43 protein-coding genes and 2 pseudogenes are annotated in these 50139 nt (G+C 49.0%); 13 read left to right on the top strand and 32 right to left on the bottom strand.

Going from position 1 to position 50139, the window contains the following annotated elements:
* The 7 genes and pseudogenes from EFBL_RS11120 to EFBL_RS11150 all read right to left on the bottom strand — a co-directional run.
* Positions 1-509, bottom strand: a pseudogene (locus EFBL_RS11120) (hypothetical protein); the annotation flags it as partial.
* A 25-nt stretch (positions 510-534) separates the two neighbouring features.
* Entirely contained in the window at positions 535-1044 is a 510-nt protein-coding gene (gene mreD, locus EFBL_RS11125) for a rod shape-determining protein MreD (protein ID WP_096182202.1), read from the bottom strand.
* A 12-nt stretch (positions 1045-1056) separates the two neighbouring features.
* Positions 1057-1908 carry a rod shape-determining protein MreC gene (gene mreC, locus EFBL_RS11130; RefSeq protein ID WP_165912436.1) on the bottom strand — a complete coding sequence of 284 codons (852 nt, stop codon included), beginning with the start codon at positions 1906-1908 and terminating at the stop codon, positions 1057-1059.
* Positions 1909-1934: 26 nt separating this feature from the next.
* On the bottom strand, positions 1935-2969 hold the full coding sequence (locus tag EFBL_RS11135; RefSeq protein WP_424955024.1) for a rod shape-determining protein: 1035 nt from the start codon (positions 2967-2969) through the stop codon (positions 1935-1937).
* A gap of 44 nt (positions 2970-3013) precedes the next feature.
* On the bottom strand, positions 3014-3694 hold the full coding sequence (gene radC / locus EFBL_RS11140) for a RadC family protein (protein WP_096182244.1): 681 nt from the start codon (positions 3692-3694) through the stop codon (positions 3014-3016).
* A 23-nt stretch (positions 3695-3717) separates the two neighbouring features.
* Positions 3718-4323, bottom strand: coding sequence for a Maf family protein (locus EFBL_RS11145; protein WP_096182245.1), 606 nt, complete (start codon positions 4321-4323; stop codon positions 3718-3720).
* Positions 4324-4326: 3 nt separating this feature from the next.
* Positions 4327-4581 carry a DUF4321 domain-containing protein gene (locus EFBL_RS11150; protein ID WP_096182205.1) on the bottom strand — a complete coding sequence of 85 codons (255 nt, stop codon included), beginning with the start codon at positions 4579-4581 and terminating at the stop codon, positions 4327-4329.
* Positions 4582-5308: 727 nt separating this feature from the next.
* Here EFBL_RS11150 and EFBL_RS11155 point away from each other — a divergent pair.
* Positions 5309-6529 carry a DUF2515 domain-containing protein gene (locus EFBL_RS11155; RefSeq protein WP_165912435.1) on the top strand — a complete coding sequence of 407 codons (1221 nt, stop codon included), beginning with the start codon at positions 5309-5311 and terminating at the stop codon, positions 6527-6529.
* Between the two features lie 321 nt (positions 6530-6850).
* Here the strand turns inward: EFBL_RS11155 and aspA are convergent, their stop codons facing one another.
* Together aspA and EFBL_RS11165 are read right to left on the bottom strand one after the other, a co-directional pair.
* On the bottom strand, positions 6851-8275 hold the full coding sequence (gene aspA, locus EFBL_RS11160; protein WP_096182207.1) for an aspartate ammonia-lyase: 1425 nt from the start codon (positions 8273-8275) through the stop codon (positions 6851-6853).
* Positions 8276-8362: 87 nt separating this feature from the next.
* Positions 8363-9304 carry a hypothetical protein gene (locus tag EFBL_RS11165; protein ID WP_096182208.1) on the bottom strand — a complete coding sequence of 314 codons (942 nt, stop codon included), beginning with the start codon at positions 9302-9304 and terminating at the stop codon, positions 8363-8365.
* A 196-nt stretch (positions 9305-9500) separates the two neighbouring features.
* Here EFBL_RS11165 and EFBL_RS11170 point away from each other — a divergent pair.
* Positions 9501-9813, top strand: a pseudogene (locus EFBL_RS11170) (winged helix-turn-helix domain-containing protein); the annotation flags it as partial.
* Between the two features lie 15 nt (positions 9814-9828).
* Complete coding sequence (locus tag EFBL_RS11175) at positions 9829-10170, top strand: hypothetical protein (protein ID WP_096182209.1); 342 nt, start codon at positions 9829-9831, stop codon at positions 10168-10170.
* Positions 10171-10279: 109 nt separating this feature from the next.
* Here EFBL_RS11175 and EFBL_RS21660 read toward each other — a convergent pair whose 3' ends face one another.
* The 8 genes from EFBL_RS21660 to EFBL_RS11220 form a co-directional block, all read right to left on the bottom strand.
* A complete protein-coding gene (locus EFBL_RS21660) occupies positions 10280-11248 on the bottom strand; it encodes a resuscitation-promoting factor (RefSeq protein ID WP_096182210.1) in 969 nt (322 codons plus the stop codon).
* Positions 11249-11472: 224 nt separating this feature from the next.
* Positions 11473-12843 (bottom strand): UDP-N-acetylmuramate--L-alanine ligase, encoded by a 1371-nt coding sequence (murC, locus tag EFBL_RS11185; RefSeq protein ID WP_269432697.1) that lies wholly within the window; start codon positions 12841-12843, stop codon positions 11473-11475.
* Positions 12844-12850: 7 nt separating this feature from the next.
* Entirely contained in the window at positions 12851-14158 is a 1308-nt protein-coding gene (locus EFBL_RS11190; RefSeq protein ID WP_096182212.1) for a bifunctional folylpolyglutamate synthase/dihydrofolate synthase, read from the bottom strand.
* Between the two features lie 97 nt (positions 14159-14255).
* Entirely contained in the window at positions 14256-16916 is a 2661-nt protein-coding gene (locus EFBL_RS11195; RefSeq protein ID WP_096182213.1) for a valine--tRNA ligase, read from the bottom strand.
* 919 nt (positions 16917-17835) lie between these two features.
* Positions 17836-18999 (bottom strand): PQQ-dependent sugar dehydrogenase, encoded by a 1164-nt coding sequence (locus EFBL_RS11205; RefSeq protein WP_096182215.1) that lies wholly within the window; start codon positions 18997-18999, stop codon positions 17836-17838.
* A 10-nt stretch (positions 19000-19009) separates the two neighbouring features.
* A complete protein-coding gene (locus tag EFBL_RS11210) occupies positions 19010-19495 on the bottom strand; it encodes a hypothetical protein (protein ID WP_096182216.1) in 486 nt (161 codons plus the stop codon).
* Entirely contained in the window at positions 19482-20153 is a 672-nt protein-coding gene (locus EFBL_RS11215) for an ABC transporter ATP-binding protein (protein ID WP_096182217.1), read from the bottom strand. The genes EFBL_RS11210 and EFBL_RS11215 overlap by 14 nt, the downstream gene beginning before the upstream one ends.
* Positions 20153-21502 carry an ABC transporter permease gene (locus tag EFBL_RS11220; protein ID WP_096182218.1) on the bottom strand — a complete coding sequence of 450 codons (1350 nt, stop codon included), beginning with the start codon at positions 21500-21502 and terminating at the stop codon, positions 20153-20155. Before EFBL_RS11220 ends, EFBL_RS11215 begins: the two co-directional genes overlap by 1 nt.
* 138 nt (positions 21503-21640) lie before the next feature.
* Between EFBL_RS11220 and EFBL_RS20570 the strand changes: the two genes are divergently transcribed.
* Positions 21641-21802, top strand: a complete 162-nt coding sequence (locus EFBL_RS20570; RefSeq protein WP_165912434.1) for a hypothetical protein — start codon at positions 21641-21643, stop codon at positions 21800-21802.
* A 22-nt stretch (positions 21803-21824) separates the two neighbouring features.
* Here EFBL_RS20570 and EFBL_RS11225 read toward each other — a convergent pair whose 3' ends face one another.
* Positions 21825-23345: a LysM peptidoglycan-binding domain-containing protein gene (locus tag EFBL_RS11225; RefSeq protein WP_096182219.1), complete on the bottom strand. Its 1521-nt coding sequence runs from the start codon at positions 23343-23345 to the stop codon at positions 21825-21827.
* 102 nt (positions 23346-23447) lie between these two features.
* Complete coding sequence (gene ptsP, locus EFBL_RS11230) at positions 23448-25637, bottom strand: phosphoenolpyruvate--protein phosphotransferase (protein WP_096182220.1); 2190 nt, start codon at positions 25635-25637, stop codon at positions 23448-23450.
* A gap of 461 nt (positions 25638-26098) precedes the next feature.
* On the opposite strand from ptsP, the gene EFBL_RS21285 reads away from it, so the two are divergent.
* Positions 26099-26371 (top strand): TSUP family transporter, encoded by a 273-nt coding sequence (locus EFBL_RS21285; RefSeq protein ID WP_369690102.1) that lies wholly within the window; start codon positions 26099-26101, stop codon positions 26369-26371.
* Positions 26372-26959: 588 nt separating this feature from the next.
* Here EFBL_RS21285 and hemL read toward each other — a convergent pair.
* From hemL to hemA, 7 genes are read right to left on the bottom strand one after another with little or no spacing between them, the layout of a single operon-like run.
* Positions 26960-28249, bottom strand: coding sequence for a glutamate-1-semialdehyde 2,1-aminomutase (hemL, locus tag EFBL_RS11240; protein WP_096182221.1), 1290 nt, complete (start codon positions 28247-28249; stop codon positions 26960-26962).
* A 41-nt stretch (positions 28250-28290) separates the two neighbouring features.
* Positions 28291-29265: a porphobilinogen synthase gene (gene hemB / locus EFBL_RS11245; protein WP_096182222.1), complete on the bottom strand. Its 975-nt coding sequence runs from the start codon at positions 29263-29265 to the stop codon at positions 28291-28293.
* Positions 29266-29288: 23 nt separating this feature from the next.
* Positions 29289-30815: a uroporphyrinogen-III C-methyltransferase gene (gene cobA / locus EFBL_RS11250; protein ID WP_096182223.1), complete on the bottom strand. Its 1527-nt coding sequence runs from the start codon at positions 30813-30815 to the stop codon at positions 29289-29291.
* A complete protein-coding gene (gene hemC, locus EFBL_RS11255) occupies positions 30815-31741 on the bottom strand; it encodes a hydroxymethylbilane synthase (protein ID WP_096182224.1) in 927 nt (308 codons plus the stop codon). Before hemC ends, cobA begins: the two co-directional genes overlap by 1 nt.
* Entirely contained in the window at positions 31738-32385 is a 648-nt protein-coding gene (locus tag EFBL_RS11260; protein WP_165912433.1) for a precorrin-2 dehydrogenase/sirohydrochlorin ferrochelatase family protein, read from the bottom strand. The genes hemC and EFBL_RS11260 overlap by 4 nt, the downstream gene beginning before the upstream one ends.
* 8 nt (positions 32386-32393) lie before the next feature.
* Positions 32394-33215 carry a cytochrome C assembly family protein gene (locus EFBL_RS11265; RefSeq protein ID WP_096182226.1) on the bottom strand — a complete coding sequence of 274 codons (822 nt, stop codon included), beginning with the start codon at positions 33213-33215 and terminating at the stop codon, positions 32394-32396.
* 12 nt (positions 33216-33227) lie between these two features.
* Positions 33228-34658 (bottom strand): glutamyl-tRNA reductase, encoded by a 1431-nt coding sequence (gene hemA, locus EFBL_RS11270; protein ID WP_096182227.1) that lies wholly within the window; start codon positions 34656-34658, stop codon positions 33228-33230.
* A gap of 253 nt (positions 34659-34911) precedes the next feature.
* Here hemA and EFBL_RS11275 point away from each other — a divergent pair, with 253 nt between their 5' ends.
* Positions 34912-35919 carry an ABC transporter substrate-binding protein gene (locus EFBL_RS11275; protein WP_096182228.1) on the top strand — a complete coding sequence of 336 codons (1008 nt, stop codon included), beginning with the start codon at positions 34912-34914 and terminating at the stop codon, positions 35917-35919.
* Between the two features lie 484 nt (positions 35920-36403).
* Here EFBL_RS11275 and EFBL_RS11285 read toward each other — a convergent pair whose 3' ends face one another.
* Both EFBL_RS11285 and EFBL_RS11290 read right to left on the bottom strand, forming a co-directional pair.
* The gene (locus EFBL_RS11285) at positions 36404-36943 is read right to left on the bottom strand and encodes a helix-turn-helix domain-containing protein (RefSeq protein ID WP_096182229.1); all 540 of its coding nucleotides are present in this window, start codon (positions 36941-36943) and stop codon (positions 36404-36406) included.
* Positions 36944-37095: 152 nt separating this feature from the next.
* Complete coding sequence (locus EFBL_RS11290) at positions 37096-38481, bottom strand: MFS transporter (RefSeq protein ID WP_096182230.1); 1386 nt, start codon at positions 38479-38481, stop codon at positions 37096-37098.
* Positions 38482-38792: 311 nt separating this feature from the next.
* On the opposite strand from EFBL_RS11290, the gene EFBL_RS11295 reads away from it, so the two are divergent.
* The 7 genes from EFBL_RS11295 (at position 38793) to hepT (ending at position 46292) form a co-directional block, all read left to right on the top strand.
* Complete coding sequence (locus tag EFBL_RS11295) at positions 38793-40298, top strand: aldehyde dehydrogenase (RefSeq protein ID WP_207907551.1); 1506 nt, start codon at positions 38793-38795, stop codon at positions 40296-40298.
* A 57-nt stretch (positions 40299-40355) separates the two neighbouring features.
* Positions 40356-41093 carry an enoyl-CoA hydratase/isomerase family protein gene (locus tag EFBL_RS11300; RefSeq protein WP_165912432.1) on the top strand — a complete coding sequence of 246 codons (738 nt, stop codon included), beginning with the start codon at positions 40356-40358 and terminating at the stop codon, positions 41091-41093.
* The gene (locus tag EFBL_RS11305; protein WP_096182232.1) at positions 41094-42545 is read left to right on the top strand and encodes a CoA-acylating methylmalonate-semialdehyde dehydrogenase; all 1452 of its coding nucleotides are present in this window, start codon (positions 41094-41096) and stop codon (positions 42543-42545) included.
* Positions 42546-43108: 563 nt separating this feature from the next.
* The gene (locus EFBL_RS11315; RefSeq protein ID WP_096182234.1) at positions 43109-43312 is read left to right on the top strand and encodes a tautomerase family protein; all 204 of its coding nucleotides are present in this window, start codon (positions 43109-43111) and stop codon (positions 43310-43312) included.
* Between the two features lie 164 nt (positions 43313-43476).
* The gene (gene glmS / locus EFBL_RS11320) at positions 43477-45315 is read left to right on the top strand and encodes a glutamine--fructose-6-phosphate transaminase (isomerizing) (protein ID WP_096182247.1); all 1839 of its coding nucleotides are present in this window, start codon (positions 43477-43479) and stop codon (positions 45313-45315) included.
* Positions 45316-45458: 143 nt separating this feature from the next.
* Positions 45459-45872 carry a type VII toxin-antitoxin system MntA family adenylyltransferase antitoxin gene (gene mntA, locus EFBL_RS11325; protein ID WP_096182235.1) on the top strand — a complete coding sequence of 138 codons (414 nt, stop codon included), beginning with the start codon at positions 45459-45461 and terminating at the stop codon, positions 45870-45872.
* Complete coding sequence (hepT, locus tag EFBL_RS11330) at positions 45873-46292, top strand: type VII toxin-antitoxin system HepT family RNase toxin (protein ID WP_096182236.1); 420 nt, start codon at positions 45873-45875, stop codon at positions 46290-46292.
* Between the two features lie 595 nt (positions 46293-46887).
* On the opposite strand, the gene EFBL_RS11335 is transcribed toward hepT, so the two are convergent.
* The 4 genes from EFBL_RS11335 to EFBL_RS11345 form a co-directional block, all read right to left on the bottom strand.
* Positions 46888-47847 (bottom strand): D-2-hydroxyacid dehydrogenase family protein, encoded by a 960-nt coding sequence (locus EFBL_RS11335; protein WP_096182237.1) that lies wholly within the window; start codon positions 47845-47847, stop codon positions 46888-46890.
* A gap of 45 nt (positions 47848-47892) precedes the next feature.
* Positions 47893-48111 (bottom strand): DUF6025 family protein, encoded by a 219-nt coding sequence (locus EFBL_RS21885; protein WP_369690101.1) that lies wholly within the window; start codon positions 48109-48111, stop codon positions 47893-47895.
* A gap of 340 nt (positions 48112-48451) precedes the next feature.
* Positions 48452-49147 carry a hypothetical protein gene (locus tag EFBL_RS11340; protein WP_096182238.1) on the bottom strand — a complete coding sequence of 232 codons (696 nt, stop codon included), beginning with the start codon at positions 49145-49147 and terminating at the stop codon, positions 48452-48454.
* Positions 49134-49676 (bottom strand): RNA polymerase sigma factor, encoded by a 543-nt coding sequence (locus tag EFBL_RS11345; RefSeq protein WP_231705772.1) that lies wholly within the window; start codon positions 49674-49676, stop codon positions 49134-49136. The genes EFBL_RS11340 and EFBL_RS11345 overlap by 14 nt, the downstream gene beginning before the upstream one ends.
* Positions 49677-50139 lie beyond the last annotated feature (463 nt).

Raw genomic sequence — 50139 nt, forward strand, 5'->3', positions numbered from 1 at the left:
AGAACATGGGAAGCCAGACGTTGTTGTTTGTACTCCCGTTTGGATTCAACGATGACATGAAGACCGGGAAGCGATTCCTGGTGTTCGCGCAAAAAGGACAGCTGTTTCAAACTCAAATCACGGTAGATTCTCCTTGGCATCGACTTGGGCAGTTTGGGATGTTCCCCCGTATCCATCAATTCGAGCAATTCTTCCGGTCGTTTGCCGAGAACGGATGCAATCTGATTGGCGACCTTATCCGCGTCCTGCCGGCCTTCCAGCGGCAGATAAACAAGGTTCAGGACTTTCTTGTTGTCGGCAAGCACCAGACCACTCCGATCCAGAATCTTGCCGCGGGGAGCCCCCACCACAAAGCGGTCCACCCTGTCATTTGCGATCTTCGCACGGTAAACCGGCCCATTGGTCACCTGCATAGTAAAAAGCCGCAGTGAAAGGGCACCAAATGCCGCAACCACAACGACTTTTAGCCAGAACCATCGTTTCTCTCTGATCTTCACCAAATCCTGCAATGGAACATCCCTCCGAGTCCCCCGGTCAGAGATATTCCTCTCCCAAGCCCCAATCCTCATCCTCCGGAAACCATTTGTCCGCCAATGGGTACAAAATAAGGGCAAAAATCCCGTTAAAGATCATCAAACGCACCGCGTACGTCAGCACCGCCAGCAGATCGACCTGGATCCGGCCGAAAATCATGGCGATTCCGTAGTTCATGAATTCATAAACGGCAGAGAATCCAAGAATCACAAACACCAGCATGATCAGACTCCGGTTGAGAAAGACCCGGAACAGAGCTCCCGCAAAATAGCCGGTTACCCCAAGAGAAAACGTATGCATACCGATGAAACTCCCATAAACCACATCCTGCACCAGGCCGGTCAGGATGCCGAGCATCATGGCCAGAAAAGCCCCGCGGTAATAAGCGATAAACAGAAGGATCAGAACGGTCAGGGAGGGTTGAAACCAACTAAACGGTTTCTGCACAAACAGCGTCGCTTGCAAAATCAGGCCGGCAATTAGGACCAGAAACAGAAAGACGGGACGCATGGAAGAACCCCCTTACTGTCCCTGCGGAACAGGCTGGTCACGCTCTACGATAAAAACGGTCTCCAGCCGGTCCAGTTTGGCGGCAGGTTTGATGGTGGCCTTCTTGGTTAATCCAGATTCTTCCATTGTGAAACTGGTAATCTCTCCGATCAGAATGCCGGGCGGGGCGATATCGGACAAATGGGACGTTACAACCTTTTGCCCCACCTGAAGGTTGGCCTCCCGGTCAATCAGGCCCATCTCGACTGCCCCCAACTGGCTGCTGGAGCCGCTGACAATCCCGACGGCACGACTTTGGGTGTCTTGCACAACAGCCGATATGCCCATCTTGTTGGTATCGGTTATCAGGAGCACTTTGCTGCTGAACTTGTTGACACTCATTACTCGCCCTACAAGGCCTCCATCGGGCGCGATCACAACCATCTCTTTCTTGACTCCGTGTGCTTCTCCCTTGTCAATTGTAAGCGTGGAGTTCCATTCGCCCGGATTGCGGCCGGTAACGTTTGCCGGATGCACTTTGAATGTAAGCGGCTGTTGCCGGAAGTTCAACATTGTTTCCAACTGTTGGTTTCGATGTTCCAGCTCAGCCAGGCGGGCACTCAATGTTTGGTAATCACGAAGGTTGGCCTTCAGCGTCGCATTCTCTTCATACAGTTCCAGAATGCCCTGTACCTCGTCGATAAATCCGGCAAGATGGCTGACGGGTCGATACACCACGTTCTGAACCCAGGAGAAAGCGTCGATCATCACTTTTTCCGGCAGGGTGATGTCATTCCGTTTTATCGAAAAGGTCACGATTACGGTAAGCAGGATCAAACTTACCAGCAATACGAAAAGCCGTTTGTTGTTACTGTAACGGGGCACCCGAAACCCACATCCTTTGACTATGGTTAGCGAGAGGATCTTTTCTTGGAAGTATAGCCGCTCCGGTTCTTGAACAGATGAATCAGATCCAAAGCTTTCCCCGTACCCAACGCCACACAATCAAGCGGATTGTCTGCCACAACGACAGGCATACCCGTTTCCTTTGCAAGAAGACGATCCAGATCACGCAGCAAAGCTCCTCCGCCGGTCAGGACAATTCCCCGGTCCATAATGTCGGCAGCCAATTCGGGCGGTGACTTCTCCAGAGTGATCTTCACCGCATCAACAATGGAGTTGACTGTATCGCCGAGCGCCTCCGCAATTTCTTCAGCCGATATTGTAAGTGTCTTCGGAAGGCCGGAAACAAGGTCCCGGCCACGGATTTCCGTTGTCTCTCCCCGATCGGACGGCATGGCCGAACCTATGGAAATCTTCAGTTCTTCCGCCGTCCTCTCCCCAATCATCAGGTTGTACGCTTTCTTGATGTATTGAATGATGGCTTCGTCCATCTCGTCGCCTGCCACCCGGATGGAACGACTGGTCACAATTCCCCCCAGGGAAATAATGGCGACCTCGGTAGTTCCGCCCCCGATATCAACAACCATGGAGCCTGTAGGCTCTCCGACAGGAAGACCCGCACCAATCGCGGCAGCCATCGGTTCTTCAATCGTATGCGCTTCCCGTGCCCCCGCCTGCAGGGTTGCATCCTCTACAGCACGCTTCTCAACGGCTGTAATGCCGGACGGGACACAGACCATTACGCGCGGACGACCTGAAAAGACAGATTTCCTCTTCATCGCTTGCCGGATGAAATGGCGAAGCATGGTTGCCGTTGTGTCAAAGTCGGCAATGACTCCGTCTTTCATCGGACGAACTGCAACAATATTGCCAGGCGTCCGGCCGATCATCAGTTTCGCCTGTTCGCCGACCGCCTCAATCGCGCCGGTATCCGTCCGGATTGCCACGACAGAGGGTTCGCGCAGAATAATTCCTTTTCCTTTAACATATACAAGGGTATTCGCAGTACCCAGGTCAATTCCCATATCACGATTGGTCAACATGAACATGATACTCCCTTCAAGACAATTGCTGTGTCAATGGCTTTTTAAAAAAGTCCCTGTTCTTTCAGACTTATAAAACGCTGCTCACCGATCACCACGTGATCCAACAGTTCGATTCCCATGATTTGTCCAACTTCAGCCAAACGCTTTGTGACAAGGATATCTTCGCGGCTCGGAGTCGGGTCGCCGCTGGGATGGTTGTGAACACAAATGATCGAAGCAGAACTTTTCTTCAGAGCGGTTTTGAAGATTTCTCGAGGATGCACGATTGAGGAATCCAGGGATCCGACAGATACGGTTTCTTCCGTGAGGACCTGGTTTTTGGTATCCAGGTGCACCACGATAAAATGCTCTTTCTTTTCAAACCGCAGTCGATCCATAAACAGGTCGGCCACATCTTGCGGACTGCGAATTACAGTCAACGGCTTCCGGGTCAACCGGGCAATTCGTTTTCCAAGTTCAATGGCTGCCTGAACTTGCAGAGCCTTAGCGGGTCCCATGCCCGGAATATCGGTCATTTCCCGAATGTCCGCTTCCATCAAGGACCGAAGTCCGCCAAACCTGGCCAACAATTGTTCTGCAAGCGACATGACAGATTGTCCGTTAGAACCTGTCCTTAGCAAAATAGCCAACAAGTCCGCATTGCTTAAGCTTTGGCTTCCGTCCCGAAGCATGCGTTCACGCGGCCGGTCTTCGACCGGGACATCACGAACAAGCACGCGCATAGCGTATTCTTCTTTCAAACAGCTCACCTCATTGTTTCCTCCGTCGCCTTCAACACATGAATACCAAAGGAAGTCAACATCGAAGCAAGCAATTCCATGGGAAGTCCGACGACGGTAAAATAATCCCCGTCAATTCGGTCAACAATCGTAGATCCTATGCCTTGAATGGCGTACGAGCCCGCTTTGTCAAGCGGTTCGCCGGTTTCCACATAGGCTTCAATCTCCGCGTCTGTCAACGGCCGCATATGTACCAGAGTGGATCGGTGGTCCACCAGTTGTTTTCCGCTTGCCGCATCGATTACCGCCACACCGGAGTAGACCGTATGCGAGCGTCCCTGAAGTTTCTTCAACATATGAATGGCATCCTGTTTATCAACAGGTTTGCCAAGCACTTCCCCATCCAGTACAACGATCGTGTCCGCTCCTACAACAATGCCGTCCTGTATAGTATTCGAGACGGCAGACGCTTTTCTGCAGGCCAAGGTTCGAACCATCTCGGAAGGCATTACCTCTTCCTTAATAGTTTCATCCACATCTGATACGATCACATCAAAGGCAATCCCCAGCCCGGCGAGGAGTTCACGCCGTCGCGGTGAACCTGACGCCAGAATCAGCCTAGCCACGCGCATCACCTACATTTTGGTTGAAATCCAGTAAGCAAGGCCCATACCGGCAAGGCTTGCCAGATTTAGTTTGACCTGTAAGTGAAGATCATATTTAACCATTCCCAAATCTCCTGCCGGATTCCAAACGATTGGCGTCCAGGCGTCGGTCAGCCAATGCAGCTGAAACGCTTTGCCCAACAGTTCCCCTGCGATCGTGCCGATCGTCAGCCCGATAAACAGGATCAGAATCAATCTCCACACGTTGGAGGATGATCTTGCCATAATCATACCCCCTTCTTCGCTGCATGTCCAATTGTCAGGCATCGACAATCTTGAGTTAATTTCGACAAAAAATATGGCGGCTCCTGCTGTCAAACAGAAAAAAATTACAGTAAAAAATGGAAATCCCGAGAACCAGTAACTCCTTCATTTTTCAAAAACGGTTCACATAGGTCGGTGCGACTTCCCCACGATCGGATTATATTTTACATAATGCATCGCCGTGGAAATAAGGCTGATTTTCAGACTTATTTTTGATTTTTTGATTGTCACTTCAAGAATAGAACTGATTTTCAGCCTTATTCGGGCGAGTTTCGAGGTGTACAAGCAAGAACAAGCATATAGGACTGAAAAACAGTCCTATTTCTGGGAGTACCTTTGATTCGACAAAAATTCGCCTGAAATGCAGTCCTATTTTTTCTTACCTTGGGACCGAGGACAGTAACGAAAATGGATTCAATCACATATCCCATACTAAGTCTTTGGGCATACTGACCTCAAAGGAGGGAATCGAATGGCACTCAAAGAACAGGCGAACAAGAAGAAAAGTCCACGTAATGAAAACAGTCTGAGAAGAGACGGAAAACCGCTTGAGCAAGGAAAAGTGGAGCAAATTGCAGAGAAATAGATACCATGTCCCATTTTGAGTGTCTGGCTCAGAATGGGACGATTCTTTATCTTCCGCCTACTACGATGGTTAGGTAATGAATGTTGCGGGGGGCCTGTGTTGATGAATATTTTGCAGAGGATTTTTTATAATCTAAAAAGTACATTAGAAAGTACACTCTACGAATCGGAAGTCAAAGCAAGGTGGAAATCCCTTAAACTTCCGGTTGAAGTATTGGAATCCGTAAAATCCGATTTGTCAACACAGCTCAAAAAAAAGTCGGCTCCTGCTGCACTATTGCCTGATGAAAAGCAAACAATGGCACGCATACAAGAGATTACAACAAAACTGAATCGAAACAATGAAACTCGAACCGAAGCCTATCGGCAAATCTATTTCAGATTCCCTGAACTGCATTGGGCATTCCTCGCCCATATGGTTTCCCGCAACGGGGGATGGCAGATGACCGATCTGAAAGGGAATCTGCTCCCGCATCTTTTGGAACCAAACGAGATCGTCCATTTTTTCAACTCGTTGGAACGTGCAAACGCACTCATCTTTCAGGATGCATACCCACAACTGCTGTTATATGAAGAAAGCGTAAGGCAAAAGAAAAATCTGTTTCATCTTTTGCCCGCATTCCATGTGTCCAAGTTCATGCGGCCCGTTTGGAACGAATTTTGGGCCAGGAAAAACTCTCAACTTCTAACGGTTGCACTCATTATCAACGAACAATGTTATATCCAAAAAAGGGTTGCCGAGAACCCCGTGTACCAAAAGCATGTATATGAAACTCTTGAATTCAAAACGCAGAGCTTATTGCAATTGACACAGGTGGTGTTCCCGTTCTTCCCACGCAAAAAACACCCAGGAACGTCACCGGTTCCCAGATTGGCCGGTTTGGTTATGGAAGACTTTACTGACTTAAAAGAACGAATTGGCGTAGGGAAAAGTTTATACGCCATCTTGTTTGGGATTGAGGATGTCTTTGAAGGGGCTCTCCGTTTTGCCAAAGAGGTTCCGCATACCGGGTCGAGAGCGGATTATTGGCCGCATATTTTTTCGAAAATAAAACATAAAGACGAACATGATTCAAAAGAAAGACTCGTAGCAGGAACTTTGCAAAAAGGCGCACCGCCTTTTTTCAGTCCGGAACTGCAAAACGCGTGGGAGGCTCAACCGGTTGAGCCCCCTGAAAGGTTTGATTGGTTTACTGATCTTTCCGTATTCGAATATTTCCGCCCAATACAAACACCTGATTCTTTTGACATGACGGATGAATTTTTGCGGGGCTTAAATACGGTGGAGTTGGCAGTTTTAGCGAAAGAGCATATCAAACCTTAAGTCGGGACAACGTAAAAAAAGTATTTTTTCGAAGGATTGTCCCTACGAATTCAACAAATCTGAAGTCCAGGTTGAACTCGATTCGTAAATTTAACCAACAAGAGGCAGTTTATAAAAACAGGGGCTGTCCCAGAGGTCGTAAGACAGCCCGCTTAGGGTACGCTTTTCGAATAACCATGTTTTTCACCGCTAAACTTGTCGAATTCGGTACTTAGATTTCCAAAATAATGTTGAAAATCACCGCTATTTTTCAATGGGGTTGCCATCCTCATGGCTTCTGACCTACCAGAAAGTTTCCAAACAACCAATTTTGGGACATCCTCATTTTCTTTCCCCAAACAACAATTGAGCCCCGGCAATTCCCGGTGTAGTCATCTCCAACGGGTTGAGTATCACGTCCAATTCTTCTTTGGTCAGAATTCCTCTCTCCAGGCAAATCTCACGAACGGGGCGCCCGGTGGAGATCGCTTCCTTGGCAATCATTGTTGCGGTTTCATACCCGACATGCGGATTGACGGCGGTGATGACACCCACACTTTGCTCAACCAACTGCTTGCATCGCTCGAGATCCGCCTCCAACCCCTCCACCAAATGGGTGGTAAACACACGTACCGCATTCTGCAGAATCGATAGAGATTGCAGCAGGTTAAATACCAATACCGGTTCCATCACATTCAATTCCAGCTGTCCGGCTTCGGAAGCCAGGCAAATGGTCTGGTCATTGCCCTGAATCTGGAATGCCACCTGGTTGACCACTTCCGCCATCACCGGGTTAACTTTCCCCGGCATGATGGACGAACCGGGCTGCCGCGGCGGCAGCCGCAACTCGCCAAAGCCCGTTCGCGGCCCGGAGGCCATCAGGCGGATGTCGTTGCAGATCTTCGACAGGTTGACAGCACAAATTTTGAGGGCGGCCGACACCTCCGTATAGGCATCCGTATTCTGGGTGGCATCCACCAAATCTTCCGCCCGTTTCAAATCAAGTCCGGTGATCTGACGCAGCTGCTCCGTCACTTTAGTTATGTATTCCGGGAGCGCGTTGAGTCCTGTTCCGACTGCCGTTGCGCCCATGTTAATCTCCCGCAGGTTTACCAGCGATCGTTCAATCCGTTCGATATCACGGCCGATCACCCTCGCGTAAGCGCCAAATTCCTGTCCCATCCGAATGGGAACCGCATCCTGCAGGTGGGTTCTCCCCATCTTAATAACCCGGTCGAATTCCTTCGCTTTGTTTTCAAACGCAGCTTTCAAGGCTGTTAATGCCTCAATGACCCCTTTGGCAAGCTGAAGGGAAGCAATCCGGATGGAGGTGGGAAACACATCGTTGGTGGACTGAGCCATGTTTACATGAGTATTGGGTGAGCATCTGAGATACTCCCCCTTCTTGCCCCCCAACAATTCGATTGCCCGATTGGCAATCACCTCGTTGGCGTTCATATTCATCGACGTCCCGGCGCCTCCCTGAATCGAATCGACGATAAACTGGTCGTGGAGTTTCCCTTCAAGGATCTCATCAGCCGCCTGAACAATCGCATCTGCAATTTCGGGCTTCAACACGCCAACTTCACAATTGGCTATGGCTGCCGCCTTCTTTACCGCGGCCAGCGCCCGAATCATCTCTTTATGCGGAGGAATTCCCGTAATCGGAAAATTCTCCACCGCCCGTAATGTCTGGATCCCATAGTACGCGTCTGCCGGCACTTCCTTCGTCCCGAGCAGATCTTTCTCTGTACGCATGTTCGTCATTGCAAATAGCCCCTTCATTGTCAACATTTGGTTTGATTCAAGCATATCATACCGGCCAAACGCTTGTCCAAAGAGGGGAAACAAGATTCATGGCTGAACCAGTTTGCTTGTCAATTCTTCATAATTTACAATGCTTTGCACCAATGGCCGCAGCACTTCGAGCAGCCTCCCTCCCTGCTGCAGGTTGACACTCGCCGCGTTCAATTGCTCCAGGATATCATCCAGCCGAATGATTTCCCCTCTCTTACCCGCTTTCTCAAGAACTTGACGCGCGGTCTCCAACTGTGTGCCCAAAGCTTGAACCCGTTTGCTCCAGGCGTCCAGCGCTTCTTTCTGCGGAGACTTGGCGGTTGCCAATGGGATGCCGTCTTTCAGAACCTGGGCTGTTTGTGTCAATGCACCGGAAACTACTGCCGCATCTTTGGCAGTGATTCCTTGCATGACACCTTTTCTTTGCTCCACTTTGTATTCCTTCACATAGTAGCGTACCTTGGCTTGCGCCAATGCATCCGCTACCGGTTGTCCCTGGGTTTTGTCGACGGCCACGCCCACAAACAGCTGTACCATGTCAGAATTGCGAACCACCGGTTGCAGGCCCGATTTTTCCAAGTTTGCAGCCTCTTTTTTGGCAGCCTCCTGATCTTTGAATGCCCCTACCTGGTAGGCAACCAGATCCAACCCCGGCAAAGTCTGAAGAGTTGGGGATACCGGAGCCGTTCCAGGAGAGGTTGGTGCGATTGTCTTCGTTATCGGCTTGGACTCCGGAGTGGCGTTCTTGAACACAAACAGCACCCCCAACCCCAGTACCATGCCGGTAATTGTCGCCAGGATGGCCGGCATCAGCCAAAACAAACGAAGGAAAGGGGAGTTTTTGCCGGAATCTCCATTACGCCCGGCATGGCGGGCATACGTCCGCCCATCCGCCCTGCGGTAATACTCAAACGGCCGGCGCTCACGCAAATCCCTTGCCCCACGGGCCGGTTCCTTGTGGGACTGCCGAAAAGTAAACGTCATCCGGGACTTGTCCATACGACCTTGCTCCTTCCGAATCTAGCATTTTTTACTACCATATGACATTGGTATTCTTGATATGCTAAAAATGATAGATTCGGGGTTTATTAAGAAATTCTTAAGGATTGCACTCGCCCAATATTAAGATTTGTGTCTTACCATGAGATACAAGAAGAAAGCATGGTGATAAATAATGATCAGCTATAACGTATTAGTCGTCCTGGGCACTTACGAAGGTTCAGAGAAAGTGATCGACCTAAGAGGGCTAACCTTAAATACATCGGCCAAAGAGGTTGCCGTCAATGGAGAACCGGTAAAATTGACCCCGATTGAGTATAATGACGAATGCGGGACGAGTCTTTTCCATCAATGAAATCTACGAACGGGTCTGGAAGGAGCCAGGCTACAACGCGGAGAATACCGTAGCCGTTCATATTCGGAAGATCCGGGAAAAGATCGAAATTGATCCCAAGAACCCGAGATATTTAAAGGTGGTGTGGGGAATTGGATACAAGATGGAAAAATAGGATTCTGCTTACAACATGGCTTTTATTGTTTACCTATGGCCTGAGCGGGTACTTCTCAAGCCTGTAAGCGTGAAAGAAGCGTTTCTAGACCGAAGTCTGGGCACTCAACTCTTTGTTCTCCTGGGAATTGTATTCGCGGCTGGATTTGGAGCGACTGTCGTGTTAATCGAACCGGAACTTATAGTGATTTATGCGCCGCTGTTTCTTGTGGTCTTCGTTCCAACAATCCTGGTTCTGATTCGATGGAAGTTTTTAGATTTGGAAATCGACTCGGTAATTTGTTATCACGGGGGTTTAGCTTCCGGGAACGTTAAAGAGCAAATCCGAAATCTGGTGAATCAAGCAACAACACAATAAATAGCTTCAAGTTGCTTCCGTATAAATTCAACTAACAGACCATTCTGAAACCCCCACGAATTCGTGGGGGTTTCAGATCGTAGGATTCAATGATATGGGCGCGGCACAATTATTCCACGATATAAACCACTACCTGTCGACGTCCGAATCGGAGACAATCCTCCAGAGAGTCAAATACAAGGTCAATCTTGTTGCCTTTGATTGCCCCGCCTGTGTCGGCTGCAATCGCGTATCCGTACCCCTCAATATAAAGCTTTGTTCCAAGCGGGATCACACTTGGGTCAACAGCCGCTATTCCGTACTGGGCCACGCGGCCGGTTGCCGTTCGGCCTCCTCCCTGATAGGCGGTTGCGCTCATCACCATCTTGGTAGAAGCGGTAAATGTACCGCCGGAACGGGAGGCAATCACCATGGGCTTCGTGCCGTAGGCAACTACTTTGGCGACCGGTTCCTTGACCACTTCCTTATCCACTTTCTTGTCTGCTTCTACCCCGTTTTCCAATACGACCCGGGTCGTTACTTTGGCTAACCCTTCCACACCGTGCGTCAGCACTTTCTCCTGTCCCTTGAATAGATCCTGACTGGGCTGGCGTTCGGTCTGAAAAGGTATCGTCTCTTCCGTTACGGCTACTTTCACTTCGCGACGGGTAATTACGATGGTTTGGCCTTCGGCTGGAGCGGAATTCAATTCGGTGTTCACTTTATCATGTTCGCCAAGTCTGATTTCTGCCTGCTTCAGAACTTCGGAAACAGTTTCCGCGACAGTTAACAATTCTTTCGGCTGGTTTGTGCCATCTTGAATGGTCAGTTTCTTGGCATGGGTGACTGCAATTTCCATACCTTCCGTCAAGCGTGCATCCCTGGCAGGTACAACCAGGTCTTTCCCGGAAAGCTGAATTCCCTGGTTCTTCAGGAACTCTTCAACCGTTCCTGTATAAAAACCGGATACTTCCTTGGCCCGGCCATCCACCTTCAAGGATACAGTCTTGTGCATGGAGGTTGCAGTGCCCGCTCCGACTGCAGCCGTTGCTACGGTCGCCGCAAGAATGAAGATCGACTTTCGGCTGAACTTTTCCACTCGATCACTCCTTTGGCGCGCAGGTTGCGCAATTCCCTACCATATGAAATTACCAAATTACTTCTACAGTATAGCGGATGAAAAAGTTGGATACAAGACCAAAATTTAAAATTTTAAGTACAATTGACTTGTCCACCCCTCCAACTCCATAAATAATGCTTCTATCGAAGCATATTCGGGAAGTTAGGGCACAATTTAGAGGAAACTTTCTTTGTTTCCAGTCTCTAAACCACCTTTGCGCTTGCAAGCTGTTCGGCCACTTTGTAGATGTCTCCGGCCCCCATGGTCAGAACGAGATCCCCGTCACGGACATGATCAAAGAGGTAGGAAGCAACCTCCTGCTTGGTAGGCCGATATACAGTATGCACACCGCTGTTTTCGGAAATCAGGAGAGCCAGTTTTTCTGCCGAAACACCTTCAATCGGTTTCTCTCCCGCAGGTGAATAGATGTCGGTCAAAATTACTTCGTCCGCTTCTTTAAAAGCCCGGCTGAATTCTTCAAACAGGTAATAGGTTCTGGTGTAACGCTGCGGTTGAAATACAGCCACCACTCTCCTTCCGCTTGCCTTCGCGGCTGCAATTGTCGCCCTGATTTCGGTGGGATGGTGGGCATAATCGTCAACGACCAGCAGATCCGGCGCATCATAGAGGACCTGAAATCTTCTTTTGGCTCCCCGGAATTTTTTTAATGCGGCAGCAATCTCATCAAACCTTACACCCGCTTGCATGCATACAAGAGAGGCTGCAACCGCATTCAGAACATTGTGCCGGCCGGGTACGGACAGCTCCAGTTCACCCACACTCTGGTTGTTCAGGATGAGTTGGAAGCGAGCCCCCCGGTCAAACAGCTCAATGCCCCTGGCGGTGGCATCCGCTCCGTAATCCAGGCCGTATTTGAGAATCTTGTGGGAATCGGCTGCCAGAAGCTCCCTGACAACAAGATCATCCCAGCAAGCCACAATTACGCCTGAAGAATGTACATTGGAAAAAAATTGCCGGTACGCATTCTTCAATTGCTCAAAGTTTCCGCCGTAATTCTCCAGGTGATCCGGTTCGATATTAGTGACGATGGCGTAGTGGGGATTGTAGTGTGTGAAGGACCCATCGCTCTCATCCGCTTCGGCAACCAGGAACTCCCCGGAACCGGCTTTGGCGTTGTCTCCCACATTGGTTAACACACCGCCGATCACATAGGTAGGATGCTTGCCTGCTTCCTGCAAAATGTAGGACACCATGGATGTGGTGGTAGTCTTGCCGTGCGCCCCGGCAACGGCAATTCCCTTGCGGTCCTCCATCAGCTTGGCCAGCATCTGGGACCTGTGGAATACAGGAATTCCCGCTTCCTGCGCTGCTATCAGTTCCTCGTTGCACATTGTAACGGCAGTTGAATAAACGACACAATCGGCACCAGACACATTCGAGCGGTTATGGCCGATATATACCTTGGCTCCCAAAGATTCCAGCCGGTCTGTGGCATCTTGCCGCGACACGTCCGAACCGGTAACCTGGTAGCCAAGATCCAGCATTACCCTTGCAATGGCACTCATGCCATACCCGCCAATTCCCACAAAGTGGACACGCCGGATCTGATTCACTCGCACGTCATCCTTTCCCGCAAAAATATCGCCTTGCTTCCGAAATGGTGTAAAGGGAGCCCGTAACAAGCACAACATCGTTGGTTTGTGCCAGATTCATTGCATATGCAGCCGCATCGGACACACAGGGAATCCTGAATGAGGGAACCTGAACCCGATCCCTTACAAACATCTCCACATCCTCGGGACTTGCCGCCCTTGGGGTATCGGGGGCCGTTACAATCACTGTTTTGGCAAAAGGCAAAACCGGTTCCAGCACACCCGGCACCAACTTGTCTTGTAAAATCCCGATGACGAGAATCAGCTTTTGCTTGCCGAACAAATCCGCCAAGGCGGCAGCCAAGGCTTCTGTACCGTGCGGGTTATGGGCTCCGTCCAACAATACAAGCGGATTTCCATGCACAATTTCCAATCGCCCCGGCCAATGTGTCCTAAGGAGCCCCTTCCTTAATGCCTGCTCCCGAACAGGTAAAACGCCTGTTTCAGACAGATGGAGCACAGTACCGATTGCAAGTGTTGCGTTCTTGCATTGGTGCTCACCCAGCATCTTGATTTCCAGATTCTTCAATTCAGTATTCGTCGATTGATAATCAAACACCTGCCCTGACAAGGAATGGTGCGTTCGCACAAACCCGAAGTCCTTATCCAACACCCGGACAGGAACTCCCAGTTCGCCTGCCTTGTTCAGAATGACCTCCAACGCCGATCCGACTGCCCCTGTAAAAAGGGGGATGCCCGGTTTGATGATGCCTGCTTTCTCCGCGGCTATGGCCTCAATGGATGGCCCCAGATGAACCAGATGATCCAGACCCACATTGGTAATCACGGAAGCCAACGGGGTTACCACGTTCGTGGCATCCAATCGGCCGCCCAGCCCTGTTTCCCATACAACAAGATCCACCTCTTGGTCAAGGAAGAAAAGGATTGCAAGCAGCGTGATTACTTCAAATTCTGTGGGTTCCCCGATTTCGGTAAGACGGATTTCTTCAATATGAGGTTTCAGCATTTCCGCATACCCGGACAATTGTTCCTCTGTCACGTCGACCCCGTTAATTGACATCCGGTCATAGAAATGAACCAGATAGGGGGATGTATAACGTCCAACTTTATAACCTGCTGCCTGATAGATGGACGCCAAATAGGCGCAGGTGGAACCTTTGCCGTTGGTCCCGGCCACATGGAGAAACCGCAATCGGGTATGAGGATTGCCGAGCTTCGCAAGCAAAGCTTCCATGCGTTCCAATCCGAGTTTGATTCCCCACCGGCCGTCAAACTTCGGAAAACTTGCTACCCACTCCTGTATCAATTGAATCATTCCTTAGCATCGTATTCGAAAGAATGGAATAAAGTTCAACTTGGCAGTTTCACCGCCTTAACCAGTGAAAACGGGGGCACACTGGCCCCCGCCGTCATTACCTTCGAAGCTCTTCGATCCGGGCTTTCACTTTCTCGCGCTTGTCCGCATAGTCTTTCCCCTTGGCCCGTTCGGCATCAATGACTTCAGTGGGCGCTTTGGCGACAAATCCCGGATTGGACAGCTTCTTTTCAACCCTTTCCACTTCCGCGTCGAGGTTCTTCAGTTCTTTCTCCAGCCGGGCAATTTCCGCTTCAATATCGATCAGGCCGGCAAGCGGCAGGAATAATTCCGCCCCTGTCACAACGGCAGTGACCGATTTTTCCGGTGTGGAAACGTTCTGGTCAATGGTCAGGCTTTCCGGATTGCAGAAACGACGGATATAAGCTTCTCCCCTGCGAATCAGTGATTCCGCTTCGCCATTGGCTGGCTTTACAATCAACGTAACCGGACGGCTCGGCGGGACGTTCATCTCGGCACGAATGTTTCGCACCGCCCGGATCATATCCATCAGCAATTCCATTTCACGCGCTGCCTGGGGATTCACAAACCGTTCCTCGTGCTTCGGATAGGCAGCCAGTGTCAGAGTCTGGCCCTCATGCGGAATATGCTGCCAGATCTCTTCCGTTATGAAAGGCATAAACGGATGAAGCAGACGCAAGGATTGATCCAGTACATACACCAGCACCGATTGTGTGGTGCGCTTGGCTGCCGGGTCATCGCCCTGCAGGTACAATTTCGCAAGCTCAATGTACCAGTCGCAATACTCGTTCCAGATGAACTCATAAATCTGACGGCCTGCTTCTCCGAAGTCATACCGCTCCAGCGCCGCATTGACTTCCTTCGCCGTTTCGTTCAGACGGTGCAGGATCCACTTGTCGGCGGTTCCAAGTTCCCCGTCCAACCGAATGTCAGCATGGCTGAAGTCACCCAGGTTCATCATCACGAAACGGGATGCGTTCCAAATCTTGTTGGCAAAGTTGCGAGCCGCTTCGACTTTTTCCCAGTTAAAGCGGAGGTCGTTGCCGGGGCTGCTTCCGGTCATCAGCATGAAGCGGAGAGCGTCGGCGCCGTACTTTTCAATTACGTCCAGCGGATCCACCCCGTTGCCAAGGGATTTGGACATCTTCCGTCCTTGGGCATCCCGAACCAGACCGTGGATCAATACGTCTTTAAACGGCTTCTCACCTGTAAACTCAAGGGCGGTGAAGATCATCCGCGCCACCCAGAAGTAGATGATATCAAATCCGGTAACCAGCACATCGGTCGGGTAGTAACGCTTCATGTCCTCCGTCTGTTCCGGCCAGCCCATGGTGGAGAAGGGCCACAAACCGGAGGAGAACCAGGTGTCCAGCACATCCTCGTCCTGGTGAAGGTCCCCATGCCCGCATTTTGGACAAGCAGTCGGATCCTCCAATGTCACAACAGTCTCACCGCAAGAGTCGCAATACCAGGCGGGAATCCGGTGTCCCCACCACAATTGGCGGGAAATGCACCAATCACGAATATTCTCGATCCAGTGCAGGTAGATTTTCTCAAACCGGTCGGGCACAAACCTTACCGCATCATCACCTTGCTGCAGCTTGATCGCTTGTTCCGCCAGGGGCTTCATCGCCACAAACCACTGGGTGGACAGGAAGGGTTCGACCACCGCGCCGCTCCGTTCCGAGTGGCCGACGGAATGCTCATGTTCCTCGATCTTGAACAGGACCCCCTGCTCCTGCAGATCGGCTACAATCTGCTTGCGGCATTCAAACCGGTCAAGACCTTGGTACGGTCCCGCATTCTCATTCATCGTACCGGATTCGTCCATCACGGTAATCATCGGCAGGTCATGGCGCAGCCCCATCTCGAAATCGTTCGGGTCGTGGGCAGGAGTCACCTTGACCGCACCGGAGCCAAATTCTTTATCCACATATTCGTCGGCAAAAATCGGGATCTCCCGGCCCACGATGGGCAGGATCACCATTTTGCCAATCAGGTCCTTGTACCGTTCATCTTCCGGATGGACCGCAATACCCGTATCCCCGAGCATCGTTTCCGGACGGGTGGTGGCGACCGTAATGTGACCGCTTCCGTCCTTCAGCGGATAGCGCAGATGGTAGAGGGCGCCTTTTACGTCTTTGTATTCCACTTCAATATCGGACAGGGCGGTACGGGCTGCCGGATCCCAGTTGATGATCCGTTTGCCGCGATAGATCAACCCTTTTTCATAGAGTTTGACAAATACGGTGCGGACGGCCCGGGACAATCCTTCGTCCATGGTGAACCGCTCGCGTGAATAGTCAAGGGAGAAACCCATGCGTCTCCATTGGGAACGGATAACCGATGCATAGTGCTCTTTCCACTCCCAAACCTTGTCGAGGAATTTCTCACGGCCTAGGTCATACCGGGTAACCCCCTCTTCCCTCAACGTCGCTTCCACACGCGCCTGGGTTGCAATCCCCGCGTGGTCCATACCCGGCAGCCACAAAGCGTCATAACCCTGCATCCGCTTGTGTCGAATGAGTACGTCCTGCAATGTACAGTCGAGTGCATGTCCCATGTGGAGCATTCCGGTAACGTTTGGCGGCGGAATGACTATACAGTAAGGCTGCTTCTCCGGGTCGCCCGTCGCTTTGAAAAATTGGTTCTCAATCCACCAGTCATAGAGTTTCTGTTCGACAGTTTGCGGATCGTAGACAGTCGGAATCTGGTTCTGCTCGTTTCGCTCTGACATTGGCAATCCTCCAGTTTATAAATTGGGGGGCCTTTCCCCGGTGGCCGGGACGCCCAAGTGCTGAAATAACAGAATGTAACCGTTGTGGAATAAGACTGGTTTTCAGTCTTATCTTTGACTTTTTGATTTTCGTTTCCGAAATAGGCCTGATTTTCAGTCTTATTCGGGTGAATTTCGAGGTGCACAAGTAAAAATGGCATATAGGACTGAAAAACAGTTCAATTTTGGGGAATCCTTTTGATTCGACAAAAATAAGACTGAAATGCAGTCCCATTTTTCTTAGTATAAGGAATCCTGGTTTTAAACAAGGCTTGATTTTTATTTTTGCTGCGGATGTCGGACCCTCTTCTGATACAATTGATTATTTGTTCTTGCAGCAAAAAATGTGTTCCGTAGATTCTTCTGAATTGCAAAGGTACATGAAGATCCAACTTAAAGTCAAGCACAAGTTACCGCTTTGAGTGAATCGACAGTCTCCTATAAGTCCTATTTCGTAAGGAATCAAGACTAAAAAAACCTTCCGTCCAAATGAAGGACGAAAGGTTTGCTTCCGCGGTACCACCTTGCTTCACATGCGGTTCGAAGAACGGCATGCACACTCTGGGAAGATAACGGATTCACCGGCCCGGCTTACTGGGGATGCAGGTTCTGCAGCTAAAATTCCGTTCAGCCAAGCAACTCCGGGACGACGTTCGAGCTTTGGCGCACCAGGAAACCTTGCAGCCGCGCGAAACAGGCAGATAACCGGCCAATGCCGGAGTACAGCCATGTGAATCAGCTCAATGAGCTGCCCACCAAGTCCCTCACGGGTCTCCCTCTCTGCGGGGCTCTCCGCTCTACTCTTTCCCATCAAAGTCGTTTTTGTTTGGATCGTTTCAGGTTTTATCCATATCATAGTATACGCAAAAAATTGATTTTGTCAAAAATCGGGTCTGAATCTGATGATCCGATCATCTCCCGCCTGCGCCTGTCCCCGTCCGTCACGGTTGTTGGTCAACAGATAAATCGAGCCGTCAGGAGCCTCCAGAACATCCCGCAGCCGGCCATATTGTTCCTTGAGTATCGTCTCCACCTTCAGGGAGGCCTCTCCGTTCGACCCCTTGTTCAGTTCCAGCTTCAGCAGTTGTCTCCCGCGCAAATTGGCAACAAGCAGCTGCCCTTTCCACGGACCCTTTGTAAGAAATGTCATTCCCGAAGGCGCCCATGTAGCCTCCCCACTGTGCAGTAGGGGAGCCAGCAGGGCCCCTCCCGGTTCTTCCGGGTTTGGCCGGGTCTTGTCTCCCTGAATCAAAGGCCATCCGTAATTGAATCCGATTTGGATCCGATTGATCTCATCATGGGCCGATTGCCCATGCTCGGAACTGTACAGGCTTCCGCTTTCCGGTTGCCAGGCCAGCCCTTGTGGATTCCGGTGACCCAAACTGTAGATCGGGGATCCGGGAAAAGGATTGTCGGCGGGGATTGAGCCGTCAAGCCGGATCCGCAGGATCTTCCCGGCCAGACTGGAACGGTCCTGCGCAAGTCCGGGTTGGTGAGCGTCTCCGGTAGTGATGTACAAACAGCCGTCCGGCCCGATTTTCAAACGCCCGCCATTATGAATGCCGGCACCCGGAATGGTATCGATCAAAACCTTGTCGACTCTCGCTTTGTTGTCCCGTTCCACCAATCGAAGCACACGGTTCTTCAATTGACTGTTGTCTTTATATGAATGGTACACATAGAGGTAATGATTCTCCTGGAATTGGGGGTCCAATGCCACCCCCAGCAGACCGCCTTCTCCCTCACTGACGAACGGGGCTTCAAATGAGATGGCCGGGTCGTCCAGCAGTTTTCCATTGTTGTCTACCACCCGCAGATGTCCGGGACGTTCGGTGAAGAAGATTCTGCCGTCAGGAGCCAGGTCGATGGCCCATGGAACGTCCAATCCCCGGGCCACTACTTCCTGTCTGTAGGGAATCGGGCTTGCAGATGACGGCTGCTCCTGCGCCGGTTGTCCGGCAGGCAGCGGTTTGACTGTCTCAGGTTTGACGGTGCTGCATCCGCTTGCTGCCATAAGCGAAAGTGCAAGAAAGAGCCTCTTCATTTTCCGGCCCTCATTTCTTCTTTCCAGGCTTGGTGTGGGACTTGAAGTTAGAACCACGTACGGTCCGTTCTGTGCGAACTCGTTCTTGAGCGGCCAGAACCCGTTCCCGTGTGCGGCTGAACATCCAGGTGCCAAACAGCCCGATAATCAGAACCAGCGGCAGCAGGAAAGCTGCGGAATATTGCAGCGCTGCCGTGAACGAACCAACAGTCGCCACGAAATTGGAATAGGTAATACCCATATAAAGACCCCAAGCCAGAATGCCCGCCAGGGAAGAAGAAATGAAACCGGCCCGGAAACGGCTCCTCTTCGCACGATTCACCACAATCCAGCTGGCCACCATCATGCCGCCCGGGACCGTCCAGTTAAACCATTCCTTTCCGGGCAGAGACAGAAGACCTGCCACTATTCCCATAACAGCTCCCGTACCCAGTACCAGCTTCCACTCCGTTGGTTGTACCCCCTGAAGCCGGGCTGTTTGTTTACCCGCTGTCATATTCAATCCTCCCGTTCTTTAGCCGAATCAACCGGTTCCCCCATTCGGCCAGCTTTCCGTCATGGGTCACCATGACCACCGTCTTTCCTTGCCGGTTGATGTCCCTAAGGATTTGCATGATCCGGATCGCCGTATCTTCATCCAACGCTCCGGTGGGCTCGTCTGCCAGGAGCATCTCCGGATCGTTTATCAAAGCGCGTGCCAGAGCTACGCGCCTTTGTTCTCCGCCTGAAAGTTCATAGGAACGGTTGTGGAGTTTCTCCCCAAGTCCTACCCCATCCAGTAAGAAGTCAGCACGATCCCAGTCCGCTTGGGTGATTTTCCCGGAGAACAGTTTGGGAAGCACCACGTTTTCACGGACGTTCAACGTATTGACGAGACTCGGGAATTGAAACACAAAGCCAATTTTTTCCCGGCGCCAAAGGGTTTTCTGGCAGTCTGACATTCTGCCGGTGTCCCTTCCCTTCACAGTCATCAAACCTTCCGTGGGACTGCAAAGCATACCAATCAGGGAAAGCAAAGTTGACTTGCCGGAACCGGAAGCCCCCATGACCGTCAGAAACACCCCTTCACCTATCGAAAGGTTAATATTCTCCAAAGCTTGGACAATTCCCTGCCCGGTTTGAAAGGTTTTCCTTATGTCCGCCAATTGAATCATCATTCGCCCTCCCGGATAGTCAGATAAGGCTCCTGTTTGACAATGGAACGCACCGGCAGATAAGCTGCCAACACACAGAGAAGGACTGTAATCATGCTAACGGCCGCAGCCAGCAAAATGGCCAATCCCGCCTCCGGGAAGAGCAGCGGCAAATGAATCGTCTTGCGAATCAAAGTGCGGTTGTCATACAAAATAATAAACGTCGCCAATCCGCCTGCAGCACCTCCCAGCAATCCGGCCATACCGGCTTCCTGCAGCAAGAACCGGTACACGATCCCTTTGGTAGCGCCCAGTGCCCGAAACATCCCGATTTCCTGTTTTCGTTCGGACACGATTGCCGAGAAAAGGGTCATGGCCTGCAATCCTGCCATCAGGAGCACCACACCAATCATGGAATAGGACAAAAGCCGCAAGGGAAACAGCTGCTTCTCCACCGTCTCCCGAACACTGATCCCGGTAACGGCAGAGGCTTCCGGTATCAGTCGTTCAATCTCTCTGCGGACAAGTTCCTCATCTCCCGGCAGGGTTTTGACCAAAACCACCGATATCGAATCCTTTGGAACGTTCCCGATGATATGTCCTGATTGCTGCAAGGCGCGTACCTTGTTTATGTCCATAAAAATGGTATTGTCAACCCCGGTGCCGCTGGGATACAAAAGACGTGAGACAACGAATTCGTGGTGAAACAGGTTTAAACGTTCCTCATAAGACCGGTTGTCCAGATGATAGATGGCATTCTTGCCACCCGCTTCACTGCCGATGATGATGGAATCGGGGGTAAACGGACGCCCTCCGGTATCCGACAGCCAGGGCTTTAAGGTAAAGTCCGTTTTCGGGTCAAATGCCACAACCGGGAAATTTCCCTCCACCTGGCAGCAGGAACCGGAATACGTCTCCAGATACAATTGGGGAGATGCCGCAACCACCCCAGGAAGGACCCGTATCCGCTCCCAAACATTCTGTGGCATGTAAAAGGGGCTGGTTGTCCCCGAAAGCAGCAGCTGCCGGGCGGCTGCACCGTTTCCTTTGGGCACCACCATCACATCCGCTCCAAATCTTTCGCCCGCAACTGACAAGCTCCGATCCAGGCTGACCAGAAAGAAGTAACTCAAGAACAGGACGGACGCCGTTATGGCGGAAGACATGATCAGCAATAGGGTGCGAAGCGGCTTTCGCCACAGGTTGTTCCAAACCATTCTTGTTCCGAAAAAGAAGCTTCCTGCTTGCCTGTCAGATCCTGCATTCGGAGAAACTTCCCGCCCCCGCAACGTTATCCAAAGAAAAATGGCCAACACCAGAAACACACTCGTCCACAAAAAATGAAACACCAGCTCGGGAATGGAAAACATTGGGTCCGATCACCTGCTTCCAAATAGGGTCATTCCTCATCTTTTCCACTCGTTGCCGTTTATACCCACACATAAGTATCAACCCCCCCTGTGCTGTCATAAGTTAGAGTAGGCTTACACCCAGGGGGGAGTTTATCGATGGGATTTTTTCTGGGACTCGTGAAGTTTGTGAAAGTGATTCTGCTGATTGCAATTTGCCTGCTGTTTCTAAGGGCCATCCTGTTCCCCAACGCGCTGGACATTATCATCCTGATGATGCTTTCTTTTGTACTTTTCCTGATGCTGATTTCAAGGCCATAGAACATCACGAAAAAAAGGCAGCTTATCGCCGCCTTCCGGGTATTAACAAGACCTGGCCGGTCTCGACCTGCTCGTTCGTCATTCCGTTTGCCCTCATCAGGTTTTCGATCGGGGTCTGGTATGAGTTTGCCACTTCTTCGAGCGATTCAGACTCCTGTATGATTCGAAATTTCAATGTGTAGCGGGCTTCCGATTCTTTCTGTATCCATTTGCCCCAGACGGAAGAATCGGATGTCTCAACCAAAGGTTCCACCATCATTCCGGACGTTTGTGGATAGGATTGTTTCTCATCATACTCCGCTTGGGTCGTAACGGTTTCCTTAGTGTTACTTTCTGCAGACATCCCGTCAGCTTCCGACCTGTCAAGGTTTTTTGTTACGGATCCGAAGGCCAGGCCGGACAGCTTCAACGGTTCCTCCGTGATTTCTTCTTTCTTGGCCCCAAAGGAGAGCTTGGGTCCAGGAGCTTTCGTCGGGCCGGCTGAAGCTGTCACAGTCTCCGAATCATCCGCAGCAACCGGTTGTGTGTCCTCCTGGCTCTCCGTTTCCCCTGCTGGCTCCGCGACCGCTACCAGTTCCGCAGGTACAGCCTCCACTTGTTCCGAAGCAGCAACCGCTTCCGCCGAGTCAGCAGTACTATGGAAAGCGCCTGTTTCAGGGTTTGCAATCGGCTCCGCAGTTGATTCAGCCACCACTTCATCCGCCAATGCCTCAAATTGGAACGAGGTTTCCTCTTCACGAACATCCGAATCCGTATCCGTATCCGTATCCGCATCCCTATCCTGATTGGCCTCTGCATTGACATCGGCAACTGCATCAACCTCTGCTTCCTCCGTTTGCTCCCGCGTGTACGCAGATGCTTGATGAAAGACGGCATTCAATTGTTTTTGCCAATCGGAACCTGGTTCATAAACCAGTGTGTCCTGAACGTCTGACTCCTCTTTGGCTTCCATCATCCATTCTTTTTCATCATAGCCTTTGGGTTTCTGATTAACCCGGTCTTCCATCCGACCTTCATCCCGATCTTCCGACTTGTCTTCAAACAGAACATCGGATGGCGCATTAACCACTTCAGGGAATTCCGCCATATCCCGGTTGGCCGATTCCGGCTGCGGTTGCACCCAGTCTTCCTGATCACCGCAATAGAACGAGTACCCGTTTCTACCGTTCAGTCCCTGCACGGTCAGTTCAGCCTGCAGCTGCAGGAAATCCGGTTCTTCCGCCCGCACTCTCCATTTCCCAATTCTTGTGGTAACCTCCAAGAAATTTGGTTGGCCGGCAACGGGAATTCGCAGAGCATACGGCAGGCGGTATGAGAACGGTTGTACGTCATGGTGACCCGGTTCTCCCGTCGGGCCGGATTGCACGCCACCGGAGAATGTCAATGCCCCTTCCAAAATATAAAAATCCCCTACTCTGTCAAAATAGGTGATCTCGGATGAGACAGATGAATCATCCCTTACTTCACCAGCCACACCGGACTGAACTGGCAACCTTTGATCCACTTGAATTCGAATAACCGGCAACTGTTCCCCAAGAGCCACGCCGACTCCCTCCTCCAACGTTCTCCTGCATCAGTTCACTTTATGTCCGTGGAATCCCTCATATGACAAAAAAAACCGCCAAGGCGCACCCCGACGGTATACTCATATGGATTTGCCGAACAGTATCCGGTTCACGTCTTCTCTTGTCATTGCATTGTCCAGATTGGCCACCAGCTGTTGTGCTTCACTGCGTGACAAGTCGGAGATCCGCTTCTTGATGGACAGCACCCGGTTTGGATTGACAGACAACTCATTGACTCCCAAACCAATCCAAAAGGGCAGCATCGTTTCGTCCCCGGCTAGCTCACCGCACACCCCGACCCACACATTTTTCTTTGCAGCAGACTGTGCCACTTTTCGGATCAACCTAAGCACGGCGGGATGAAGAGGATCATACAGGTCTTTTACCCGATCGTTTTGACGGTCGACGGCCAGCGTGTACTGAGTCAGATCATTGGTGCCAATGCTGATAAATTGGACATGTTCGACAAAGTAGTCGATCAGCAGAGCGGCGGCAGGCGTTTCCACCATCAGGCCAAGATCGACAGGCTCAACTCCCGTTTCTGCTCTTACATCCTCACAGATGACCTGAATGGACTTCCATTCTTCGACCGAATGAATCATCGGGAACATGATGCGAACAGGGCCAAATCGGGAAGCCCGGTACAAAGCCCGCAGCTGTTCACGAAACAATCGGATCTGGTCAAACAGTACCCTTACCCCGCGGTACCCGAGGAAAGGGTTTTGCTCCTCAATGGGAAAATAGGGCAGGGGCTTGTCCCCGCCAATGTCCAACACCCTGAAAATGACAGGTCGCCCTTCCATCTCCAATAAGATGCGTTTGTACCAATCAAATTGTTCTTCTTCGGAAGGCCAATGACCATAGCTCATAAACAACACTTCCGTCCGGAACAAGCCTATTTCATCCGCCCCGAACTTCCGTGCCCGTTTCGTGTCGGCCAATCCTCCGATGTTAGCCCCCACCGATATTTTATACTGATCCTGAGTAATTGCCTGCTTGTCCCGCCATGTCAGCAGTTCCCGCTCCTGCTCCTGGCGGCGTGCCAACTGCTCCCGGTAACGTTCAATTGTTTCCGGGCTTGGGTTGATGATTACTTGGCCGTTTGTTCCGTCAACAATCAGGAAATCCCCCGGCAGAATGCCCGCCATCTTATCTCCCATCCCGGAAACCAAAGGGATCCCGATTGACCTTGCCAGGATGGATCCATGGCTGGTTTCATTTCCCTTGGCCGTCACAACACCGCCAATATTCTCAAGATTGGGATCCCCGACAATCGTGGGAGGCAATTCCTCCATTACCAGAATGCTTCCTTTCCCAAATCCGGGAGCAGTGTGGAATGCCCCTTCCAGCATCCTCAGCAGCCGGTCGCGGACGTCGATCAAATCAATCGCCCGCCCGCGCATATAAGGGTCTTCCATCTCAGTAAATTCCTGAATCCAGCGTTGCATCACATCCCATACGACAGCTTCGGCATTAAAGCCTGTTTGTCCTATTTCCTCCAAGATTTCATCTGTAACGAGCGGATCTTCCAAGAGCAATTCCTGAACCGACAGGATCTCCACTTCCTGTGCTGACAACCGGGTAATGGCTGTTTCGATCAAATCGCCCAAATCCGCTTTCGCATTCAGCACAGCCTGCCGGAAGCGGTCAACCTCCGCAAGCCGATCCGCCACCCGGTACCTTTTTACATTGTACTCTGGCCTGAAGACGACAGCTGTACCCATTGCGATTCCATCCGATAATGCCAAACCGGAGATGCTTTGTTCCACGGTCTGCCAATCTCTTGACTCCTGACGCAAAGAGGATTGTTTCAGCACTACGAAATAAAGGATCTCTTCCGTCCCGGGCTCAATCCTTTCGACCCGCTCCATATCCGTGACAAGCACGGGGGTTAACAACGAATGGGTGGCTGCAATCTTCGGCAGGTCAAAACGGATCAGTTCCTGGCCAATCCGTACCGAATCCCCCGGTTCCACAAGCGAAACAAAGCCCATTCCCTGAAGTTCAACTGTATCCAACCCAATATGAATCATAATGTCCAATCCTTGCGTTGTACGGATTGCAATTGCATGCATGGACGGAAACAACAAGCTCACTTCACCGTCAACGGGCGAACGCAACACCCCGCTTTCCGCCCGCACCGCCACCCCGTCACCCAGCAGCTTGGAAGAGAACACGGGATCCGGAACCTCTTCAATTGGTACAAGCGGCCCTTCCAGGGGACGGTATACGGGTATCACAGTTTGGTGGGGGTGCTGGTCGAATGACACGGAAGTCCCTCCTTTTTACGTTTCATGGCTGGCTTCATAGTCGTTTGTTTTGCGGTATACTATACCATTTCTCCAGCTTACATGTAAACGTCGGTATGGAAGTAAAAAATAAACCTGCTTATTCCGCAACTCTTTTGCATATGGCAAAGACTGCAGTTGATTCCGTGACTCGTTTGGCAGAGTGGCACTGAGTGCCGTTATGTCCCAATAAATGTATCTTTAACATTTGTTGGAGGGATTGTTGGAGCTTTAATTACTTCTAGTATTGCAGAAAGAACGATGAACATCATTGCACTCGCTTTGCTTGTGTTCGCTTTCTTTGTAACAATCAAAAATAAAAAGTGGATTTCTTAAGTTGAAGGGAACACCATTCATCAAGGCGATGGTATTTCATCTCGAATTATCCCTTTTTTATAGCAGCTTATGATGGAGGATTTGGTCCTGGTTCTTCTACATTTGGAATTATACACTTTATGAGGAAAAGCAATACGTACACCAAAGCTGTACAGCTTACAAGAGTATTAATCCTTGGAAGTTGTGTTGGTGCTTTTATCATTTTTTATAATACTGGATTTGTACAATGGGATTATGCAATCGTAATGGCTATTGGTTCTGCACTAGGTTCTCAAATTGGATTATTTGCTTTACCACATATTCCTTTAAAATTTGCGAAGGCGTTATTATTAGCAATTATTTTTCTATTAATAGGACAAGTAGTATTTAATATTATTTAATTATAATAATATACAATTTCAACCTACTTATTAACTACGATCGCTGTTCTTTTTTAATTCCGAATATCGGAGAGTATAGCGTAGTAATTGTCTTGACTTTTTAATACGAAGAGGCTGTCCCCAAATTATAAGACAGCCTGTTGACGATATGTTTCTAAACAACGGTGTTTTCATCGTTATATCTGTCGAATTCATTGTAATTCTTAAAATAACATTTATTTTAATAGTCCCTTATCGTGAATCCGTTAGTTATCTCCACGACTTCTACGCAATTACGGCACCTGGTGCCGTAAACTCCGTGACCCATTTACAATAGCGGCACCTGATACCGTTAACTCCACGACCCATATACAATAACGGCACCTGGTACCGTTATCATTTCAACCTGAGTCGCTTAGCGGCATGGAGTGCCGCTAATATTAAACCTAGGCCGCTTAGCGGCATTTGGTGCCGTTATGAATTTCAACCGTAGCCACTTAGCGGCATGGAGTGCCGCTATTTTTAGACGGGAGCCGCTTACCGGCACCTGGTGCCGTTAACTCCGAGCCCGTATCCAATAGCGCATTTTGGGGCCGAAGGGCTGGCATCCTACAACGCCTTCAACGCTTCCCGCGAAGCTTCCAGCGTGCGGTCAATATCCTCAACCGTATGAGCGAGAGACGTGAAGCCCGCTTCCAATTGGGAGGGCGCCAGATAGACACCCCGTTTCAGCATTTCGCGGAAATACTTCCCGTAACGATCCAGGTTGGAAGTCTTCGCTGTCGAATAATCCACAACTTCCGTATCAGTGAAAAAGCAGCCGAACATGCCCCCGACAGAACAGGTGAAAGAGGGGATTCCGAGTTCTTCGGTCGCCTCTTTAAACCCATCTGCGATCCGTCTGGACTTGGCAGCCAACTCCTCATAGACTCCCGTACGGCCCAACAGTTTCAGAGTCGTGTATCCCGCAATCATCGCCAGCGGGTTGCCGGACAATGTCCCGGCCTGGTAGATGGGACCTGCCGGCGCGATCATCTCCATGATTTCTTTCTTGCCGCCATAAGCGCCAACCGGCAAACCTCCGCCGATCACCTTACCCAGGGTGGTCAAATCCGGATCAATGTCGTAATAGGCTTGAGCCCCGCCATAAGCCACCCGGAAACCGGTCATCACCTCGTCAAAGATCAGAAGGGTCCCGTATTCACGGGTGATTTGCCGAACGGCTGGCAGATACCCGGGCTTGGGAAGAACGCACCCCATGTTGCCCGCAACCGGTTCAATGATAACAGCCGCTATGTCTTCTCCAAACTTCTCGAAAGCCAGTTTCAGCGATTCGATATCGTTGAAAGGAACGGTCAAGGTGTTGGATGCAACCGATTCCGGCACCCCGGGTGAATCCGGCAAACCAAGGGTTGCCACGCCGGATCCCGCTTTAATTAACAGACTATCCGCATGTCCGTGGTAACAGCCTTCAAACTTGATGATCTTGCTGCGTTTGGTATAGCCGCGTGCCAGGCGGAGGGCGCTCATCGTCGCTTCCGTACCCGAATTGACCATCCGCACAATCTCAACGGAAGGGACAATGTCTACGACCAGTTTGGCCATCTCCGTTTCCAGCAGGGTGGGGGCTCCGTAGGAGGTTCCTTTTTTCGTATACTCGATTACGGCCTCTGTCACTTCCGGATGGGCATGCCCCAAAATCAGCGGCCCCCAGGAAAGCACATAGTCAATATATTCATTTCCGTCAATGTCAAACATGCGGCTCCCTTCACCGCGTTCGATAAAGACAGGTTCCGTTCCGACTGCCCGAAAAGCCCGAACGGGAGAATTGACACCGCCTGGAATGAACTTCTTCGCTTCTGCAAAAGCAGCTTGTGATTTCTCGTAACCGTTGTGCATGACACGGCCTCCTCCAATCATTCAAGGCATTTTTTTCGGGGCTATTTCAGCCATTCTGCCGCTTCCTTCGCGTGGTAGGTAATGATCAGATCCGAACCGGCGCGCTTCAACCCTGTCAGCAGCTCCAGAACCACCTTCTGTTCATCCACCCAGCCGTTGCGGGCCGCCGCTTTGATCATCGAATATTCTCCCGATACGTTGTACGAAACGATCGGCAGATCGAAGTTGTCACGCAGCATCCGGATAATGTCCATGTAGGCCATGGCCGGCTTGACCATCAGAAAATCGGCGCCTTCTTCCACATCCGCCGCCGCTTCCCGCATCGCTTCCCGGGCATTGGCCGGATCCATCTGGTAGGTCTTCCGGTCGCCGAAGGCAGGGGCCGAATGAGCCGCATCCCGGAAAGGACCGTAGTAAGAAGACGCATATTTGACTGAGTAAGACATGATGGGAATGTTGAGAAACCCTTCCCGGTCGAGACCTGCCCGAATCGCGGCAATCCGTCCGTCCATCATATCGGAAGGAGCCACAATGTCCGCACCCGCCTGTGCGTGAGAGACAGCCGTTTTCGCCAGCAGTTCCAGCGTTGGGTCATTCAGGATTTCCCCTTCGTGTACGATCCCGCAGTGGCCCAGCGGATTGTAGGCACACAAGCAAACATCGGTGATGACCGTCAGTTCCGGGTTCTCTTCCTTGATGGCGCGAACCGCCTGCTGGACGATCCCTTCCTGTGCGTACGCTTCCGAACTGAGATGGTCTTTGTTGGCCGGGACTCCAAACAGCAGAACCGCGCCAATGCCGAGCCTTGTAACTTCCTCAACCTCTTTGCGGATCTGGTCAATGGACAGGTGGTAAACGCCCGGCATCGAACCGATTTCTTCCTTCACATTGCTTCCGTGGGCAGCAAACAGGGGATAGATAAAATCAGTTGCGTTCAGTTCCGTTTCTCTTACCATGGAACGGATTCCGGCAGTCCGGCGCAATCTGCGCAAGCGCTGAAAATCAGGTAGTTGCATGCCTGACTCACTCCTTCGTATCCTTAAAATGAATTTCTTTGCTCATGGGCAATTAGTGCTTCCACCAATCCCTGAATGGTATGGGTTTCAGCCGTCACATCCACACGAAGCCCCATTTTTTCCGCAGTTTCGGTTGTAATGGGACCGATGGAAGCGATTGTGACTCTCTGCAACAGGGAATGCAGATCTTCCCCTTCAAGGATTTTTACAAAATTCTTTACTGTGGAAGAACTGGTAAAAGTAATGGCATGGATATCCCCATCGCTTAGCATCTGTAACGCTTCCTGCGCATGCTCGAAGACGGGCACATTCTCGTATACATCCACTTCCACTACCTTGCATCCAATTTGACGCAATGCCTCCGGCAGCGCCTTGCGGGCGATGTCCGCCCTTGGCAGCAGCACTTTCTGACCGGAACGAACATGGGAAGCAAGCTCTTCAAACAAAGCCTCCCCAACGAACTGTTGCGGAATAAGATCTGCGATCAGTCCTCTTTGCCTGAGAGCTTCTTCGGTTGTGGCGCCAACAGATGCAATCTTGCCGCGTATCCTGCGGACATCGATCTCCATCTCAAGCATTCGTCCAAAGAAGAATTCCACTCCGTTCACCGAAGTAAACACAATCCAATCAAAGGTTTCCAGGTTATGCAACGCATGGTCGACCGGTCCCCAATCACTCGGAGGCACCAGCCGTATCACCGGAAATTCGTAAGATTCTCCACCTTGCTCTTCAATGAGCCGCGCCAATTCACTGGCTTGTGTTCGCGCCCGGGTAATCATTACCCGTTTGCCGAACAGCGGCTTCTTCTCAAACCATGCAATTTTATCCCGTAACCGCACAACATCCCCAACCACGATTACCGCCGGGTTCCGGAAATTGGCCTGTTCCACTTTTTCGGCTATGTCAGAAAGGGTGCCGGTGAGGGTTTCCTGTTCCGCCCACGTACCCCAACGGGTAAGTGCAACGGGTGTATCTGCAGGTCTTCCGTAGCGAATCAGATTGTCCGCAATGGACGCAATCCTTCCGACTCCCATCAAAAAAATCAGGGTGTCCGAACCAACCGCCACCCGCTCCCAATCCACACTGACAGTGCCTTTCGCCGGGTCTTCATGTCCTGTCACAACAGCGAAAGACGAGGCAACCCCTCGATAAGTAACCGGGATCCCGGCATAAATCGGAACGCCAATGGCAGATGATACTCCCGGAATCACCTCATACTCGATTCCATGTTCCGCCAAATGCTCCATCTCTTCTCCTACCCGGCCGAACACACTGGGATCGCCGCCTTTCAGACGGACTACAGTCTTTCCTTGCTTCGCGTATTCTGCAAGCAGGCGGTTAATTTCTTCCTGCGGCAGGGTGTGCTGGTCAGGAGTTTTCCCGGAATATATCAACTCCGCTCCGGACGGCGCAAACGCAAGCAATCTCGGGGAGCAAAGGCGGTCATACAGAACCACGTCCGCTGTCTGAATGGCATTCCGCCCCTTGACCGTAATCAATCCGGGATCGCCGGGACCCGCCCCGACAAGGTATACTTTGCCGGAAACCATCAGGATTTCATCTCCTGATTGACTGCCTCCAGAATTTCAAATGCCCCCCGATCCATCAGTTTCGCGGCTACCTCCAGCCCCAATTCCTCCGGACGATTGCCTTCCGCAAACTCTTTCAATAGAGTGGAGCCGTCAGGCGTGCCCACAAATCCTCTGAGGGATATCAGACCGTCATGGGATTCGGCAAAACCGCCAATCGGAACCTGGCACCCGCCGTTCAACTTGCCCAGAAAAGCCCGCTCGGCCATCACTTCCATGCGAGTCGGTTCATGATCCAACACCGACAGCAGTTCAATCATATCCTTGTCATCCGAACGGCATTGAACCGCCAAGGCTCCTTGTCCAACCGCCGGGATGCAAATGTCAACGGAAAGCCGCTCGGTTGAGCGGTTAAGCCACCCCATACGGGACAGTCCGGCCGCAGCCAGTATGATGGCATCCAATTCTTCCTCTTCCAGCTTGCGCAGACGGGTGTCAATATTGCCTCGCAGCGGACGGATTTCCAGATCCGGACGGGCCGCTTTAATCTGGGCCGCCCGGCGCAGCGAACTGGTTCCCACCTTCGCTCCCTTCGGAAGCTCGATAAAAGATCGGCCGTCACGGCTGATCAACACGTCCCTCGGATCTTCCCGTTCCGGTACGGCAACAATCATCAGACCGTCGGGGATTTCGGCTGGCATGTCCTTCATGCTGTGGACGGCAAAATCAGCCGTACCATCCAGCAATGCCTGCTCGATCTCTTTGACAAACAGTCCTTTGCCGCCAATCTTGGACAAAGTAACCTCCAGGATTCGATCTCCTTGGGTGACGATCTTTTCCATTTCAATCTTCAAGCCCGGATAAACGGATTCCAATTGGGAGCAAACCCAGTTGGTCTGGGTTACTGCCAGAGCGCTTTTTCGGGTTGCCACTTTAATTTGTCTCATGAATTTCCCTGCCCCTCTATGATGGACCGGATAATCCGGTCCGCTTCAGCTTCGTTTCCGCTGCGCAGCAGTTCCCGAACACGGGATTGGACGATTGCGAGCAGGACTTCGGCTCGCATTTTTTCCTCATCAATGGTTTGTTTCAGATGTTCCCGAACCGAGGACAACTTGTGCAGATAAACTTCAAACTCTTCGCCAAAATACTCTTCCAAGTCTTCCCGGATCGCTTTTGCCACAACCGGTCCGGTTCCAGACGTGGATATGGCCACTTGCAACGGTCCTCTGTCAACAACAGCCGGAAAGATCAGATTGGCTTCTGCTGCACCATGCACGGAATTCACCAGACGTCCTTCCTTGTTGACTTCCTCGACTACCAGGCGGTTCACTTCCCGTGAGTCAGTTGCTGCAATTGTCAGGAAAGCGCCCTCTGTGTCGCCTGGTTCATAAGGCCGGGCTATGTGTTCAATCGCACCTTCGGCCGCAAGCCTCCCCAGTTCAGGGGTAAGACCGGGTGATACAATCCTGATGCGGGCACCACATGCCAGGAGAGTTTTGATTTTGCGTTCCGCCACTTGACCGCCTCCGATGACTGTGCACAAACGGCCGGCAATATCAAGAAACGCGGCAAAATACCGGCTGTCCATGGAAGCAGTCATCTCCAGTTATGGAAATCGGAAAAAAATTCCCCGACAATCAAATAATTGATGACGACTCCAACAAAGCCGGTGATGTTGATCCACGCCAACCTTCTTCCGAGCCAGCCGGCAGACACCCGCAAATAGATGGAGATGCCGTAGTTCACCAGCACCAACAACGAGACCACCGGTTTCGGATCGAGAATCAGAATCTCGTCATACCTTGCATTATACCAAATGGCTCCCAGAATCATCGCAGTCAGCAAGAGCGGGAAGCCAAACACCACCAGCCGGTGAGAGAACTGCTCCAATTGATCCAGAGAAGGCAAACGCCGGAACAGGTCGTTCCACCTCTTTTCTTTCAACAGTTTTTCCTGGATCAGGTACATGATGGAGAAGATGGTAGCCAGCAAGAAACAAGCATAGCTCAAAAGCGCCATTGAAATGTGCAAAACCAACAGATTCCCCTGCAGGGAAGCGGCAAGAGACGTAGCCCCCTTGTAGGTGAAGGTGACGAACGCCACGGCTGCAAAACCCGCCACGTTGGTAAAGAATGTGAACAGATCGATTTTGTAGAAAAAATTGATCACCAGCGAGAACGTAATCAGGATCCAGGAGAAAAAGATCATCGTCTCGAAAGTGGTCAGGATCGGAACGTAATTGAGTTCCAGCATCCGCATGATAAAGAAAACGGACTGGATGATCCAGACAGCAAACACCAACCCGAAAGCAAACCGGTTCGCCTTCAGGTTGGGATGAATGAAGTCCACAAAATACAGCAGTACAGCGACTGCGTAAATAAATGTCATGATATCGTACAGAAGGACACTCACCTGCATCCGCATGCCCCCCTATCTGGAAAGCCCGCCGAACCACTGGGTTTCGACGGTGGCTTTAGTATTTTGGTAGGTTTCCGATTTGGCAACCGTAACGGCCGCTTGCGGCTGCCGCTTCTCTCTGCCTTCAGGTTCAGGAGATTCCGGTTCGGGAGAAGAGTGTTTGCTCGCAGATTCCGCTGTCTCTTCCAATGCAAAAATCCGTGAAAAAACTTCCAGATACAGATCCGCCTGCTGCTCCGTGGCCATCTCCTTCAATTGTTGAATGGGGTCCCGGAGCAACTGGTTGACAATGCTCATGGTGTGCTTCTCCAAGTGCTTCATTTCCCGATCCGTCAGATTGGGCAGTTTGTTGCGAAGGCTTTCCATCACCGATTTCTGAATGCCACCCGCCTTTTTCTGCAGGGCCTGGATCAATGGAATGGCCGCCCGTTCCGTCTGCCATTGTTTGAACGCGACCAATTCCTGCTCCAAAAACTGCTCGATCTTCCGGGCTTCCTTGCGTCGTTCTTCCAGATTGGCCGCGATAACGCCTTCCAGGTCATCAATATCATAGAGAAAGACATTGTCAAGATCGTTGATTTTCGGATCCAGGTCACGGGGAACCGCGATGTCGATCATGAACAGCGGACGAAAACGGCGCTGTTTCATGGCGCTTCCCACCTGGTTTTTCGTTACTACATACCCTTCGGCGCCAGTTGAGGAAATGACAATATCCGCCTCTTTCAGAGCCAGATCAATGGACTTGAGCTCAAGGGCGTGGCCTTCGAATTTGTCAGCCAGCTCTTTGGCCCGCTCAAATGTACGGTTTACCACAAGAACACGGCGAGCACCCGATGAATACAGGTGTTTGGCCGTCAACTCGCTCATTTTTCCGGCGCCTATAATCAGAACGGTCTTGTTGGTAAGCTCTTCGAAGATTTTTTTCGCCAATTCGACAGCCGCGTAAGAGACCGACACCGCATAGCGTCCAATCTCCGTTTCCGAATGAGCCTGCTTGGCCAAAGTAACGGCCCGTTTGAACAAATTATTGAAAGTGGCGCCGGTAGTGCCCAGTCCCTGAGCGAACAAAAAAGCGTCCTTCACTTGCCCGAGAATCTGTGTCTCCCCCAGCACCATCGAATCCAACCCGCAAGTCACGCGAAACAAATGACGAACCGCCAGATCATCGGCGTGGATATACAGATATGGCAAAAACACCTCACGGGAAATTCCTGAGGCATCAGCCAGAAACTTTATGATTTCTTCCCGTCCGGCATTTGCCGAATAGGCGACAGCGTAGACTTCTGTCCGGTTGCAGGTGGACACCACCACAGCTTCAGCCAGACAACCAGCTTGGACAAGACGTCTGAGCGCGTCTTCCAGATCATGCTCCAATATGGCAAATTTTTCCCGGATCTCAACAGGGGCAGTCCTGTAATTCAGTCCAATTGCGAGGATATTCATGTAACCCCCTCCGATTCAAACAAGGCCACACTTCCGTGATGCTTGAACTTATCGACTCATTATAACACTAAACGCCGCATAACCGAAACCCGAGAAGGCTTACGTTATTCTTACAACTTTTTGACCGTCTTCCGGCGGCGCTTCCCATTCTTGTCACACTGCCTTCGCTGTCGCACGTCCGGCCAGTCCTGTCACCAACTCTGGGCCTTTGCCATAGGATGGATATCATCTGAAAAGGAGGTCCAGGACACAATTGAAACGGAAAACAATTGAGGGTCTGCTGCTGACTGGGGCGCTACTGTTTGCGACTGTAGGCTGCGGCTCGGAACAACCGGCTGAGAAAACAAAAATTCGTTTGTCGGAGGTCATTCGCTCTGTTTTTTATGCGCCTCAATATGTGGCGCTTGAGAAAGGATTCTTTAAGGAACAAGGGCTCGAAGTGGAGCTCACAACCGCATGGGGCGGAGACAAAGTCATGACCGCCGTCCTGTCCAATCAAGCGGACGTGGGTCTGGTCGGTGCTGAAACGACAGTCTTTGTCAATCAGCAAGGGGCAACGGAACCGGTTGTCAATTTCGCCCAACTCACCCAGCGGGATGGCACTTTCCTGGTCGCCCGACAGAAAATCGATAATTTCAACTGGTCAATGACCAAGGGAAAATCCATCATCGGTTCACGTAACGGCTCGATGCCGCAGATGGTCAGCGAATTCGTTCAACGGAAGAACGGCGTAAACCCGAAAGTGGACAACACCATCATTCAGAACATTGCTTTTGATAACCAAACGGCAGCATTCGCTTCGGGTACGGGAGACTTCTATCAGGCATTCGAACCGGCCGCTTCCATTCTGGAACAACAGGGAAAAGGCCATCCGGTGATTTCCCTTGGCAAGGACAGCGGAAAACTTCCGTACACCGTATTCTTGGCCAAGGACAGCTTCATTAAAGCCAACCCCAATACGGTCCAAAAGTTTACCAATGCAATTCACAAAGCGCAAAACTGGGTGCAAAACGCAACCCCGGAAGAAATTGCGGAAGTGATGAAGCCCTACTTCCCGCAGGTGGAGAAGGATATTCTCGTAAGTGTGGCTGACCGTTACAAGAAAGCGGATATATGGGCGCAAGACCCCATTATCGACAAAGAAGAATGGGAGAACATGCACGAGGTCATGAGGCAGGCAGGGGAATTGAAGACCCCTGGTCCTTACGACAAACTGGTGAATACAACATTTGCGGAGAAAGCCAAACAGCAGGTGAAGTAACAAGATTCTCCCCTGATACAAAAGCCCGCCGAACTGAATTGTGTTCTTCAGCGGGCTTCACTTTTTTGCTAAGACAAGAATCCCTTTCGCAAAATAAGGGGCGATACAGGTAAAAAACAAATAAAACTAAAATTCAGTCCGCAGTTATTACGGTATTTGTAATGTGAGGGTGTAGATGTGTTGGTTAAAAACGCCTATATATGCGTTTATGAATCATTCAAGGATAGGAGCGATATAAACGAATGATTAAGGCTGTCCAACCTCACATGAAGGCGCAAAGCAGGGGAATTATCCATAAGGTCAGTTCGGGCGTAGGCATAACAGGGTTTATGGGCATTAGTGGCTATGAATCGCTTGCGAGAACTTTATCGCTCGAGTTCATTAACCCAGTAATTGATTTATAGCAGATTGTACCTAATTCCCCAGGTACTTGCTTGCAACCCCTCACTTAAGTTGCGTTAACAAGAGCCAATGCGGGAAACGATCACCAAGTTACTGGTGTAATGATCCACACCAGTTTGAGTGGGCCTTTTCCTATATTTTTAAAGCTGTGAGGAATATCTGAATTAAAATAGACGCTATCCCCCTCTTCCAACTCATAAACATCTGTTCCAATCGTCAGTTCCAACCGTCCTTCCAAGACCAACCCGCATTCTTCACCTTGATGGATAAGAACCCCTTCGCTTGATTCTCCTTCTTTGTAAGTAATTAAAAGCAATTCTAGATTTCGTTTTATATCAGGGGCCAACAACTCTTGGACAATTCCTGCATTTTTCCCAAGAACGATTTTCTTTCGTTGATCTTTTCTTACGACCGGACTCATAGAGGACTCATCATTAAATAAATCAGCAAACCGGATTTGCAGTACATGTACAATTTTTTTTAGAGTCACCAGCGATGGGTCTGCTTTATCGTTTTCGATTTGACTGATCAGGCTTGTACTTACCCCTACCCGTTCTGCCACATCATTGATGGTGAGACCCAGAAGCTTCCTTTGTTTTCTAATTTTTTCTCCAATATTCATGACTTTTCCCTCATAAAATATGATTAGCGTTGTCAAAGGGATAATAAAATATTCTGCACGATTCTGCAAGAATCATTATTTTCCTTCAAAGAGTAAGAAAAAACAGCCTCTTTATTTTCTAAAAGGCTGTTTTACTATGATATCGCTTTCATTTATCCCGAAATTGATGTTGTGTTGCTTTCCAAGCTGTTTTGTTTCCATGTTTCTTTTGCAAAATATAAGAGAATAAGCGAGAATGCCACAGTTGAGCTGACAATCGCGGTAGCAACCCCATAGCTTCCAAACCATCCATACAGTGTTCCGACAATAAACGGTCCTGGACTCGTAATGAAACGTCCTACGTTATTTGCAAGTGAGATAGCGGTTGTTCGGACTTCCGTATTAAACAACTCTGCAAAGTAAATCGCACTGGCGCTAAAGAAGCTAAACACCCCGAATCCAACCACCGGAAGAAGCAACAAAAATGTTTCATAATCTTTTACAAACGGGTACAGATAGGAGGTCCCAATAATAGTGGTAATAAAGGACAATGCCATTCCTTTTTTACGTCCGATTTTGTCTGCAATAAATCCCCACGAAGCATAACCAATCATGCCGCCCAAATATAGCATCATACTTCCGTTGGCAATTAAGGGTACTGCTGCTGCACCATTAATTCCTTGTGCAGCCAATATTTCACGAATCGTGCTCGGTGTAAAACCGGTGATCGCCCAGAATGCAAATAGTCCTCCGATACTCATTCCAATGGATAATAATGAGTCTCTCCTATAAGGCGGTTTAAAAAGTTGTACCAGAACAAACCGCTTGTATCTTTTGTCTGATTCGGAAATTTCTTCTATCCTCTTGTTTTTCAAGGCTTTTCGGAGTTCCTTTACTTTCTTGAAAGATTCCGGTTCATGGATTTTGCCACGTGTAAAGACCACAATGAATGCAGGAAGAATGCCCAGTAGGAACATGCCGCGCCAGGATTGTTCAAAGCCAAACAGTTGTGAAATTTGTTGTGAATATTTAAATGCAAACGAACTTAGAAAAAATCCAAACGCAAAACCAGACATCATAATTCCTGCTGCCTTGGCACGGAAACGATTGTTCCAAGATTCTGCAATCAACGCGGCCCCAATTGGCCACTCCACTCCAGATCCAAGGCCAGTCAGGAAACGGAAAACTGCTAGTGTATACCAGTTATCTACAAAAGCACAGGCAAAAGTAAATAAGGCATACACTAGAATACTCACCATCAGAACTCGAACCCGTCCGAAGTAATCTGCAAGGATACCAAACAAGAGAGCTCCCAGGGACCAGCCAATCAGATAAATTGTGATGTTCATACCGCCATAGAACGCAATAGCCTTCTCTGTTGGTTCTATTCCGGAGTTTACCAACAAATCTTTCATTGCGCTTCCAATCACCAAACTGAAGATATTGCCGTCAAATCCATCGAGTCCCCAAGCCAAAAATGTAGTAAGTAATACAAGCCATTGAGTTTTCGTTATGTTCCGCCAACTGTCTGTTTCATTTAACTTGAGAGAAGTTGCCATAAGTATTCCCTTCCTATCGTTAGATTCTTGCTCGGAAATAACACAACCATTAGTCCCCCGAAATACGGAAACAATCGATAATCCGACCCCCCTTTCCGAATTAGTTGACTTTTTAAAATCTTGTTACTATACCAATCATATGGTAGGGAGGGTATGCTTGTAAATAGGTGTTTTTTAACTTGGTTAAATTTTTTCTGTTTGAAAAATTCTATGTATATGCATTTTTTCTTATTGACAACGTTTATATTTGTTTTTTACTATTGTCTTGAATATTTCGTTATTTAAACGTGATTAAAAAGGAGCTGATTTCAATGTCGTCTACTCTGCCAACAGCCAGATTGTTTATCAACGGAGAATTTTGCATGTCAGAAAGCGGGAAAACTCTGGAAGTGATTAATCCTGCTACCGGGGAGGTTATCGGGCACCTATCGGCAGCGGATAAAGTAGATGTGAATCGTGCTGTTAAAGCGGCAAAAGATTCTTTCGAGAGTGGAGTATGGAGTCAAATTTCGGGACGTGAACGAGCTAAAGTTTTGAATCGTTTTGCAGATTTATTTGAAGCCAATTTAGAAGAATTGTATCGTTTGGAGACCCTGAACAACGGGCGCCCAATTTCCGAGACCCGCGCACAAATCAGCCGTTTACCTGATTTCTTTCGCTACTTTGCAGCAGAAGCATGGACTCACCGCGATGCTGTTGTCCCGATTGAGGGCCCTTACCTTCATTACATCCAGCGTATTCCCCTTGGTGTTTGCGCCCTCATGACATCTTTCAACCATCCTTTAATGATTCTTAGTAAATCGTTAGCCCCTGCTCTCGCAACTGGAAACAGTGTAGTTATTAAGCCGTCGGAACAAACGCCTTTTACAACAGTGCGTCTGGTTGAACTTTTGATTGAAGCCGGAATTCCAAAAGGGGTTGTCAATCTGATAAATGGTCTTGGAATTGAAGCAGGTGCTCCGCTTGCAGATCATCCGGACGTCAAAAAAGTTGTATTTACGGGTGGTACTGAGGTTGGACGCTCAATCGGCAAATCGGCAGCCAACCATTTTGCAAAAATGACTCTGGAGTTAGGCGGCAAAGGTGCAGTGATCATCTTTGATGACATGGATTTGAAACGTGCAGTGGACGGGGCTTCTTTTGCAGCTTTCATTGGAGCCGGTCAAACTTGTGTTTGTGGTTCTCGTATACTTGTTCAACGTTCGATCTACAACAAATTTCTTGAAGCGTTCAAAACAAAAGTGAACTCGATTCGGTATGGGGATCCGTTTGACCCCAAAACACAACTAGGTCCGGTAATTTCAGCCCGATCCCTGGATCGGATTCTGAAAATGTTGGATACTGCCCGGAATCAAGGCGCTAAAGTATTGACCGGCGGCAAGGTTCCGACCGATGCACCTAAAGGGGGCTTCTTCCTGGAGCCAACTGTCTTTTACGATGTAACGCCGGAAATGGAGATTGCAAACGAAGAAGTGTTCGGACCTGTTACGGTGGTCATGCCGTTCGATGAGGAAGAGGATGCAATCCAAATTGCAAACGGAACCCGATACGGGTTGGCTGCTGGCGTATGGACAAATGACGTGGCCCGCTCTCATCGTGTTGCTTCAAAGCTCATTTTCGGTATGGTATGGATTCAGGACCATCATCGTCTTGACCCCGCTTCTCCCTGGGGGGGCTTTAAAGATAGCGGGGTGGGTCGTGAAACCGGAAAAGAGTCGTTTGAACACTTTACGGAAACACGGGCTGTTACTGTTAACATCACTGGCCAAACAGTTGATTGGTATTCTCCCAGTGACCAACCGAAGCGTTTGAATTGATGTCAAATAGGGCAGGTTTTGCCGTCTGCCCAAAACTTGCTGAGGAGGCGTTATTCTTTGTCCAATCAGGTGGAAATCGTTCGTGAAGGACTTGTTCTTCGTTTTACACTGAACAACCCTGAAAACGGAAATGAAATTACTGGAGAAATGTTTGAGGCCATGCTTGCCGAACTTCGAAAGGAAACCGAAAATCCCCAGACTAGAATTCTTCATATCCGGGCAACCGGCGATAAATTTTGCACGGGGCGTGAACGTTCAGCCAGGTCCACAGAAGAAATGAAAACGGAAGTGAAACGTCTGGTTGGATTCAAACAACTGTTGCGAAAACTCCCGTTGATTACGATAGCGGAAGTCCAGGGTGATGCGAAAGGATTCGGGTTCGGCATGGCAATTCTTTGTGATTTTGCTATTGTGAGTGAAGATGCGGTCCTTTCCTTTCCCGAAATTAAAATGGGGTTAGCCCCAACTGCCGTAATGTCTTATCTAAGCGAATACATTCCGATTCGGCAAGCCTTTTCTTTAGTTGTTACCGGAGAACCCATTTCTCCAAAACGGGCAAGCGAAATGGGTCTGGTCAGCGAATCGGTCCCAAGACATCGTCTGTCAAAACGGGTAGAAGAAATTATCCACTCGATTCTTCAACTTGATGAGCAGGCGGTTACAGATTGCAAAGAATTTTTCCAGACGGCGATCCAGAACCATTTTGATGTCAATGCGAAACTTGCCATTCATTCATTGACAGTTGGCAGTCTCAGCATGAATGAACGGAAGAATAATAAGAGAGGTTGTGTGTAAATGACTGTTCAAACCATACAAAATTTCATCGGAGGTCGATGGGTATCCTCGTTATCCGATCGTACGGAACCGGTCTATAATCCTGCAACCGGTGAGACTCTCGCCCATGTACCTTTATCTGCTACAGAAGATGTTGACAAAGCGGCAGAAGCCGCCAAGCAGGCTTTTAAAATCTGGAGTAAAACCCCTGTTCCCAGGAGAGCGAGAATTCTGTTCAAGTACCAGCAACTTTTAATTGATCATTGGAGTGAATTGGCTCAATTGATCACTTTGGAAAACGGTAAGACTTATGAGGATGCTTACGGCGAAGTGCAAAGAGGCATTGAGTGCGTGGAATTTGCTGCAGGGGCTCCCACGTTAATGATGGGGAGCCAGTTACCTGATATCGCAACCAATATTGAATCGGGCATGTGGCGTTATCCAATTGGAGTCGTTGGGGGAATTACGCCTTTTAACTTCCCGATGATGGTTCCCTGTTGGATGTTCCCGCTTGCGATTGCTTGCGGAAACACGTTTGTATTGAAACCGTCTGAGAGAACTCCCCTGTTGGCTAACCGTTTGGCTGAACTTTTTGCGAAAGCGGGTTTGCCGGATGGCGTCCTGAATATTGTTCACGGAGCACATGATGTAGTGAATCGCATTCTGGAGCATAAAGATATTAAAGCAGTATCTTTCGTGGGGTCCCAACCTGTAGCCGAGCACGTCTATAAAACAGCGTCCAGCCATGGCAAACGGGTGCAAGCGCTTGCAGGTGCAAAAAATCATACAATCGTCATGCCGGATGCAGATCTGGAACTTGCTGTGACCAATATTATAGGGGCGGCATTCGGTTCAGCCGGCGAACGCTGTATGGCTTGTGCAGTTGTAGTTGCAGTAGGAGGTATTGCCGATGAATTGATTCCGCGGTTAGTGAAGGCAGCCGAGGATATCAAGATCGGAAACGGACTGGAAGAAGGTGTGTTCTTAGGTCCGGTGATTCGTGAATCACATAAACAGCGGACGATTCAATACATTGAGATCGGAGAAAAAGAAGGTGCCATTCTCGTTCGGGATGGACGCAAGGACGCTGCAACAAGCGGACAAGGATATTTTGTAGGCCCAACTATATTCGATCATGTTGAACCGGGTATGAAAATATGGCAAGACGAAATTTTTGCACCTGTTTTATCTATTGTTCGTGCCAAAGATTTACCTGAAGCAATCGAGATTGCCAATCAGTCTGAATTTGCAAACGGTGCTTGCATATTCACAGACAGTGCAAAAGCAATCCGGCAATTCCGAGAAGAGATTGATGCGGGTATGTTAGGTGTAAATGTGGGAGTTCCGGCCCCCATGGCGTTTTTCCCTTTCTCTGGTTATAAAAAATCTTTCTATGGCGATTTACATGCTAATGGACGAGATGGCGTAGAATTTTACACCCGCAAGAAAATGGTTACAGCCCGTTACGTTTGATAAAGAACACACTATCCAAAATTACCGGAATAGGAATAAAATCGAGTAGGAGGGGGTGACTCCCCCCCCAACTTTTTTCAACTGTTTCCACGGGCTCATTTAGAGACGACGCCGTACCTATCTGTCGATTGTCTCGCAGGGTGTTTTCGCTAAAGCTTTATGAAAGTAGCCAAATCCCCCCATCAGTTAGCGGTTGAGTTGTTCACTCCACCGTCCATTGAGAGCCATTCCTTCTTGTTCTCACTGACTGACAATCAATCTAGACAGGAGGTTGATTCCCAGACCACCGGAAACACATCCAAGAATCGTACCTGGTTATTTGTCGGAATTGCTGTCTTATCCTCCAGTTTCTCTGGAAGTAATTTTGATAAATGGGGTCCCATCCCTTCCCTGGTTCTGGCCGGAACAATGGCAGCCAAAACCCACGATTTTACATATTCGCTGATTCTTGCTACGATCGTTTTGTTGATTGGAATGGGTACATTGGCGACAGGAGCATGGTTCACAAACTATCGCGGCGCCCGGCGCTCGGTAGAACAATAACACGGAAAGGGTGACCTGAAATGCCTTATGTGAATATCAAGATTACCAAAGAAGGAGTTACTCCCGAACAAAAAGCGCAACTGATCGAAGGAGCCACAAAGCTGCTGGTGGATGTGCTCGGCAAGAACCCGCAGACAACGGTGGTCGTTATTGATGAAGTTGACACGGACAATTGGGGGATAGGCGGCGAAACTGTGACCGTCCGCCGCAAGCGCGGGCAATAATGACAATTTTGCTGATTTGGCAAAAGAAATCAAGGCATACCCGACAGTGAGAAGGCGACTATAAGGTTGCCTTCTTTTTTGCAGGAGAGTGATGGATGGCTCAAGCAGGGGGAATTCCGTTATAATAAAACGATGCATTACAAGAGTCGAACGAGGTGAAGATGGTGAGTGGGATCGTTGGGTTTTTGGGGAAACGGGACGCGCTGCCCATTCTTCTGGACTGTTTGGATAGGCTTGAATATCGCGGCTATGATTCGGCGGGTGTGGCCGTTTCGAACCGCCGCCAAATCCAGATTAAGAAAACGCCGGGACGGGTCAGGGACTTACGCTTCTTTCTGGAACATGAACCGATTCTCCAAGGTATCCTTGGAATTGGTCATACCCGTTGGGCGACCCATGGAGTTCCCTCTGTGGTAAACTCCCATCCGTTGTCCGGATGTGACGGCAGGTTTATCGTAGTTCATAACGGAATTATTGAAAACTACCCGCAATTGCGGAAAAGTTTAATTCAGAAGGGGCATTCCTTTATTACGGATACGGACACGGAAGTCATTCCCCACTTATTGGAGGAATACGATACCGGTAATTTTGAAAACACAGTCCAAACCATCCTTCCTATGCTGAAGGGATCCTTTGCATTGGCCATTTTGTGCCGCGCAGAGCCTGACAAGATCATTGCCATTTCGCAAGATAACCCCCTTGTACTGGGGGTTGGGAAAGAAGAGGCATTTCTTGCTTCCGACATTCCAGCCCTTCTGCCGTACACCCGGGAGATTCATCCGATCAAAAACGGGGAGATGGCCATTCTTTCACCGGAAAGAGTTATGGTTAAACATATAGACGGCACAATCTTGGAACCCAAAAGGACTTTTGTGGAATGGAACGTTCAGGATGTGTTGCTGCAAGATTACAAGCATTACATGTTAAAGGAAATTTTTGAACAGCCTAAAGCGATCGAAGAGACACTGCTGGGACGATTGTCTCCCAATGAAGTGAACCTTCCGGAACTGGAACCGGTTTTGAACGAACTGCCCGTTAAAAGGCTGAGAAAAATCGATATCGTGGCCAGCGGGACATCCTATCATGCAGGGATCATAGGCAAAAAGGTCATCGAACAATTGCTGGGAATTCCGGTGGAAGTCGCTTTTTCCTCGGAGTTCATCTATAACCATCCGCCTCTCGATGAACACAATCTGGTGATCGTCTTGAGCCAATCCGGAGAAACAGCAGACACTCTGTCCGCTCTCAGAGAAGCCAAACAATGCGGCTGCCCGGTTATCGCCATTACGAATACGGTGGGAAGCACCATCTCACGCAAAGCGGACAGTACGATTTACACCAAGGCAGGTCCTGAACTGGCGGTGGCCTCGACCAAAGCTTATACATCGCAGATTGTCGCCATGATTCTGCTGTCGATCCGGCTGGCAAGACTGGTACCCGACAGTCCGGGAACCGATCACATCCCCTCCCTATTGGAAGCATTGGAGCGCCTGCCGGAGGATGTGGAATCCACGTTGATCATGACACAAGATGCCATCGACCAGTTTGCGCAGGTCACTTATGATCAGGACCATCTTTTTCTGATCGGGCGGGGACTCGACTATGTTTTGGCCCTGGAAGGCGCTTTGAAGCTGCAGGAAGTCGCCTATATTCATGCCGATGCTTACGCGGCAGGAGAAATGAAACATGGCACCATGGCTTTAATTACCCCGGGGATACCCGTAATCGCATTGGCCACCCAGCAACAAGTGTTGAATAAAGTCATCAGCAATATTAAAGAAATCAAGGCAAGGGGGGCCTTTGTCGTGGGAGTTACTACGATTGGCGACGAACTGGTGGGAGAAGTCGTGGACGAAGTTCTTTATGTCCCTGAAACCCACCCGTTGCTAATGCCGGTCTTGGCTGCCATTCCCCTGCAACTGCTGGCTTATTATTCCGGTACAGTTCGCGGCCACGACGTAGACCGTCCCCGCAATCTCGCCAAAAGTTTGACGGTAGAGTAAACGAACCGCCGAATCGTTCGACAGCATCGGGGCCGCGCTTGTCATCTGCGGCGTCTATTTAACGTCGCAGGTGAAGAGACCGGTTTAGATGAACTCCCGATATGCTATAATCTGGGTAGGAACTGAAAGTGAAGTGAGAAAAGATGGACAAGGAGCTTATAATAAAAAAATTGCAGACGTATTTCAACAGTAAGGAATTTGTTACGGCTGCCTATTTATTCGGTTCTGTCGCGAAAAACAAACATCGGTCGCAAAGCGATGTCGATATTGCCGTGTTGTTTCAAGACAGCCTGGACCTGCTTCAACGTTTCGACCTAAAACTAACCATTGCCGCGGATCTCGAGGAGATATTGGGTACCAAGACCGACATCGTTGACCTCGCGGAGGTTGATCCATACTTTTTTCATCAAATCATGCTTTCGAAACAACTTCTCATTGATAAGAACACGCGCCAAAGAGTCGAATTTGAAGTTCGTCTGCGCAGGGAATATTTAGATCGAATCCCTTTTTACCAATTGTATCACCGTGAAGCACTGAAGCGGCTGGAGGAACGGTAAATGGTCGAAAAAGAGGTCATCGCCAGAAGGCTCGTCCTGCTTGAAGAGTATTTGAGCGATCTGGACGAAATACGTGAAAAAACGAACTGGGATCATTTCTCGCAAGACAAACTTACCCGTAGATTCGTGGAGAGAACACTCCATATTGCTATCGAAGCTTGTTTAGACATCGCCAATCATATCATCTCTTACGAGGGTTATAGGGAACCAAAATCAAATAAAGACACTTTTGAGATTCTTGAAGAACAACATATTATTGATAAAAACCTTGCCGAGAAGTTAAAAAAGATGGCTCAATTCCGTAACGTAATCGTACACGATTATGTGACGATCCAGGAGCAGATCGTATATGCCGTCCTGGTCAATCACGTGCAGGACATTGCGGATTTCGGGAAAATCGTTACACGAAAATATTTATAACCCGCTGTCAAAAAAGAATCCATTCTATATGGATCTCTTTTCCAAGTTGCAGCACCACGGATCAATCTATTAAACTTATTACTTCCTAAATCGAAAAACTTGATAATATGAAACACTCTGTTTTTTCTAAATTAACATTTTACCTTTTAACCCCTATATTAATAGATAGGAAGCACAGATGTCCCATTTTCATTGCTTTTTTAATCAGCAGTTATAATGACCCCTTTTTGCGGTGGTAATAGTCGTATGTTTATCCGTCCGATCTTGGTAATGTAACACCAAATTTAACACCTTATTGGTGAAATGGAACCCCTGCTGAAAGAATTCGACAACGAGCATACCGTCTTTCGAAAGTGAACTGGCTACTGTTAATGCGGTATTTTCTTGCACAGTACACGACACTTCACCTACTCCGGGGTGCATTTTCATTTCGATAGATCAAGATAAGGCGTATCCCCGGAATATTTTTGCTCTTGGACTGTTCAACAAGACATACCCAGTTATCATTTTGACCTTTCCAGACCAACTGAATCCCTCCAAAACCTGGTGAATGTCCTACTTAGTAAAAATTTATAAATTTGAATCCTCTCCTTTTTTAGGAAAGTTTGCGTATCGGAGAACCTTTCAGGAATGTCACAATATCTTCCACAGCTTCCCGATAATAAGTTTGATAGTTTCTTAGCGTTACATATCCCAAATGCGGTGTAGCAAGAACATTAGGTAACTTCCGCAGTATATCATTTTCCGGCAATGGCTCCGTCTCAAATACGTCGATACCGGCTCCCGCAATTTTACCCTTTTGAAGTGCTTCGACCAGAGCCGCCTGATCCACAATTTGTGCGCGAGACGTATTGATTAAATAGGAAGTTGGGCGCATCAGCTGCAACTCAGCAGGACCGATCAGTCCTCTCGTTCGTTCGCTAAGCACCAGATGAATGGAAACAAAGTCACTGCTCATCAGCAGTTCTTCTTTTGAGCTTGCCAACTGCACACCCGCTGCCTCTGCCTGTTCAAGCGTCAAATTCTGGCTCCAAGCTATGACTTTCATACCGAAGGCTTGAGCAATTCGCGCCATCCTACCGCCAATTTTTCCAAGTCCAAGAAGCCCCAGTGTGCTTCCATATAAATCTTTACCTATGGTTTGTTGCCATGGCCCATTGTTTCGAATGGAGTGGTTCTCCTGTACAAGGCCCCGTGCTAAACCTAAAATCAAAGACCATGCGAGTTCGGTAGGAGGTTCAGAATAACTTGCCGTTCCACAGACAACGACTCCTTTAGCTGAAGCGGCAGCTAAATCAATGGAGGCATTTCGCATTCCGGACGTAATAAGCAGCTTTAATTTATCCAGACGCTCAAAAATCGTTGCCCGAAACGGCGTGCGCTCTCGCATAATCACAACGATATCGAAGTCCTGAATGGCACGAACAACGTCATCTTCCTTGTCCATATGTTGATGAAATACGGTTACTTCAACTTTGTCCGCTACAACAGACCAATCCGCCATCTTCATGGCCACGTTTTGATAATCATCAAGAATAGCACATTTCAACTTCATTCAACGGACACTCCCTAAAATGTCGATCTCCAAGATCTATATCCTTTAAAGGTCTGACTCCATCAATACCCCGACAATTATACATGCTTGTTGGAAGGATAACTCTCTAAATCCATCCGGTTCTACTACTGGATTACTGAAATCATGAACTTTCTCACCGTTCAAAATCCCACTTCTGAGAGTAAATCGGCTCATCCAATAGGATAGACTGAACCATGCTTCCGAGAGCCATTGATTGGTAACACGTTCTACCTCCAGCATCATCTCGTCAGGCTGTTCAGCCAGGTGAATCTAGCTCCTACCAAACGGAAAAACTCCTTGCGGGAGCATGCTGTAATTGGAAAAGAAGGGCTTTGACTGAAAATTATAGAATATGTAATTGATTTTACGAGGAGGATCTTTGTCTATATTGACATAATGTAACGATTTAGGTTACATAAGTGCACCTTTTCCTTTCGAGTAACATAGTTCTAATTATTTTCTTAGACAATCCTATTGTAGAAATGTCTCTTCCACCCCACTCCTGTCACAGTATGACCTTTATCCCGGGTGAATTTCAAAAAAAAGGCGCCCAAAATTGTGGGCGTTATTTGATTTTCCAAGATTAATTTTTTTGATCACAATTAACACACTGCATAGATTCACCAATATGAACTAGTGTGTCAAAGTCAATATCCTGAGAATTGATAAAAATATGTGTTCCATTCAAAAGGGCATATAGCTGAACCCGCTTTTTATCTCCTTGTGAAACAGATGAATATCCCCATGTTTGACCGTTAATTTGTATTGATTTATCCACTTTACCTGTAACCCAAAAGGTGGTTTGATTGGGATTACTACTTTTGGGATCAGGTATTTCCATGAGTTCAACCGGTACTTTGTTGCCGTTCGGCCCTTCAAAATCGTATTTTATAAGTATTTGCTCATGTTCTACCTTGGTATCTTTAAGAGTCAAGCTAGTTGCTGAGATGGGAATCCAAACGTTAAACTTTACTTTTTGTTTGATTTGAATAATCAATTGATCGGTGCTGAGTTCTGCCCCTGCTATTATGCCATCTGGTTGTTCATTACCCCTGGTCTGCACAAGATTTAATATTTGACTAAATTGAGGCACAATAAATATAAGAGTGAGTACAGCAATTGAGAAACACGCGAACCAAGGAACAAATCTTTTTAATCTCTTTCTTTTGCTTTTTAAACGTTCTTCTACACGTTGTATCATTATATGAGTTGGAGTATTTCGACGAGCAACCGGTGAAGGGGGTAACTTTTTCTCCCAATCAAATTCAAGCTTTTCCATCCAGATCACCTTCCTGTTTTAGAAAGTTTGAAACTTTGTTTCTGGCTCTATAAAGTCTGCTCTTTACAGTAGCTTCTGAAACTCCAATTAGACAGGCTATTTCTGAAATTGACAAATGTTGCTGAACATACAACACTAAAACTTCCCTAAGTTTGATCGGTAAATTCAAAATTATTCTCCAAATATCTTCAATTACTATTTTGTCTAACACCTCTTTTTCAGCTGAAGGGTGTGTTCCTCTGTCAAACATGTAATCAATAAGAATCACTTTCCGAAAAAAGGCAGATCTACGATAATTTATGACAGTATTACGGGTAATCACAAGAAGCCAGGTTTTAATAGACGACTCACCACGAAACGAATCGAGCTTCTCGTATGCCTTGACAAACACCTCTTGTGTAATGTCGTTAGCAAGTTCTTCACTACGAGTTAGGGAAAAGGCATAATTCCATACATCGGGCTCATGCGTAACCATCAGGTCAATTAATACAGTTTTTCTATCCAGTGAACCACCTGCATAGTTTTCCAACTTATTCACCCCTCACTTATTTAGACAACATACATCAGCTAAAGATTCATTTTCAAAAAATTTGATAACTCTCCACGAGATATGTCATAACAAGTTTAATGAGGAGCAAATTTCGGATTTGTTATATCACCATGAGGATCCCTTCATCTATTCACAATTTAAAACACCGTGTATTATCATAATATTGAGGTGTTGAACTGTGAAATTATTTGTCGGAGTACCACCCGCATTTTCATCATTTATTTCCGAAGATCAAAGACCTATTTATTGGATTGTTTTTTTATTGATCCTTTTATACGGCATATATCTTGAAAAAAGGAAAAAATGATTTGTGTCAGTTTGAATCAAATAATCATGGTAAATTGAAACCTAGTAGTTCGTTTCCTAAATTCAGTTACTTAAAACGGTGTTCTATGGTATCCTGAAAGCAAGAATAATGAACGGGGCGGATACCATGGGAAGA

Source organism: Effusibacillus lacus (assembly GCF_002335525.1).
In the GTDB taxonomy this organism is placed as follows: Bacteria; Bacillota; Bacilli; order Tumebacillales; family Effusibacillaceae; genus Effusibacillus; species Effusibacillus lacus.

Coding starts and splice junctions, on each gene's coding strand:
- EFBL_RS11290 (WP_096182230.1), bottom strand. CDS start 38,481: ATGGCAACTTCTCTCAAGTTAAATGAAACAGACAGTTGGCGGAACATA.
- EFBL_RS11195 (WP_096182213.1), bottom strand. CDS start 16,916: ATGTCAGAGCGAAACGAGCAGAACCAGATTCCGACTGTCTACGATCCG.
- mreD (WP_096182202.1), bottom strand. CDS start 1,044: ATGCGTCCCGTCTTTCTGTTTCTGGTCCTAATTGCCGGCCTGATTTTG.
- EFBL_RS11165 (WP_096182208.1), bottom strand. CDS start 9,304: ATGGACAAGTCCCGGATGACGTTTACTTTTCGGCAGTCCCACAAGGAA.
- EFBL_RS21885 (WP_369690101.1), bottom strand. CDS start 48,111: ATGATGCTGGAGGTAGAACGTGTTACCAATCAATGGCTCTCGGAAGCA.
- EFBL_RS11205 (WP_096182215.1), bottom strand. CDS start 18,999: ATGAAGAGGCTCTTTCTTGCACTTTCGCTTATGGCAGCAAGCGGATGC.
- EFBL_RS20570 (WP_165912434.1), top strand. CDS start 21,641: ATGGGATTTTTTCTGGGACTCGTGAAGTTTGTGAAAGTGATTCTGCTG.
- hemC (WP_096182224.1), bottom strand. CDS start 31,741: ATGAGACAAATTAAAGTGGCAACCCGAAAAAGCGCTCTGGCAGTAACC.
- EFBL_RS11315 (WP_096182234.1), top strand. CDS start 43,109: ATGCCTTATGTGAATATCAAGATTACCAAAGAAGGAGTTACTCCCGAA.
- cobA (WP_096182223.1), bottom strand. CDS start 30,815: ATGGTTTCCGGCAAAGTATACCTTGTCGGGGCGGGTCCCGGCGATCCC.
- hemA (WP_096182227.1), bottom strand. CDS start 34,658: ATGAATATCCTCGCAATTGGACTGAATTACAGGACTGCCCCTGTTGAG.
- aspA (WP_096182207.1), bottom strand. CDS start 8,275: ATGACGAACATGCGTACAGAGAAAGATCTGCTCGGGACGAAGGAAGTG.
- EFBL_RS11175 (WP_096182209.1), top strand. CDS start 9,829: ATGGCTTTTATTGTTTACCTATGGCCTGAGCGGGTACTTCTCAAGCCT.
- EFBL_RS11260 (WP_165912433.1), bottom strand. CDS start 32,385: ATGGACAGCCGGTATTTTGCCGCGTTTCTTGATATTGCCGGCCGTTTG.
- hepT (WP_096182236.1), top strand. CDS start 45,873: ATGGTCGAAAAAGAGGTCATCGCCAGAAGGCTCGTCCTGCTTGAAGAG.
- EFBL_RS11145 (WP_096182245.1), bottom strand. CDS start 4,323: ATGCGCGTGGCTAGGCTGATTCTGGCGTCAGGTTCACCGCGACGGCGT.
- EFBL_RS11190 (WP_096182212.1), bottom strand. CDS start 14,158: ATGATTCAATTGATACAGGAGTGGGTAGCAAGTTTTCCGAAGTTTGAC.
- EFBL_RS11335 (WP_096182237.1), bottom strand. CDS start 47,847: ATGAAGTTGAAATGTGCTATTCTTGATGATTATCAAAACGTGGCCATG.
- EFBL_RS11135 (WP_424955024.1), bottom strand. CDS start 2,969: ATGTTGACCAATCGTGATATGGGAATTGACCTGGGTACTGCGAATACC.
- EFBL_RS11150 (WP_096182205.1), bottom strand. CDS start 4,581: ATGGCAAGATCATCCTCCAACGTGTGGAGATTGATTCTGATCCTGTTT.
- EFBL_RS11265 (WP_096182226.1), bottom strand. CDS start 33,215: ATGCAGGTGAGTGTCCTTCTGTACGATATCATGACATTTATTTACGCA.
- radC (WP_096182244.1), bottom strand. CDS start 3,694: ATGCGCGTGCTTGTTCGTGATGTCCCGGTCGAAGACCGGCCGCGTGAA.
- mntA (WP_096182235.1), top strand. CDS start 45,459: ATGGACAAGGAGCTTATAATAAAAAAATTGCAGACGTATTTCAACAGT.
- EFBL_RS11305 (WP_096182232.1), top strand. CDS start 41,094: ATGACTGTTCAAACCATACAAAATTTCATCGGAGGTCGATGGGTATCC.
- EFBL_RS11295 (WP_207907551.1), top strand. CDS start 38,793: ATGTCGTCTACTCTGCCAACAGCCAGATTGTTTATCAACGGAGAATTT.
- EFBL_RS11215 (WP_096182217.1), bottom strand. CDS start 20,153: ATGATTCAATTGGCGGACATAAGGAAAACCTTTCAAACCGGGCAGGGA.
- EFBL_RS11210 (WP_096182216.1), bottom strand. CDS start 19,495: ATGACAGCGGGTAAACAAACAGCCCGGCTTCAGGGGGTACAACCAACG.
- hemB (WP_096182222.1), bottom strand. CDS start 29,265: ATGCAACTACCTGATTTTCAGCGCTTGCGCAGATTGCGCCGGACTGCC.
- EFBL_RS11155 (WP_165912435.1), top strand. CDS start 5,309: ATGAATATTTTGCAGAGGATTTTTTATAATCTAAAAAGTACATTAGAA.
- EFBL_RS11285 (WP_096182229.1), bottom strand. CDS start 36,943: ATGAATATTGGAGAAAAAATTAGAAAACAAAGGAAGCTTCTGGGTCTC.
- EFBL_RS11220 (WP_096182218.1), bottom strand. CDS start 21,502: ATGTTTTCCATTCCCGAGCTGGTGTTTCATTTTTTGTGGACGAGTGTG.
- EFBL_RS11340 (WP_096182238.1), bottom strand. CDS start 49,147: ATGGAAAAGCTTGAATTTGATTGGGAGAAAAAGTTACCCCCTTCACCG.
- hemL (WP_096182221.1), bottom strand. CDS start 28,249: ATGCACAACGGTTACGAGAAATCACAAGCTGCTTTTGCAGAAGCGAAG.